Source organism: Chryseobacterium sp. ON_d1, from assembly GCF_006829085.1.
GTDB lineage: Bacteria > Bacteroidota > Bacteroidia > Flavobacteriales > Weeksellaceae > Chryseobacterium.
In genome coordinates this window covers 115,343-171,135 of sequence record NZ_BJTC01000011.1, presented here as the reverse complement: position 1 = coordinate 171,135, position 55,793 = coordinate 115,343, and the positions used below count along the sequence as shown (strand labels likewise).

69 protein-coding genes (2 of these 69 running past the window's edge) are annotated in these 55,793 nt (G+C 36.8%); 22 read left to right on the top strand and 47 right to left on the bottom strand.

The genetic code is table 11. The annotated features are described in order from the left end of the window. The 4 genes from CRS_RS17930 to CRS_RS17915 form a co-directional block, all read right to left on the bottom strand. A protein-coding gene (locus CRS_RS17930; RefSeq protein WP_142725344.1) for a hypothetical protein crosses the window boundary here: on the bottom strand, positions 1-172 show its 5' portion. 467 nt of this gene lie to the left of the window's left edge; only the first 172 of its 639 coding nucleotides appear in the window; its start codon is at positions 170-172; the stop codon falls past the left edge of the window. Between the two features lie 4 nt (positions 173-176). Then, positions 177-929: a hypothetical protein gene (locus tag CRS_RS17925; protein WP_142725343.1), complete on the bottom strand. Its 753-nt coding sequence runs from the start codon at positions 927-929 to the stop codon at positions 177-179. A 6-nt stretch (positions 930-935) separates the two neighbouring features. Then, positions 936-1,568, bottom strand: a complete 633-nt coding sequence (locus CRS_RS17920; RefSeq protein WP_142725342.1) for a response regulator transcription factor — start codon at positions 1,566-1,568, stop codon at positions 936-938. A 216-nt stretch (positions 1,569-1,784) separates the two neighbouring features. Beyond that, on the bottom strand, positions 1,785-3,638 hold the full coding sequence (locus tag CRS_RS17915) for a beta-galactosidase family protein (protein WP_142725341.1): 1,854 nt from the start codon (positions 3,636-3,638) through the stop codon (positions 1,785-1,787). 66 nt (positions 3,639-3,704) lie between these two features. Here CRS_RS17915 and CRS_RS17910 point away from each other — a divergent pair, with 66 nt between their 5' ends. Beyond that, positions 3,705-4,139, top strand: coding sequence for a hypothetical protein (locus tag CRS_RS17910; RefSeq protein WP_002983275.1), 435 nt, complete (start codon positions 3,705-3,707; stop codon positions 4,137-4,139). Between the two features lie 140 nt (positions 4,140-4,279). Here CRS_RS17910 and rplQ read toward each other — a convergent pair whose 3' ends face one another. The 29 genes from rplQ to CRS_RS17765 form a co-directional block, all read right to left on the bottom strand. Continuing rightward, complete coding sequence (gene rplQ, locus CRS_RS17905; protein WP_027371704.1) at positions 4,280-4,801, bottom strand: 50S ribosomal protein L17; 522 nt, start codon at positions 4,799-4,801, stop codon at positions 4,280-4,282. 6 nt (positions 4,802-4,807) lie between these two features. Continuing rightward, a complete protein-coding gene (locus CRS_RS17900) occupies positions 4,808-5,803 on the bottom strand; it encodes a DNA-directed RNA polymerase subunit alpha (protein ID WP_002983269.1) in 996 nt (331 codons plus the stop codon). A 33-nt stretch (positions 5,804-5,836) separates the two neighbouring features. Beyond that, positions 5,837-6,445: a 30S ribosomal protein S4 gene (rpsD, locus tag CRS_RS17895; RefSeq protein ID WP_002983266.1), complete on the bottom strand. Its 609-nt coding sequence runs from the start codon at positions 6,443-6,445 to the stop codon at positions 5,837-5,839. A gap of 19 nt (positions 6,446-6,464) precedes the next feature. Continuing rightward, entirely contained in the window at positions 6,465-6,854 is a 390-nt protein-coding gene (gene rpsK, locus CRS_RS17890; protein ID WP_002983263.1) for a 30S ribosomal protein S11, read from the bottom strand. Between the two features lie 12 nt (positions 6,855-6,866). Continuing rightward, complete coding sequence (rpsM, locus tag CRS_RS17885) at positions 6,867-7,244, bottom strand: 30S ribosomal protein S13 (protein ID WP_002983260.1); 378 nt, start codon at positions 7,242-7,244, stop codon at positions 6,867-6,869. A gap of 9 nt (positions 7,245-7,253) precedes the next feature. Then, positions 7,254-7,370 (bottom strand): 50S ribosomal protein L36, encoded by a 117-nt coding sequence (rpmJ, locus tag CRS_RS17880; RefSeq protein WP_007839480.1) that lies wholly within the window; start codon positions 7,368-7,370, stop codon positions 7,254-7,256. A 61-nt stretch (positions 7,371-7,431) separates the two neighbouring features. Next, on the bottom strand, positions 7,432-7,647 hold the full coding sequence (gene infA, locus CRS_RS17875; protein ID WP_002983257.1) for a translation initiation factor IF-1: 216 nt from the start codon (positions 7,645-7,647) through the stop codon (positions 7,432-7,434). Between the two features lie 3 nt (positions 7,648-7,650). Continuing rightward, complete coding sequence (gene secY / locus CRS_RS17870) at positions 7,651-9,030, bottom strand: preprotein translocase subunit SecY (RefSeq protein ID WP_002983253.1); 1,380 nt, start codon at positions 9,028-9,030, stop codon at positions 7,651-7,653. A 9-nt stretch (positions 9,031-9,039) separates the two neighbouring features. Then, positions 9,040-9,489, bottom strand: coding sequence for a 50S ribosomal protein L15 (rplO, locus tag CRS_RS17865; protein ID WP_142725340.1), 450 nt, complete (start codon positions 9,487-9,489; stop codon positions 9,040-9,042). A gap of 21 nt (positions 9,490-9,510) precedes the next feature. Beyond that, a complete protein-coding gene (rpmD, locus tag CRS_RS17860; protein ID WP_002983247.1) occupies positions 9,511-9,687 on the bottom strand; it encodes a 50S ribosomal protein L30 in 177 nt (58 codons plus the stop codon). Positions 9,688-9,698: 11 nt separating this feature from the next. Beyond that, positions 9,699-10,220 (bottom strand): 30S ribosomal protein S5, encoded by a 522-nt coding sequence (rpsE, locus tag CRS_RS17855; protein ID WP_002983245.1) that lies wholly within the window; start codon positions 10,218-10,220, stop codon positions 9,699-9,701. 19 nt (positions 10,221-10,239) lie between these two features. Then, positions 10,240-10,593: a 50S ribosomal protein L18 gene (gene rplR, locus CRS_RS17850; RefSeq protein ID WP_034694689.1), complete on the bottom strand. Its 354-nt coding sequence runs from the start codon at positions 10,591-10,593 to the stop codon at positions 10,240-10,242. 15 nt (positions 10,594-10,608) lie between these two features. Further along, on the bottom strand, positions 10,609-11,154 hold the full coding sequence (gene rplF, locus CRS_RS17845) for a 50S ribosomal protein L6 (protein ID WP_002983238.1): 546 nt from the start codon (positions 11,152-11,154) through the stop codon (positions 10,609-10,611). 17 nt (positions 11,155-11,171) lie between these two features. Continuing rightward, the gene (rpsH, locus tag CRS_RS17840; protein ID WP_002983236.1) at positions 11,172-11,570 is read right to left on the bottom strand and encodes a 30S ribosomal protein S8; all 399 of its coding nucleotides are present in this window, start codon (positions 11,568-11,570) and stop codon (positions 11,172-11,174) included. 146 nt (positions 11,571-11,716) lie between these two features. Further along, positions 11,717-11,986 carry a 30S ribosomal protein S14 gene (gene rpsN / locus CRS_RS17835; protein ID WP_002983233.1) on the bottom strand — a complete coding sequence of 90 codons (270 nt, stop codon included), beginning with the start codon at positions 11,984-11,986 and terminating at the stop codon, positions 11,717-11,719. 3 nt (positions 11,987-11,989) lie between these two features. After that, positions 11,990-12,541 (bottom strand): 50S ribosomal protein L5, encoded by a 552-nt coding sequence (gene rplE, locus CRS_RS17830; protein WP_065400324.1) that lies wholly within the window; start codon positions 12,539-12,541, stop codon positions 11,990-11,992. A 13-nt stretch (positions 12,542-12,554) separates the two neighbouring features. Beyond that, the gene (gene rplX / locus CRS_RS17825) at positions 12,555-12,881 is read right to left on the bottom strand and encodes a 50S ribosomal protein L24 (protein WP_002983229.1); all 327 of its coding nucleotides are present in this window, start codon (positions 12,879-12,881) and stop codon (positions 12,555-12,557) included. A gap of 21 nt (positions 12,882-12,902) precedes the next feature. Next, entirely contained in the window at positions 12,903-13,271 is a 369-nt protein-coding gene (gene rplN, locus CRS_RS17820) for a 50S ribosomal protein L14 (RefSeq protein WP_002983226.1), read from the bottom strand. Positions 13,272-13,273: 2 nt separating this feature from the next. Beyond that, positions 13,274-13,528, bottom strand: coding sequence for a 30S ribosomal protein S17 (rpsQ, locus tag CRS_RS17815; RefSeq protein WP_027381310.1), 255 nt, complete (start codon positions 13,526-13,528; stop codon positions 13,274-13,276). A gap of 12 nt (positions 13,529-13,540) precedes the next feature. Beyond that, a complete protein-coding gene (gene rpmC, locus CRS_RS17810; protein WP_002983223.1) occupies positions 13,541-13,726 on the bottom strand; it encodes a 50S ribosomal protein L29 in 186 nt (61 codons plus the stop codon). A gap of 12 nt (positions 13,727-13,738) precedes the next feature. Further along, positions 13,739-14,164 (bottom strand): 50S ribosomal protein L16, encoded by a 426-nt coding sequence (gene rplP / locus CRS_RS17805; RefSeq protein ID WP_002983219.1) that lies wholly within the window; start codon positions 14,162-14,164, stop codon positions 13,739-13,741. 97 nt (positions 14,165-14,261) lie between these two features. Then, entirely contained in the window at positions 14,262-15,011 is a 750-nt protein-coding gene (rpsC, locus tag CRS_RS17800; protein WP_002983216.1) for a 30S ribosomal protein S3, read from the bottom strand. 7 nt (positions 15,012-15,018) lie between these two features. Continuing rightward, positions 15,019-15,417, bottom strand: coding sequence for a 50S ribosomal protein L22 (gene rplV, locus CRS_RS17795; protein WP_002983214.1), 399 nt, complete (start codon positions 15,415-15,417; stop codon positions 15,019-15,021). Between the two features lie 2 nt (positions 15,418-15,419). Further along, the gene (rpsS, locus tag CRS_RS17790) at positions 15,420-15,698 is read right to left on the bottom strand and encodes a 30S ribosomal protein S19 (RefSeq protein ID WP_002983209.1); all 279 of its coding nucleotides are present in this window, start codon (positions 15,696-15,698) and stop codon (positions 15,420-15,422) included. Between the two features lie 2 nt (positions 15,699-15,700). Continuing rightward, positions 15,701-16,522, bottom strand: coding sequence for a 50S ribosomal protein L2 (gene rplB / locus CRS_RS17785; protein WP_002983208.1), 822 nt, complete (start codon positions 16,520-16,522; stop codon positions 15,701-15,703). Between the two features lie 22 nt (positions 16,523-16,544). Continuing rightward, positions 16,545-16,835, bottom strand: coding sequence for a 50S ribosomal protein L23 (rplW, locus tag CRS_RS17780; protein ID WP_002983204.1), 291 nt, complete (start codon positions 16,833-16,835; stop codon positions 16,545-16,547). A 3-nt stretch (positions 16,836-16,838) separates the two neighbouring features. After that, complete coding sequence (rplD, locus tag CRS_RS17775) at positions 16,839-17,468, bottom strand: 50S ribosomal protein L4 (protein ID WP_002983197.1); 630 nt, start codon at positions 17,466-17,468, stop codon at positions 16,839-16,841. Next, positions 17,459-18,085 carry a 50S ribosomal protein L3 gene (gene rplC, locus CRS_RS17770; RefSeq protein WP_115927399.1) on the bottom strand — a complete coding sequence of 209 codons (627 nt, stop codon included), beginning with the start codon at positions 18,083-18,085 and terminating at the stop codon, positions 17,459-17,461. Before rplC ends, rplD begins: the two co-directional genes overlap by 10 nt. A gap of 191 nt (positions 18,086-18,276) precedes the next feature. Further along, complete coding sequence (locus CRS_RS17765; protein ID WP_142725339.1) at positions 18,277-19,173, bottom strand: LysR family transcriptional regulator; 897 nt, start codon at positions 19,171-19,173, stop codon at positions 18,277-18,279. 133 nt (positions 19,174-19,306) lie between these two features. Here CRS_RS17765 and CRS_RS17760 point away from each other — a divergent pair, with 133 nt between their 5' ends. After that, positions 19,307-19,699 carry a rhodanese-like domain-containing protein gene (locus CRS_RS17760; RefSeq protein ID WP_142725338.1) on the top strand — a complete coding sequence of 131 codons (393 nt, stop codon included), beginning with the start codon at positions 19,307-19,309 and terminating at the stop codon, positions 19,697-19,699. Between the two features lie 18 nt (positions 19,700-19,717). Next, a complete protein-coding gene (locus CRS_RS17755; RefSeq protein WP_142725337.1) occupies positions 19,718-20,170 on the top strand; it encodes a GNAT family N-acetyltransferase in 453 nt (150 codons plus the stop codon). Between the two features lie 72 nt (positions 20,171-20,242). Here CRS_RS17755 and CRS_RS17750 read toward each other — a convergent pair whose 3' ends face one another. Next, positions 20,243-21,007, bottom strand: coding sequence for a DeoR/GlpR family DNA-binding transcription regulator (locus CRS_RS17750; RefSeq protein WP_131437480.1), 765 nt, complete (start codon positions 21,005-21,007; stop codon positions 20,243-20,245). A gap of 116 nt (positions 21,008-21,123) precedes the next feature. On the opposite strand from CRS_RS17750, the gene CRS_RS17745 reads away from it, so the two are divergent. The 7 genes from CRS_RS17745 to CRS_RS17715 all read left to right on the top strand — a co-directional run bounded on the left by CRS_RS17745 (position 21,124) and on the right by CRS_RS17715 (position 30,419). Next, on the top strand, positions 21,124-22,722 hold the full coding sequence (locus CRS_RS17745) for a glycerol-3-phosphate dehydrogenase/oxidase (RefSeq protein ID WP_142725336.1): 1,599 nt from the start codon (positions 21,124-21,126) through the stop codon (positions 22,720-22,722). Between the two features lie 10 nt (positions 22,723-22,732). Next, positions 22,733-24,229, top strand: a complete 1,497-nt coding sequence (gene glpK, locus CRS_RS17740) for a glycerol kinase GlpK (protein WP_142725335.1) — start codon at positions 22,733-22,735, stop codon at positions 24,227-24,229. Beyond that, entirely contained in the window at positions 24,214-24,984 is a 771-nt protein-coding gene (locus CRS_RS17735) for an MIP/aquaporin family protein (RefSeq protein WP_308463718.1), read from the top strand. Before glpK ends, CRS_RS17735 begins: the two co-directional genes overlap by 16 nt. A 5-nt stretch (positions 24,985-24,989) precedes the next feature. Then, on the top strand, positions 24,990-25,802 hold the full coding sequence (locus tag CRS_RS17730) for a hypothetical protein (RefSeq protein WP_142725333.1): 813 nt from the start codon (positions 24,990-24,992) through the stop codon (positions 25,800-25,802). Between the two features lie 172 nt (positions 25,803-25,974). After that, complete coding sequence (locus CRS_RS17725; RefSeq protein ID WP_142725332.1) at positions 25,975-26,397, top strand: hypothetical protein; 423 nt, start codon at positions 25,975-25,977, stop codon at positions 26,395-26,397. 245 nt (positions 26,398-26,642) lie between these two features. Further along, positions 26,643-27,620 carry a hypothetical protein gene (locus CRS_RS17720; RefSeq protein ID WP_142725331.1) on the top strand — a complete coding sequence of 326 codons (978 nt, stop codon included), beginning with the start codon at positions 26,643-26,645 and terminating at the stop codon, positions 27,618-27,620. A 75-nt stretch (positions 27,621-27,695) separates the two neighbouring features. Next, positions 27,696-30,419: a hypothetical protein gene (locus CRS_RS17715; RefSeq protein WP_142725330.1), complete on the top strand. Its 2,724-nt coding sequence runs from the start codon at positions 27,696-27,698 to the stop codon at positions 30,417-30,419. A 30-nt stretch (positions 30,420-30,449) separates the two neighbouring features. Here CRS_RS17715 and CRS_RS17710 read toward each other — a convergent pair whose 3' ends face one another. From CRS_RS17710 to rpsL, 7 genes are all read right to left on the bottom strand, one after another. Continuing rightward, positions 30,450-30,950, bottom strand: a complete 501-nt coding sequence (locus CRS_RS17710; RefSeq protein ID WP_142725329.1) for a low affinity iron permease family protein — start codon at positions 30,948-30,950, stop codon at positions 30,450-30,452. A 135-nt stretch (positions 30,951-31,085) separates the two neighbouring features. Continuing rightward, the gene (locus CRS_RS17705; protein ID WP_142725328.1) at positions 31,086-31,373 is read right to left on the bottom strand and encodes a hypothetical protein; all 288 of its coding nucleotides are present in this window, start codon (positions 31,371-31,373) and stop codon (positions 31,086-31,088) included. Between the two features lie 14 nt (positions 31,374-31,387). Next, positions 31,388-33,568: a TonB-dependent siderophore receptor gene (locus CRS_RS17700; protein WP_142725327.1), complete on the bottom strand. Its 2,181-nt coding sequence runs from the start codon at positions 33,566-33,568 to the stop codon at positions 31,388-31,390. A 309-nt stretch (positions 33,569-33,877) separates the two neighbouring features. Then, entirely contained in the window at positions 33,878-34,183 is a 306-nt protein-coding gene (gene rpsJ / locus CRS_RS17695) for a 30S ribosomal protein S10 (protein ID WP_002661363.1), read from the bottom strand. Between the two features lie 16 nt (positions 34,184-34,199). Next, the gene (gene fusA, locus CRS_RS17690) at positions 34,200-36,317 is read right to left on the bottom strand and encodes an elongation factor G (RefSeq protein WP_142725326.1); all 2,118 of its coding nucleotides are present in this window, start codon (positions 36,315-36,317) and stop codon (positions 34,200-34,202) included. 6 nt (positions 36,318-36,323) lie between these two features. Then, positions 36,324-36,800 carry a 30S ribosomal protein S7 gene (gene rpsG / locus CRS_RS17685; RefSeq protein ID WP_062673583.1) on the bottom strand — a complete coding sequence of 159 codons (477 nt, stop codon included), beginning with the start codon at positions 36,798-36,800 and terminating at the stop codon, positions 36,324-36,326. Positions 36,801-36,823: 23 nt separating this feature from the next. Beyond that, positions 36,824-37,237: a 30S ribosomal protein S12 gene (rpsL, locus tag CRS_RS17680; protein WP_002983146.1), complete on the bottom strand. Its 414-nt coding sequence runs from the start codon at positions 37,235-37,237 to the stop codon at positions 36,824-36,826. A gap of 420 nt (positions 37,238-37,657) precedes the next feature. Between rpsL and CRS_RS17675 the strand changes: the two genes are divergently transcribed. The 6 genes from CRS_RS17675 (at position 37,658) to CRS_RS17650 (ending at position 41,938) form a co-directional block, all read left to right on the top strand. Beyond that, complete coding sequence (locus CRS_RS17675; RefSeq protein ID WP_079240229.1) at positions 37,658-38,134, top strand: Dps family protein; 477 nt, start codon at positions 37,658-37,660, stop codon at positions 38,132-38,134. Between the two features lie 95 nt (positions 38,135-38,229). Then, positions 38,230-39,408, top strand: coding sequence for a nicotinate phosphoribosyltransferase (gene pncB, locus CRS_RS17670; protein WP_142725325.1), 1,179 nt, complete (start codon positions 38,230-38,232; stop codon positions 39,406-39,408). Positions 39,409-39,411: 3 nt separating this feature from the next. After that, positions 39,412-39,879: a YciI family protein gene (locus tag CRS_RS17665; protein ID WP_142725324.1), complete on the top strand. Its 468-nt coding sequence runs from the start codon at positions 39,412-39,414 to the stop codon at positions 39,877-39,879. Beyond that, the gene (locus CRS_RS17660) at positions 39,860-40,624 is read left to right on the top strand and encodes a hypothetical protein (protein ID WP_142725323.1); all 765 of its coding nucleotides are present in this window, start codon (positions 39,860-39,862) and stop codon (positions 40,622-40,624) included. The genes CRS_RS17665 and CRS_RS17660 overlap by 20 nt, the downstream gene beginning before the upstream one ends. A 230-nt stretch (positions 40,625-40,854) precedes the next feature. Continuing rightward, the gene (locus tag CRS_RS17655) at positions 40,855-41,109 is read left to right on the top strand and encodes a hypothetical protein (RefSeq protein WP_142725322.1); all 255 of its coding nucleotides are present in this window, start codon (positions 40,855-40,857) and stop codon (positions 41,107-41,109) included. 73 nt (positions 41,110-41,182) lie between these two features. Next, a complete protein-coding gene (locus CRS_RS17650) occupies positions 41,183-41,938 on the top strand; it encodes a DUF5995 family protein (RefSeq protein WP_142725321.1) in 756 nt (251 codons plus the stop codon). Between the two features lie 75 nt (positions 41,939-42,013). On the opposite strand, the gene CRS_RS17645 is transcribed toward CRS_RS17650, so the two are convergent. The 5 genes from CRS_RS17645 to CRS_RS17625 all read right to left on the bottom strand — a co-directional run bounded on the left by CRS_RS17645 (position 42,014) and on the right by CRS_RS17625 (position 49,678). Further along, positions 42,014-45,100, bottom strand: a complete 3,087-nt coding sequence (locus CRS_RS17645) for an efflux RND transporter permease subunit (RefSeq protein WP_142725320.1) — start codon at positions 45,098-45,100, stop codon at positions 42,014-42,016. Beyond that, positions 45,100-46,215, bottom strand: coding sequence for an efflux RND transporter periplasmic adaptor subunit (locus CRS_RS17640; RefSeq protein WP_142725319.1), 1,116 nt, complete (start codon positions 46,213-46,215; stop codon positions 45,100-45,102). Before CRS_RS17640 ends, CRS_RS17645 begins: the two co-directional genes overlap by 1 nt. Before the next feature lie 3 nt (positions 46,216-46,218). Then, positions 46,219-47,493 carry a TolC family protein gene (locus CRS_RS17635; RefSeq protein ID WP_142725318.1) on the bottom strand — a complete coding sequence of 425 codons (1,275 nt, stop codon included), beginning with the start codon at positions 47,491-47,493 and terminating at the stop codon, positions 46,219-46,221. A 146-nt stretch (positions 47,494-47,639) separates the two neighbouring features. After that, a complete protein-coding gene (locus CRS_RS17630) occupies positions 47,640-49,001 on the bottom strand; it encodes a HAMP domain-containing sensor histidine kinase (protein ID WP_142725317.1) in 1,362 nt (453 codons plus the stop codon). Positions 49,002-49,003: 2 nt separating this feature from the next. After that, positions 49,004-49,678: a response regulator transcription factor gene (locus tag CRS_RS17625; protein ID WP_142725316.1), complete on the bottom strand. Its 675-nt coding sequence runs from the start codon at positions 49,676-49,678 to the stop codon at positions 49,004-49,006. A 224-nt stretch (positions 49,679-49,902) separates the two neighbouring features. On the opposite strand from CRS_RS17625, the gene rmuC reads away from it, so the two are divergent. The 4 genes from rmuC to CRS_RS17605 all read left to right on the top strand — a co-directional run bounded on the left by rmuC (position 49,903) and on the right by CRS_RS17605 (position 53,931). Continuing rightward, entirely contained in the window at positions 49,903-51,408 is a 1,506-nt protein-coding gene (gene rmuC, locus CRS_RS17620) for a DNA recombination protein RmuC (RefSeq protein ID WP_142725315.1), read from the top strand. Positions 51,409-51,420: 12 nt separating this feature from the next. Then, on the top strand, positions 51,421-52,260 hold the full coding sequence (locus CRS_RS17615) for a LytTR family DNA-binding domain-containing protein (protein ID WP_142725314.1): 840 nt from the start codon (positions 51,421-51,423) through the stop codon (positions 52,258-52,260). 91 nt (positions 52,261-52,351) lie between these two features. Next, on the top strand, positions 52,352-53,143 hold the full coding sequence (locus tag CRS_RS17610) for a CPBP family intramembrane glutamic endopeptidase (RefSeq protein WP_142725313.1): 792 nt from the start codon (positions 52,352-52,354) through the stop codon (positions 53,141-53,143). A 20-nt stretch (positions 53,144-53,163) separates the two neighbouring features. Beyond that, on the top strand, positions 53,164-53,931 hold the full coding sequence (locus CRS_RS17605; protein ID WP_142725312.1) for an RNA methyltransferase: 768 nt from the start codon (positions 53,164-53,166) through the stop codon (positions 53,929-53,931). Positions 53,932-54,042: 111 nt separating this feature from the next. Here CRS_RS17605 and CRS_RS17600 read toward each other — a convergent pair whose 3' ends face one another. After that, positions 54,043-54,384, bottom strand: a complete 342-nt coding sequence (locus CRS_RS17600; protein ID WP_142725311.1) for a hypothetical protein — start codon at positions 54,382-54,384, stop codon at positions 54,043-54,045. A 183-nt stretch (positions 54,385-54,567) separates the two neighbouring features. Here CRS_RS17600 and CRS_RS17595 point away from each other — a divergent pair, with 183 nt between their 5' ends. After that, positions 54,568-55,749: a hypothetical protein gene (locus tag CRS_RS17595; RefSeq protein ID WP_142725310.1), complete on the top strand. Its 1,182-nt coding sequence runs from the start codon at positions 54,568-54,570 to the stop codon at positions 55,747-55,749. After that, on the top strand, positions 55,733-55,793 hold the 5' portion of the coding sequence (locus tag CRS_RS17590) for a hypothetical protein (RefSeq protein WP_142725309.1). Its footprint extends 521 nt past the window's final position; 61 of the gene's 582 nt are visible here — the first part of the coding sequence; it begins with the start codon at positions 55,733-55,735; its stop codon lies off the right edge, out of view. Before CRS_RS17595 ends, CRS_RS17590 begins: the two co-directional genes overlap by 17 nt.

Sequence of the window (55,793 nt, the reverse complement as noted above, 5' to 3'; positions counted from 1 at the left end):
TTACATCCGGATTTAATTGATCTCTAATAAAAGAGAACCATTCATTAATAAAAGTTAATAATAAATATATAAATATATAATTCTGGGCAGAAAAAGAAGATTTTCTACCCAGATTGAAAGATTTTATTAAAGGGAATAATAATACTATTTTATAAATAATTCCTATTAACATTTCATTAAGGTTTTAAATCACCTGCGTCATAATAACCTTCATAGTAATCTTTCTTCATTTGGGTATTTGTATGATGTATTCTATCTTTATCTTTTATGTATACCACCAATCCTATTCTAAATTTCTCTTCTGCTTCTTCTATTTCTTCCACTTCTTCTTTACAAATTAACTCGAAAGTTAATTCATGTTCAAATCCATTAAACATGTGAATATTTGCCATCTCATAGGTTATATAATTTGTCAGCTTTTGTTTGGAAGAGTCACTCTCAATTATAGTCCCTATTCCATTTTTATATTCATAGATAATATTGCTAAACTGAATAGCCTTATCTAATAAATTTGCTCTTCCTCCATTACTTATGAAATAGGAATTATCTGTTTCTGAATCATAGCTTCCATTATTTTCATAGTCTTCTATATCTGAAAATCTAAGTATCAATCCTAAATCATTTCCACCAGGTAGTTTTACATTGCAGAAAAAGAAATGCAGATATCGTTTGTTTTTATTATCATTTACAATCCTATTCATCTCATCTGCACTAATCTTAAAATTATTTGTAAAAAAAGGTTCTCCACTTTCGGGATCACAATACTGCGCTACGAATAAATATTTTGCATAATACACTTTTACATAATGCCATGGGAGTACAGTCCTTGCGACATTTGATTCTTTTAAAAAAATATTTTCTAAATTTTCCAGATTTACAAATTGTAAATTTTCAACTTCATTCAATAGTTCTTGCTTAAGTCTTTCCATGATTTCTTAGTTTTTTGATTGGTTAAATTTATTAATAGCCTCCACCTTATTGTTTACGTGAAGTTTTCTGTAGATATTCCCGACATGTTTTTTGACGGTATCGATGCTGATGAATTTTTTGTCTGCAATTTCTTTGTATAGGAGTCCCTGTGATAGAAGTTCAAGGACCTCTTTTTCCCTTTCGGTCAGTTCATCAAAGCCTTTGATTTCCGGAAGTTTTTTTTCGAAATGCTGAAGTACTCTTCGGGCAATGGAAAAACTCATAGGAGCCCCTCCGTTATACACATCACGGATTGATGACAGAATTTTATCCATACTTTCCCCTTTAACAAGATAACCCATAGCTCCGGCTTTCAGGGAATTAAAGACCTTTTCATCATCATCAAAGCTGGTACACATGATAAATTGGGTTTGGGGCATATCATTTCGCAGTTTTTCTATGATTTCGATACCCAGCATATCCTGGAGCTGGATATCCATCATCACTACGTCCGGAGAAATATCTGGCAGATTTTTCATAGCATCATTGCCATCAAAAAACTGAGCGATCACCTTCATATCTTTCTGATAATTGATGATCTTCTTCAACGCATTGTTGTAGTTTTTCTCATCTTCTACTATGGCTATGGAAATGCTCATGTCAATGTTTGTTTGAAACAAATTTCAACAGAAAACGAATTGAAATCAATTACACCTTTGTGTAATATCCTGGTTTGAGTCTGAAGTTATGGTTCTGTTTTTAGTTTTTATTAAAATTAATTAATTTTTCATTCAAAACCAATATAAAAATAAATATTTCACAATAAATTAAAACAAACAATAAATAAGAAGTAATAAAATTTCTAAAATTAACAATTATTTCACGATCTGATCAAGAATAGGATGATCAATACCGCTCACGGTATGATGAAAATCAATCTGTTCAAAAATCTGAATCAGGTTTCTTCCCTTTTTCAACCATACTCCGGGAATATAAAGGGTCTGTTGAGGACCTACTGTGCTCCAGTACCTCCCTGCATTTTTCCCGTTGATAAAAACGATTCCTTTTCCAAAGCTTCTCATATCAAGAAAAGTATCTCCTGTTTCATCAAGTGTAAATTCAGCTTCCTGAATTACGGGTGAATGAGCTGCAATAGGTTTATTTTTAAAAGTATGTTGAGGAAAGGTATCAAAAGGCAATGGAAGCATTTCCCAATTTCCATAAATTTCATTACCATTGATCTCAACCGGACTGATAATCCCTTTTAAATTATGAACGATCTCTGCCCCATAATTGATCCTGCCCATATTTTCAACCAGAATTTCTAACCGGTCACCGGACTTGATTTCGACGTCAAGATCATATTTTTTGTTGACCCTGTTCAGCTCTCCTTTCCATGCTCCATTAATATAAACGTTGGCATAATCCCTTAATCCTTTAATTTCCAATTTCCCCTTCTGTTCTTTTTCAAATTTCCTTCTGTACAGAATATATCCGCTTCCCTGATTAAGATCTTCGAACGTAAGTGGCTTAGCATTCTTAACAGGTTTCATACGATCGGTAAGATCAAAAAGGCAGCTTACTTTTGAAAATTTAATGGATGGAATAGTGATCACTTGTATCGGCTTTGGAATATCCGGAAGCTTGTTCTGTTGTATTTTTTGAAAACTTTCTCTCAGTGCGTTATATTTTGGAGTAGCCCATCCCGCTTCACTGATTGGGGCATCATAGTCATAGCTGGTAATATCCGGCTGTATGTCATGGTCCTTATCGTAATTGGCACCACTGGTAAACCCAAAGTTGGTCCCTCCGTGAATCATATAGTAGTTAAAAGAAATCCCATTTTTTATATACAACTCGGTCTGCCTTACGACTTCTTCTGTAGAAACTTTAACAAAAGGCTCTGCCCAGTGATCAAGCCATCCCGGGTAGTATTCTGCAACCATGTAGGGACCTTTGCCTCCATTATATTCATTGATACTTTTCTTTAAAACATCAATATCACTCTCTCCGTTTGCCGTTGGCAAAGCACCTTCAACAGAACCTCCTTTAAAAAGTGAACTTCCATCTGAAGTAAATAACGGCACCGAAATTCCACTTTTCAACAGCATTTCTTTAATTTTATGGCTGTATTTCCTGTGCTCTTCGAGTGAAATATCTTTCCTCTGGGCCACATAGGATCCAAATTCATTTTCAGCCTGTACCATAATCACCGGACCGCCATTATTGATCTGCAAGGGTACAATCTGTTTTGCGAGTTCACTGATATATTTTCTGCATTCTTCTAAGAAAGCTTTATTATCCCTTCTTATTTCAAGATCCTTATTTTTTTGCAGCCACCATGGGTAACCTCCAAATTCCCACTCTGCACACACATAAGGGCCAGGACGGATGATAACATATAAACCAACTTCCTGTGCAGTTTGTATAAACTTCTTCAGATCTTTCTCTCCCGAAAAATTCCACTTTCCGGGAGCTTCTTCATGGTAATTCCAGAAAACATAAGTAGTAACCGTATTTAAACCCATTGCTTTCATCATTTCCAAACGATGCTTCCAGTATGCTGACGGAACCCTCGGATAATGCATCTCTCCGGAATATATGGTAAACGGTTTTCCGTTTAAGAAGAAATGTCCCTCTCTGATTTCAAATTTCCCTTTTTGAGAAAACACAGTATTCAAAGAGAAAAATAAAAGAATGATGCTAAAATAACGGCTAAAATTTCTCATATTGTAAGGCATGATTTTTGTAAAATTTAAAATATAAAAATCAATTGAATATCAAATAATATAATCATGAAAAAAAGTCTTTTAGCACTGGGTGCTGTATTGGCACTGACAGTAGTCAGCTGCAAAAAAAGTGAAAGCGGAAACAAGAGTGTTATCAAAACAGACAGCTCAGAAACTGTAGTTACTGATAATAACGGAAAGATAGATTCGGTAACACAAAGTTCTTCTACTGTAGACATCAACGGACAGAAAACAGAGAAAACAGATTTTGTTTATAAAGCTACTGACGGAACACTGGTGAAAGTAGTATTTAAAAACGATCCGAAAGAAAGTACGGTAGCCATTACCAGCAACAAAAAAACATTCACTTTGCCTAAATCGGAAACCAAAGGTGATGAAACTATTTACAAGAAAGATGATATGACTGCAAGGGTAAAAGGAGACAGCCTTCACCTTGAACAAGGAAACAATATTATTGAGCTGAAAAGAACTAAAATCTAAAATAAAATGCCCCTCCAATGTTGAGGGGCGTTTACTTTATAACCATAAACTTTTCGATGAATTTTCATCAAATCCGAATAAGCAAAAACAAAAAAAACCATCCGTGTTTCGGATGGTTTTAATATATATCTGAATGAATATTATTCTTCAGTTTTTTCTTCAGTAGTATCAGCTTTAGCTTCTTCTACTTTCTCTTCTACTGCAGGAGCTTCAGCAACTACAGCTTCAGCTTTTTTAGGTGCAGCAGTTGATCTTCTGCTTCTTCTTGTAGCTTTTTTCTCTTCAGCATTAGGGTTGTAAAGCTCGTTGAAATCTACCAATTCGATAAGGGCAGTATCAGCAGCATCACCTGGTCTGAATCCTGTCTTGATGATTCTTGTATAACCACCGTTTCTTTCAGCGATTTTAGGAGCTACAGTTCTGAATAATTCAGCAACCGCAAATTTATTTTGAAGGTAAGAGAATACTACTCTTCTGTTGTGTGTAGTATCTTCTTTTGCTTTTGTTAATAGAGGCTCAACATATACTCTTAAAGCTTTAGCTTTAGCTACAGTAGTGTTGATTCTTTTATGCTCAATTAGAGAACAAGCCATATTAGAAAGTAAAGCACTTCTGTGAGAAGCTGTTCTTCCTAAGTGATTGAATTTTTTACCGTGTCTCATTATTAATTATTTATCAGCGTCTAACTTATATTTTGCAACGTCGAAACCGAAGTTAAGACCTTTTGAATGCACTAATTCTTCTAGTTCTGTCAAAGATTTTTTACCAAAATTTCTGAATTTCATCAAATCAGACTTACTGTAAGAAACCAATTCTCCAAGAGTTTCTACTTCAGCCGCTTTCAGACAGTTAAGGGCTCTTACGGAAAGATCCATATCTGCTAATTTAGACTTAAGAAGTTGTCTTGTGTGAAGAGTTTCTTCATCATATTGAATAGATGCTTTTACAGCTTCAGTTTCAAGTGTGATTCTCTCATCAGAGAACAACATGAAGTGATAAATTAATATCTTAGAAGCTTCAGTTAAAGCATTCTGAGGGCTGATAGACCCGTCAGTTTCTATATCTAATACAAGTTTTTCGTAGTCTGTTTTTTGCTCTACACGATAATTTTCAATGCTGTATTGTACTTTCTTGATTGGCGTGAAAATAGAGTCAATAGCAATAGTACCTACAGGTGCATTGTTTGACTTATTTTGTTCTGAAGGAACATATCCTCTACCTTTTTCAATATTGAAAGTAATCTCGAAAGTTACATCAGTGTTTAGGTTGCAGATCACCAGATCCGGGTTCAGAACCTCAAATCCGTTGATAGACTTTCCTAAATCACCAGCAGTAATAACCGTTTGACCTGAAACTTTAGCAACAACCTGCTCGTTAGCCTGGCCTTCTGCTGCAGCTTTTAATCTTACCTGCTTAAGGTTAAGAATAATTTCGGTAACGTCTTCGATTACTCCTGGAATAGTTGAAAATTCGTGCTCTACACCTTCTATTTTGATAGATGAAATAGCGTATCCTTCCAGAGAAGAAAGCAACACTCTTCTCAAAGCATTACCGATTGTAAGCCCGAAACCTGGTTCTAAAGGTCTGAATTCAAATTGACCTTTAAATTCATCAGAGTTAAGTAAAATTACTTTATCGGGTTTTATGAATTGTAAAATTGCCATATTATTGGGTTGAGCAAAAATTTGATTAAAAAATTATTTAGAGTAAAGTTCGACGATAAGGTTTTCCTTAATGTCCTCCGGAATCTGGATTCTTTCAGGAGCAGAAACGAAAGTTCCTTCTTTCTTCTCATCGTTGAATTGTAACCACTCATAGTTTGACTTAGAAGCCAATGCATTGGTAACAACTTCAAGAGACTTAGACTTTTCTCTTACAGCGATTACATCACCAGCTTTTACCAAGTAAGAAGGGATATTAAGAATTTCTCCGTTCACAGTGATGTGTCTGTGAGAAACCAATTGTCTTGCAGCAGATCTTGTTTTAGCAAAACCGAATCTGTATACTACGTTATCCAATCTTGATTCACAAAGTTGTAATAGAACTTCCCCTGTTACACCTTTACTTCTGTGTGCTTTGTCAAATAAATTAGCAAACTGTCTTTCTAAAATACCGTAAGTATATTTAGCTTTTTGTTTTTCAGCTAACTGAACTGCATATTCTGATTTTTTAGCACCTCTTCTTTTGTTAGGACCGTGTTGTCCTGGCGGTTGGTTCTTTCTTTTTTCGAAGTTCTTATCATCTCCGTAGATTGCAGCACCAAACTTTCTAGCAATCTTAGTTTTAGGTCCAATATATCTTGCCATAATGGGTAAATTCTAAAAATTAAACTCTTCTTCTTTTTGGTGGTCTACATCCATTGTGTGGCATTGGAGTCACATCAATGATTTCGCTAACTTCAATTCCTGAATTGTGGATAGATCTGATTGCAGATTCTCTACCTGCACCAGGTCCTTTCACAAACACCTTTACTCTTCTTAATCCAGCTTCGTGAGCTACAGCAGAGCAATTTTCAGCTGCCATCTGAGCAGCGAAAGGAGTATTCTTTTTAGAACCTCTGAATCCCATTTTACCGGCAGATGCCCAAGAAATTACTTCTCCGTTTTTATTTGTTAAAGAAATAATAATATTATTAAAAGACGCCTGGATGTGAGCTTCACCAATTGCCTCTACTTTTACTTTTCTTTTTTTAACTACTTTAGTTTGTTTTGCCATAATTCCTAACGATTATTTACTAGCTTTTTTCTTGTTAGCAACAGTTTTTCTCTTCCCTTTACGTGTTCTAGAGTTGTTTTTCGTTCTCTGGCCTCTTAAAGGTAATCCAAGTCTGTGACGTATTCCTCGTTGGCATCCTATGTCCATCAATCTCTTGATGTTCAATTGCACTTCAGATCTCAATTCTCCTTCTACTTTTACGTTTTCAGAGATATATGTTCTGATTGCAGCCAATTCATCGTCATTCCATTCGTTGACTTTCTTGTCTTCGCTGATACCGGCAGCTTTAAGGATTTCAGAAGAAGTACTTCTTCCTACTCCATAGATGTAAGTTAAACCGATAACACCTCTTTTGTTTTTTGGTAAATCAATACCTGCAATTCTCGCCATAATTTAATGTTAACCTTGTCTTTGTTTAAATTTTGGGTTCTTCTTGTTGATTACGAATAGTACACCTTTTCTGCGTACGATTTTGCAATCAGCGCTTCTTTTTTTAATTGATGCTCTTACTTTCATTTTGATAGTATTTATTTTTTACAAATGCCAAATGGAATGGGTATTCCATTTGGCTAATTGTTTAATATCTAAATGTGATCCTCCCTTTTGTTAAATCATAGGGAGACATTTCTAGTTTTACCTTATCTCCAGGTAAAAGTTTAATATAATGCATTCTCATTTTACCGGAGATATGAGCAATAAGGATATGCCCATTTTCCAGCTCTACACGGAACATGGCGTTCGAAAGTGCTTCCACGATCACGCCATCTTGTTCAATATGTTTTTGTTTTGCCATAAATTAATATCCAGTCGTTCTTGATAATTTAGACTGCATTAAGCCATCATAATGATGGTTCAGCAGATATGTATTAATCTGTTGAACTGTATCTAAAATTACACCCACCATAATTAATAATGATGTTCCCCCGAAAAATAGGGCAAACGCATCTGTCTGAACAAAGCTTCCATGCACAATTGCCGGAAGGACTGCAAAGATAGATAAAAAAATTGCACCTGGCAAGGTAATTTTTGATAAAATATCATCTAAATAATCAGCGGTCTCTTTACCTGGTCTTACTTTCGGTACTAAACCTCCATTTCTCTTCAAGTCATCAGCCATCTGGTTTACCGGAATTGTAATCGCAGTATAGAAAAATGAGAAGATAATAATTAATAGCGCAAACAATACGTTGTACTGCCAGCTAAAAACATTCTTGAAACCTGCAAGAAAAGTATTAGACTCATCGAATTTTGTTAATAATCCTGGTACGAACATCAATGCCTGGGCAAAGATAATCGGCATTACACCAGCAGCATTTACTTTCAATGGAATCCATTGTCTTGCTCCCTGCATAAGATTTCTGTTTACACCTCCTCTTGCTTGAGCTCTGCTTACATACTGAATCGGAATTTTTCTAACAGCTACTGATAAGATTACTGCTAAAAGAACTACCAACATCCAGAATAATACTTCAATAAGGATCATAATAGATCCCATTCCTCCTTTACCGTTCTGCACGGCCATCTCCTGAACGAATGCTTCAGGTAATCTTGAAAGGATCCCCACCATAATAAGGATAGAGATACCGTTTCCGATACCTTTGTCAGTGATTTTTTCACCTAACCACATTGCGAATACTGAACCGGCAACCAGGATAACGATACTTGGCAACCAGAACATGATAGAATTTGGCTCTACATAGTATGCAGACTGGAACTGAGCATACGGTAAGAATAATTGAGTAATAGAAGTTAAGTAAGAAGGTGCCTGTACCAGACAAACTCCAATCGTTAACCATCTTGTAATTTGGTTCAATGTATTTCTACCTGACTCTCCATCTTTCTGAAGCTTCTGAAGATAAGGAATAGCCATCCCCATCAACTGAACAATAATAGAAGCAGAAATATAAGGCATGATTCCTAACGCCATTACGGAAGCGTGGCTGAAAGCTCCCCCCGTAAACGACGAAAGCAAGCCAAGGAGACCTGCTCCTTGCTTGTTACCGCCTTGATTTTTATAATGCTCTAAGAGATCTCCCACCTCTGCAAGGTTAATTGCCGGAAGTGAGATATAAGATGCGAATCTATACACAAGGATAATACCTAAAGTAAAGAGAATTTTATCTCTAAGTTCTTTAAGACTCCAAATATTTTTAAGTGTTTGTATAAATTCTTTCATTAGTAAGTATTATAAGGTAATTGCTTTTCCACCTGCCTTAGCAATAAGCTCTTCAGCAGATTTAGTGAATTTGTCAGCAGAGATTGAAACCGCAGATTTCAATTCTCCTCTACCCATAATTTTCACTAATTCGTTTTTAGAAACTAAACCGTTTGCTACTAAAACTTCTTTCGTGATATCTCCTGTGATGGATTTGTTCTCGATTAAAGTTTGGATTGTATCAAGGTTTACTCCTCTAAACTCTTTTCTGTTTACGTTTTTGAATCCGAATTTAGGTAATCTTCTTTGTAAAGGCATTTGTCCACCTTCGAAACCGATTTTCTGAGAATAACCAGCTCTAGACTTCTGACCTTTGTGTCCTTTTGTTGAAGTACCTCCTTTTCCACTACCTTGACCTCTACCAATTCTCTTTGAGTTGAAAGTAGATCCTGCAGCAGGTTTTATGTTATTTAAATTCATTTTAATTTCTCTTTTATAAAATTATTTTTGAACTTCAAGTAAGTGGTTTACTGCAGCGATCATTCCTAAGATAGAAGGAGTAGCTTCGTGTTCTACAACTTGGTGAAGTTTTTTTAATCCTAATGCTTCAAGCGTTCTCTTTTGGGTTTTTGTTCTACCAATAGCGCTTCTTACTTGCTTTACTTTAATTGTTGCCATTGTTTTAATTATTAACCGTTAAACACTTTACTTAGAGAAATTCCTCTCATTCTAGCGATCTCTTCAGGTCTTCTGATGTCTAATAACGCTTTGAAAGTAGCTTTCACCACGTTGTGAGGGTTAGAAGATCCTTTAGATTTTGAAAGGATATCGTGAATACCAGCAGATTCCAATACCGCTCTTACCGCACCTCCGGCGATCAATCCTGTACCGTGAGAAGCAGGTCTTAGGAAGATATCTGCACCACCGTATCTAGCAGTAGTTTGGTGAGGAATAGTGTGGTTCATTACAGGAACTTTCACAAGGTTTTTCTTAGCGTCTTCAACTGCTTTAGCAATTGCAGAAGCAACCTCTTTAGATTTTCCTAAACCGAAACCGATAACACCTTCTTCGTTTCCTACTACAACGATAGCAGAAAATCCGAAAGCTCTACCCCCTTTTGTTACTTTTGTTACTCTGTTAACAGCTACGAGACGATCTTTCAATTCTAATCCTCCCGGTTTTACTCTTTCTATATTATCTAGTCCTAACATATTTTCCGAAATTTAATGATTAGAATTTAAGTCCACCTTCTCTTGCACCATCAGCCAGAGCTTTTACTCTACCGTGGTATACGAATCCGTTTCTGTCAAATACAATACTTTCGATTCCTGCAGCGATAGCTTTAGCAGCGATAGCTTTACCAACAGCAGCAGAAACTTCAGTCTTAGTACCTTTAGCGTCTACACCTTTCTCTCTTGAAGAAGCAGATGCTAAAGTTTTACCATTTTTATCGTCGATTAACTGAGCGTAAATTTCCTTATTACTTTTATATACAGATAATCTTGGCAATTCAGAAGATCCAGAGATTTTCCCTCTTACTCTTCTTTTGATTCTTATTCTTTTTTCTAATTTACTTAATGCCATAATACTTATAATTTATTAAGCAGATTTACCAGCTTTACGTCTAACATTTTCACCAACGAATCTTACACCTTTTCCTTTGTATGGCTCAGGCTTTCTGAAAGAACGGATCTTTGCAGTAACCATTCCTAGAAGTTGCTTGTCATGAGACGTTAAAGTAATAATTGGGTTTTTACCTTTTTCAGTCAATGTATCAACTTTTACTTCATTTGGAAGTTCTAATACGATACCGTGAGAGAATCCTAAAGCTAATTCAAGTTTTTGACCTGAGTGAGAAGCTCTGTATCCTACCCCTACTAGTTCTAGTTTCTTTTCGAAACCTTCTGATACACCAACGATCATGTTAGCGATCAACGCTCTGTATAAACCGTGAAGCGCTTTGTGTTGTTTAGAATCAGATGGTCTGTTTACGTTAAGTTCACCATCTTTTTGTTCTAAAGTAATTCCTGCTGTAAGCTCCTGAGAAAGTTCTCCTTTAGCTCCTTTTACAGTTACTACACCATTGTTTTCAGTGATTGTAACTCCTGCTGGAATTGTTATAATTGCTTTACCAATTCTTGACATTTTCCTGTGATTAAAAATTAATAAACATAGCAGATTACTTCACCGCCTACTTTCTCTTCTCTAGCTTTCTTGTCAGTCATTACTCCTTTTGAAGTAGAGATGATAGAAATACCCAAACCGTTTAGTACTCTTGGAAGCTCAGCTGAACCTTTGTACTGTCTCAAACCTGGTCTAGAAGCTCTTTGGATAGACTTGATAGCTGGTTTGTTAGTTTGCTTATCGTACTTTAAAGCGATTTTGATCACTCCCTGAACAGCGTTATCTTCAAACTTGTAGTTTAAGATATACCCCTGATCAAATAAGATCTTAGTAATCTCCTTTTTGATTTTCGATGCAGGAATTTCCACCACTTTGTGGCCTGCGCTTTGTGCGTTCCTTACTCTTGTTAGGAAATCTGAAATTGGATCTGTTACCATTTTTCTTTTATAAATTATTGGTTAAAGAACAATCAGTTTTGCAAAGACTTGAAGAGTAAAATATCAGACTTCAGAAATCTTCAGTCTGATATTTTTATCTTTAGTATCTGAACAACTTAATTGTCCCGATTTTTAATTAGTAATTATTACCAACTAGCTTTTCTTACACCTGGGATAAGACCGTTGTTTGCCATTTCTCTGAAAGTTACTCTGGAAATACCGAACGTTCTCATGTATCCTCTTGGTCTACCTGTCAGTTTACATCTGTTGTGTAATCTTACAGGAGAAGCATTTTTAGGCAATTTTTGAAGTCCTTCGTAATCACCAGCTTCTTTAAGAGCTTGTCTTTTAGCAGCGTATTTAGCAACTAGTGCTTCTCTTTTGCGCTCACGCGCTTTCATTGATTCTTTAGCCATTTCTTAGTTCTTTTTAAATGGTAAACCGAAGTGAGTTAATAATGCTTTAGCTTCTTTATCTGTTTTCGCAGTAGTAACGAAAGTGATGTCCATCCCCTGGATTTTTTTCACTTTGTCGATTACGATTTCAGGGAAGATAATCTGCTCAGTAATACCTAAGTTGTAGTTACCTCTACCATCGAAACCATCAGCTTTGATTCCAGAGAAATCTCTGATACGAGGCAAAGCAGAAGAAGTAAGTCTGTCTAAGAATTCATACATCTGGTTTCCTCTTAAAGTAACTTTAGCTCCTACTGGCATCCCTTTTCTCAATTTGAAAGCAGCTTCGTCTTTCTTAGAGATCGTACCAACAGCCTTTTGACCAGTGATATTCGTAAGCTCTTCTACAGCATAATCAATGATTTTCTTGTCTGCAGTAGCATCACCTAAACCTTGTGATACAACGATTTTCTCTAATTTAGGTACCTGCATTACTGACTTATACCCGAATTCTTCCATCATTGCAGGAACAATTGTCTCTTTATATGCTTTTTTGGGTCTTGCTATATATTCCATGTGTTATTTAAAATTATAAAGTTTCACCCGTTTTTTTGTTGATTCTTACTTTCTTATCTCCTTCGATTTTGTAACCTACTTTGATAGCTTTTCCGTCTTTACCAACTAAAGCTACGTTTGAGATATGAATAGAAGCTTCTCTTTCAACGATTCCTCCTTGAGGATTTGAAGCTGAAGGCTTAACGTGCTTTTTGATGATGTTAAGTCCTGCAACAACTACTCTAGGGTCTCTACCTTCTTTCTTGATCACTTCAATAACTTCACCAGTCTTACCTTTGATATCTTTCTTACCAGTAGTAATGATTACGTTATCTCCTCTTTTTATTTTTAACTTTGACATTTCTTTAAAAAATTTTAAAAATTAAAGTACTTCAGGAGCTAATGAAATGATTTTCATATATTCTTTGTCTCTCAACTCACGAGCAACCGGTCCGAAAACACGAGTTCCTCTCATTTCTCCCGCTGCGTTTAGCAATACACAAGCATTGTCGTCGAACTTGATGTATGAACCATCTTTTCTTCTAACTGCTTTTTTAGTTCTTACTACTACAGCTTTAGATACCTGACCTTTTTTAGCGTTTCCTGATGGTGTAGAATCCTTGATAGTAACAACGATTTTATCACCAACTGAAGCATATCTTCTTCTGGTTCCTCCCAGAACTCTGATAACTAGTACTTCTTTCGCACCTGTGTTATCAGCAACTTTTAATCTTGATTCTGTTTGTAACATTATTACTTAGCTTTTTCAATGATTCTTACTAATCTCCATCTCTTGTTCTTGCTCAAAGGTCTAGTTTCCTGGATTAAAACTGTATCTCCCTCGTTGCATTCGTTGTTCTCGTCGTGTGCAGTATATTTTTTCGTTTTTAATACGAATTTACCGTACATCGGGTGCTTCATTCTCATCGTTTCACTAACAACAATGGTCTTTTCCATTTTATTGCTGGAAACCACTCCGATTCTTTCTTTTCTTAAATTTCTATCCATTGTAAAATGAAATTATTGTTTGTTAGTTAACTCAGTGTTTAGTCTTGCGATTGTTTTTCTCAAATCTTTGATTTGAATCGGGTTTTCAATTGGGCTGATTGCATGAGCCAATTTCAATTTAGAATATTGAGCTTTTGCTTCAGTTAATTGAGCTTGAATATCACCCGCGCTTAAATTTTTAATATCAGCTTTTTTCATTGTATTCAAAGATTATAGAGGTTTAACAAAATCGTTAGCAACGATGAATTTAGTAACTACTGGTAATTTCTGTGCTGCAAGTCTAAGAGCTTCTTTCGCTACTTCGTAAGGAACTCCACCAACTTCGAACATAATTTTACCTGGTTTTACTACAGCTACCCAGTATTCAACAGCACCTTTACCTTTACCCATCCTTACTTCAGCTGGTTTTTTAGTAATTGGCTTATCCGGGAAGATTTTGATCCATAGTTGACCTTCTCTCTTCATATATCTTGTCGCAGCGATACGAGCCGCTTCAATTTGTCTTGCAGTGATCCAAGCTCCTTCAGTCGCTTTGATCCCAAAAGTTCCGTAAGCAAGTTGACTACCTCTCTGGGCATTCCCCTTCATCTTCATCTTATGAACTCTACGGAATTTGGTTCTTTTTGGTTGTAACATAATTTCTAAATTTTAGATTTTAGATTTTAGATTTTAGATTTTTTTTAATTTTAAAAAAGTAACGGTAATTTAAAACTCAAAACTCTAATCTAAAATTTTAATTATTATTGTTATTGTTGTTGTTTTTTCTAGGTCTTCTGTTGTCTCTGTCTCCTCCTCTGTTTCCTCTTTCAGACTGACCTCCTTTTTTCTGCTGTCCCACTAGTGGAGAAAGTTCTCTTTTACCGTAAACTTCGCCTTTCATGATCCAAACTTTCACTCCTAATCTACCGTAAGTAGTATGAGCTTCTGCCCAGTGGTAATCGATATCAGCTCTGAAAGTTGACAATGGAATTCTTCCTTCTTTGAAAGATTCTGATCTTGCCATTTCAGCTCCGTTTAATCTACCAGAGATTTGAACTTTGATACCTTCAGCACCCATTCTCATAGTACTTGCCATTGCCATTTTAACAGCTCTTCTGTAAGAAATTCTGTTTTCAATTTGCTTAGAAATACTATCAGCAACCAATACAGCATCTAATTCAGGTCTTTTGATTTCGAAGATGTTGATTTGAATATCCTTACCAGTCAATTTCTTCAACTCTTCTTTTAATTTATCAACTTCCTGACCTCCTTTACCGATGATAAGTCCCGGTCTAGCAGTAGTAATAGTTACTGTAACTAATTTTAAAGTTCTTTCAATATAAATTTTTGAAATACCACCTTTAGATAATCTAGCTTCAAGGTATCTTCTGATTTTGTAGTCTTCAGCGATTCTGTCTCCATAATCGTTTCCACCAAACCAGTTAGAATCCCATCCTCTGATGATACCTAATCTGTTACCAATTGGATTTGTCTTCTGTCCCATACCTTGATTAATTTTCTTTATTACCTAAGATTAATGTAACGTGGTTAGATCTTTTTCTGATTCTATACCCTCTACCTTGTGGAGCTGGTCTTAGTCTCTTCAATTGTCTTGCGCTATCCACGAAGATTTCTTTAACGATAAGGTTTGCTTCTTCAATATCCGCACCTTCGTTTTTCACCTGCCAGTTTGCCATAGCAGAAAGAAGTAATTTTTCTAATTTGTTAGAAGCATCCTTCTTAGAATATTTTAGGATATAAAGAGCTTTATCTACCTGCTCTCCTCTAATGATATCAGCAACTAATCTCATTTTTCTTGGAGAAGACGGGCAATTATTTAATGAAGCTTTTACAACGTCTTTGTTAGCTTCTTTTCTTGCGATTGAACTATCTTGTTTTCTTGATCCCATGATTATCTGCTTCCTTTGTTTTTGTTACCACCATGACCTCTGAAAGATCTTGTTGGAGAAAATTCGCCTAACTTGTGACCAACCATGTTTTCTGTAACGTAAACAGGGATAAAAGATTTCCCGTTGTGTACAGCAATAGTTTGTCCTACGAAGTCCGGAGAGATCATAGATGCTCTAGACCAAGTTTTGATAACTGTCTTCTTACCAGACTCTATATTTGCCTGAACCTTCTTATCTAAAGTATGATGAATGAACGGTCCTTTTTTAAGTGATCTTGCCATAATTATTTTCTTTTAGATACGATGTAACGGTTAGACACTTTGTTTTTCTTTCTAGTTTTGTAACCTTTAGCCGGTTTACCGTTTCTAGATCTTGGGTGACCTCCTGAAGAACGTCCTTCACCACCACCCATTGGGTGATCTACTGGGTTCATTACAACCGCTCTTGTTCTTGGTCTTCTACCTAACCATCTGCTTCTACCAGCCTTACCTGATACGGTTAATTGGTGATCTGAGTTGGAAACAGAACCAATCATTGCCATACATTCAGTAAGGATCATTCTTGATTCTCCTGAAGGTAACTTGATGATTGCATATTTACCATCTCTTGAAGTTAATTGAGCTGAAGAACCAGCACTTCTTGCTAAAATTGCACCTTGTCCAGGCTTCATTTCAACACAAGAGATTACAGTACCCAATGGAATGTTTTTCAATTTCATTGCGTTACCTACGTTTGGTTCAACGCTTTCTCCTGATACTACTTTCTGATCAACTTTGATACCGTTTGGAGCGATGATATATCTCTTCTCTCCGTCTGCGTACTCTAATAAAGCGATAAATGCAGTTCTGTTTGGATCGTATTCTACAGATTTTACAGTTGCTTCAACGTTTGCTTTGTTTCTTTTGAAGTCAATAATTCTGTATTTCTTTTTGTGTCCACCTCCGGTGTAACGCATGGTCATTTTACCTGTGTTGTTACGTCCACCTGACTTTTTAATACCAACTACTAGAGATTTCTCTGGTTTGTTAGTAGTAATTTCCTCAAAATTGTTTACAATTCTGAATCTCTGTCCCGGGGTGATAGGTTTTAATTTTCTAACAGACATTACTATTATTTATAATTAATAATTAATTTACAGCAAAAATATCGATAACCTCACCTTCAGCAAGTTTGATTACCGCTTTTTTCAATTTGTTTGTCTTTCCTACTTGAAGACCTTTTTTAGTGTATTTTGAAGAAACCTTCGGAGCATAAATCATTGTGTTAACGTCTGCTACTTTTACACCGTAAGCTGCTTCAACAGCTTTTTTGATCTCGATTTTATTCGCCTTAGGATTCACTAAGAAAGAATAAGAACCTCTTAAATCTGTAAGGTAATTAGCCTTTTCTGAAATAACTGGTTTAATAATAACTGACATGATTTATTTCTTTAAATTTTCCTGGAATTTTTCAACTGCACCTTCGAAGAAAATGATCTCACCAGCATTTACCAAATCGTAAGAACTGATTTCATTGAAGTTCATTACTTTAGCTTTAGGCAAGTTTCTTGAAGATAAATATACATTCTTGTTAGCTTCAGGAAGAACGAATAAAGATTTTTTACCGTTAAGTTCCAATGCATTTAATACATTGATGAAATCTTTAGTCTTAGGAGCAGCAAAGCTCATATCCTCTAAAACTTTAATGCTGTTGTCTCTCATTTTCTGAGATAAAACAGATTTCTTAGCCAATCTCTTAAGAGCTTTGTTCAATTTGAATCTGTAGTCTCTTGGTTTTGGTCCGAATACTCTACCTCCACCTCTGAATACTGGAGATTTGATATCACCGTATCTAGCAGATCCTGATCCTTTTTGCTTCTTAAGCTTTTTGGTAGAAGCCGTAATTTCGCTTCTTTCTTTTGCTTTATGAGTACCTTGTCTTTGAGCAGCAAGATACTGTTTAACTTCTAAGTAAACCGCGTGCTGATTTGGCTCAATTCCGAATACTGTTTCGTCTAGAGTTACTTTTCTTCCGGTCTCTTTTCCTGATGTATTTAATACTACTAGTTCCATTTTCTGATAATTACATAAGAATTTTTAGCTCCCGGAACAGCACCTTTTACTACTAAAAGATTTTGTTCTTGATCAACTTTTAACACTTGAAGGTTTTGAACAGTTACCTGCTTACCTCCCATTCTTCCAGCCATTCTCATCCCTTTGAATACTCTTGAAGGGTCTGAACCAGCACCGATAGAACCTGGAGCTCTAAGTCTGTTGTGCTGACCATGAGTTGCCTGCATTACACCTCCAAATCCGTGTCTTTTAACAACACCCTGGAAGCCTTTACCTTTTGAAGTTCCTGTTACGTCAACAAATTCACCTTCAGCGAATAAATCAACTTTTACTTCTTCTCCTACTTTTACTTCATCAACGAACTCTCTGTAGAATTCTACTAATTTAGCTTTAGGAGCAGAACCAGCCTTTTTAAAATGGCCAGCTAACGCTTTACCAACGTTCTTCTCACTCTTGTCATCGAAACCTAACTGAACAGCTTTATAACCGTCTTTTTCTAAGGTTCTGACCTGTAAAACCGAGCATGGACCAGCCTGGATAACTGTACAAGGAATGTTTTTTCCTTCTTCGTTAAACAAAGATGTCATACCGATTTTTTTACCAATAATACCTGACATTGTTTATATTATAATAAAATTTATCCTTTATTTATCCCCATTTTTCGGAAGTCTGAAGCAATTTCTACTTTTGATATAGGCATACTACGCCCCTAAAATGAGTGTGCAAATTTATGAATAATTTTGTAACTGACAAATATTTCGCGTAAAATATTTTGATTTTTAATCATTTAGCCATTTCAGAAAAAAAACTATCCGAAATTTTGAAAATACTCTTTGAAGTTTAAAAGAAAATCATTAATATATTTTTTTCCAACATCTGATTTTCTTACCACCAGGTAATGCTTTCTTTTCAAACCGTTATTTCCGATTCTTTTAAACCTCAATTCATCAGAAAGCCTGAATGAGAGCAATGCCCATTTCGGCATACACGTAATTCCTATATTAGCCTGCACCATTTCCAAAGTAACTTCTGTTAAGGGAACTGCGGAAATTTTCGCTGGCATAATTCCGTTCGGGTTCAGAAATACCTCGTAAACTGAAACCGTTTTTAGTGGAAAAGAATGAATAATTAAATGCACATTCAGAAAATCTTCTGCAACCAGATATTCTGAAGCATTCAAAAGGCTCTCATGATGAATGACTGCAAAAATTTCATCCTCAAAAATCTCAATACTGACCAACTCTTTATTACCCGAAGGTTTTGAAGTAACAACTGCAATATCGATTTCATTGGATATTACTTTTTCAACAGGTTTATGGGTCGCCTCCAATACCAGATCCACCTCAATTTCAGGATATAATACTTTCATTTTATTAATAAACAAAGGCAGCCCCTGATAGAATGAATAACACTCTGTACTGATCTTTATTGTACCTGCAGCTCCGGCTCTTATCTGCTGAATAGCATTCAGACCACTTCCAATACTGTCTATTACTGTACATGCCGTTTTGTAAAGCACACTTCCCTCTTCTGTCAATTCCCATTTGTTCCTAGTTCTGTAAAACACCTTAAAACCAAGCTGAATTTCCAGATCCTTAAGCTGATGACTTAATGCAGACTGTGTTAAAAAGAGTTTTTCAGAAGAACCGGCAATACTCCCCTCCTCCGCAATTGTTTTAATAAGTTTTAAAAACTTGATTTCCATAATGCAAAGTTAACAATATAACAAAAAAACAATGTCTGAAAATATTTCATCCAGAACTGCAGAGCATTCAATTTCAATCTTAGGAAAAGAACAAACCCGAACATAGTTTTGCACCGTAAACAATTTAAAAATTATGCAAGAACAAATTGAATTCTACCAGAAAAAATTAATGTATGAAATGGACCCTTCAGATCTTTATGACGCATTTCAAAACAGTACAGATTATATAGCAGTAGATACCAGGAGACCAAATGGCTACAGCAAAGAGCACATTCCATCCGCAATTAATCTTCCCCATCGGGAAATGACAGAAGAGAGCACGCAGCACCTTGACAAGTCAAAAATATATGTCTGCTATTGTGACGGGATTGGCTGTAATGCTTCCACAAAAGGAGCTTTAAAAATGACTCAATTAGGTTTTAAAGTCATTGAATTAATTGGAGGAATCGAATGGTGGAAATTTGACGGCTACGCCACAGCAGGAACCGAGCCTACCAATGGTTCCACTTTTGTATGCGCCTGCTAACTCAAGAATAAGAGACACATGAAAATACGATTTGCCGAAGAAAAAGACCTGAGTTCCATTATTGAATTATGTAAAGCCCATGCGCAGTACGAAAGAAGCTCTTTTAAAGAAGAAAACAAAAAGGAACAACTATCTAAACACATTCTCAATCCGGATTCTGAAATAAAATGCCTGATTGCAGAATCTGATACTGAAATAATAGGATATGCAACATTTTTCAAACAGTTCTCCACCTGGGATGCCGGCTATTATATGTATGTTGACTGTCTGTTTTTAAAAGAAAATGCAAGGGGAAACGGAACAGGAAAACAAATAATGGAATTAATAAAAAGTTACTCAAAAGAACAAGGCTTCCCGATAATCCAGTGGCAGACTCCAGGTTTTAATATAAGAGCCATCAAATTCTACACTTTGCTTGGAGCGGAAAGAAAAAACAAAAAAAGGTTTTTCTGGAAAGTATACCCCAAATGATTCTTGATTAAACAGAGACATTCTGAAGCCAGAATGTCTCTGTTTAAACTATTTGATCAAGCTAAATGTAGCTTATTTTACAATAACTGTAACTCCCCTTTCTTCCAATGCTGACCTATCTTCCTTACCTATGCCATCATCTGTAATCAGATAATCTACTTCATCCAGTGAAGCGATCTTCCCGAAACCTTTCTTATTTAATTTTGAGGAATCCGCCAAAACCACGGTCTTATCCGCACATTCGATCATAACCTGATTAAGATGTGCCTCTGCAGCATTGGAAGTACTGATTCCAAATTCAAGATCAATCCCGTCTACACCCAGAAAAAGTTTATTGCAGGAAAACTGTTTGAGAATTCCTTCTGAAATAGACCCTACAATGGAAGTCGAGCTTTTCCTCACTTCTCCTCCCAGCTGGATCACATTAATATTAGGATTATTGCAAAGCTCAATTGCCACCCGTAAAGAGGATGTCAGCACTGTAAGTGGACCAAAGTTCATCAACATTCTCGCAAGATAATGCATCGTAGTTCCTGATGCCAATATAATACAGTCATTCTCCTGGATCAATGGAAGTGCAGCTCTTGCAATAGCCTGCTTCGCCTCTACATTAATATTTTCTTTCTCCCCTACATTCTTTTCATAAGCATACCTTACCTGCTTACTTGCTCCTCCATGATTCCTGAAAAGAAGCCCCAGACTTTCGAGATAGTTCAGATCCTTTCGAATCGTAACCGAAGATACATTGAGCTTTTCACACAAGTCCTGCACAAGCACATGCCCTTTATCATCCAGCTCCTTAAGTATTTCATCCTGCCTTGGTAATAGCTTTTCCATTTTATTCGTTTCCTCAAAATTACCGATTTTTTCCGACATCTTAAAATTTCATTTATTTTCTTTTTGCTTTCATTTTTAATTTATATATTTGAAAACGAAACATAAACGAAACATTTATGAAACGAAACGAAGAACTCAGTAAATTAACCAATGTAAAAGAATGGGACTTTATTGTCATAGGAGGAGGAGCCAGTGGTTTAGGTTCAGCATTAGATGCGGTAAGCAGAGGATTCAAAACTTTATTGCTTGAATCTCACGATTTCGCAAAAGCAACTTCCAGCAGAAGTACCAAATTGGTACACGGTGGAGTAAGATATCTTGCGCAGGGAGATGTCGGATTGGTAAAAGAAGCATTAAAGGAAAGAGGACTTCTGGCAAAAAATGCAGCACATATCGTAAAAAATCAGTCTTTCATTATTCCCAACTACACCTGGTGGGGAGGAATCTATTATAAAATAGGATTGTCTGTTTATGATTTCCTTGCCGGAAAATTAAGCTTAGGTAAAACGAAATACATCAGCAAATCAAAGACAGTCGAAAAGCTCCCTACTATTGAACAAAACCACTTAATGAGCGGTGTTGTTTACCAGGACGGACAGTTTGACGATGCGAGACTTGCGATCAACCTTACCCAAACTATTATTGAAAAAGGAGGAAGTGCTGTTAACTATGTAAAAGTGATTAACCTTTTAAAAGATGCTTCTGATAAAGTAATTGGCGTTGTTGCAGAAGACCAGCTTTCCAAACAGCAATATCAGATCCACGGTAAAGTAGTAATCAATGCAACCGGTGTATTCACGAACGATATCCTGAATATGAACAATCCTAAGCATGGTAAACTTGTAGTGCCAAGCCAGGGGATCCACCTGGTACTTGACAAATCATTTCTTAAAAGTGATGATGCGATCATGATTCCGAAAACATCAGATGGCAGGGTTTTATTTGTTGTGCCATGGCATGACCGGGCTTTAGTGGGAACCACAGACACTCTTCTGGAGAGTGAAAGTTTTGAACCTCGAGCACTGGAAGAGGAAATCAGTTTTGTTTTAAATACAGCAAGACAATATTTAGCTAAAAAACCAACACGTGAAGATGTAAAATCAGTGTTCGCAGGCCTTCGTCCTCTTGCCGCTCCCAAAGACGGAAGCAAAAGCACAAAAGAAGTTTCCCGAAGTCACAAAGTGATTACTTCAGAAACAGGATTGGTTTCCATTATCGGAGGAAAGTGGACCACCTACCGTAAAATGGCAGAAGACACAGTGGATGAAGCTATGAAAGTTCACAGACTGGGAAACAGTCCATCAAAAACAGAACATCTTTCTATCCATGGAAATGTAAAACCTGAACAGGTAGACAGAACTAATCATCTGTATGTTTACGGATCAGATATACCGGCCATAAAAGCATTACAGGAAAGCAATCCCCGTTATGCACAGAAAATCCATCCGGATCATCCTTTCACCGTAGCAGAAGTTGTATGGGCAGTAAGAACAGAAATGGCAGAAACGATTGAAGATATTCTGGCCAGAAGAGTACGTTTACTGTTCCTGGATGCAAGAGCAGCAATAGACAGCGCTCATAATGTATCAAAAATCATTGCTGAGGAAAAAGGATATCCTGAAGAATGGGCACAGCAGCAGGAAAATGAATTCATTGAACTGGCAAAAGGATATTTACTGACTCCTTATTCTCCTAAAGTTATCAACCTAAATTAGCACTATATACATGAATGAAAAGCTTATCCTCGCTCTAGACCAGGGAACAACTTCCTCCAGAGCGATTCTCTTCAACCATAGTGGAGAAATCAAATATGTATCTCAGAAAGATTTCAGACAGATATTCCCTACTCCGGGATGGGTAGAACATGATCCGAATGAAATATGGTCATCACAGATCTCTGTGGCAGCAGAAGTGATAGCGAAAGCAGGAATCTCCGGACTGGAAGTTGCCGCTATCGGAATTACCAATCAACGTGAAACCACCATTGTATGGGATAAAGAAACCGGTGAACCGATCTACAATGCTATTGTATGGCAGGACCGCAGAACTTCAAAATACTGCGATGAACTGAAAGAGCAGGGACATGCAGAAACGATCAAAGAAAAAACAGGACTTGTCCTGGATGCTTACTTTTCAGCCACCAAGTTAAAATGGATTCTTGATAACGTAGAAGGAGCAAGACAGAAAGCTGAAGAAGGAAAATTATGTTTTGGAACTGTTGACACCTGGCTAGTATGGAAACTGACGCGTGGAAAAATGTTTATCACTGATGTTTCCAATGCCAGCAGAACCATGCTTCTGAACATTCACACGTTAGAATGGGACAATGATTTATTAGAGCTATTCAACATCCCTAAAAACATTCTTCCGGAAGTAAAGCAGAGCAGCGAAATATATGGAGAGACCGCTACTACCCTGTTCTCTACCAAAATTCCGATCGCCGGTATTGCCGGTGACCAGCAGGCTGCCTTATTCGGACAGATGTGTACCACTCCGGGAATGGTAAAAAATACTTATGGAACAGGATGTTTCCTATTAATGAACACAGGAACGGAAGCTGTTTCTTCTAAAAATAATCTTCTTACCACCGTAGCCTGGAAAATCAACGGAGAAGTTAATTACGCACTGGAAGGAAGTGTTTTTGTAGGAGGCGCGGCTATTCAATGGCTGAGAGACGGTCTTAAAATCATTCATTCTTCTGAGCAGGTGAACGAATTGGCTGCTTCTGTAGAAGACAACGGAGGTGTTTATTTCGTTCCTGCATTGACCGGACTTGGCGCACCTTACTGGGATCAGTATGCACGCGGAACCATTGTGGGAATTACCCGTGGGACTACAGACGCCCATATTGCAAGAGCTACCCTGGAAGGAATTGCATTTCAGGTTTATGAGATTGTAAAAGCGATGGAAGCAGATTCCGGAAGAGCAAGTTTGGAGTTAAGAGTAGATGGCGGAGCTTCTGCAAGTGACCTTCTGATGCAGATCCAGTCTGATCTTTTCGGATTCAAAATAACAAGACCAAAAACATTGGAAACAACAGCTCTTGGAGCAGCCTACCTTGCAGGACTTGCAGTAGGATACTGGAAAAGTATAGACGAAATCCAGGAACAATGGATTGTAGACAAGGACTTCCACCCTCAACTGGACAGGGAGCAGGTAAATAAAATGACCCATTTCTGGAAGAAAGCTGTAAAAAGCGCACAAAGCTGGATAGAAGATTAACTCACTTATCAAAAAAAACTTATATGACCCCATTTATTGCAGAAGTTATCGGTACGATGCTTCTAATATTGTTAGGCAACGGTGTTGTAGCCAATGTTGTCTTGAAAGATACGAAAGGAAATAATTCCGGATGGATTGTTATTACTACCGCATGGGCATTGGCCGTTTTTGTGGGAGTAACCGTTGCTGGGCCAGTAAGTGGGGCCCATCTGAATCCGGCTGTTACCATTGGTCTTGCGACAGCAGGAAAATTTTCGTGGGATCTGGTTCCCTCCTATATCGCAGCACAGATGATTGGAGGAATGCTGGGCGCATTTTTTGTTTGGCTCTTTCACAAAGATCATTTTGCCATTACGGAAGATGAAGGCGCAAAACTGGCATGTTTCAGTACAGGTCCGGCTATCAGAAAAACGTCTTCCAACCTTATCAGCGAGATTATCGGAACATTTGTATTGGTATTCTGTGTATTTTACTTTGCAGATCCCAGTATTTCCTTACAGGCAGACCCAAGTGCAAAAGTAGGCCTTGGTTCCATCGGAGCTATTCCTGTTACATTTGTGGTTTGGGCAATCGGCTTATCCCTGGGAGGAACTACAGGATATGCCATTAACCCGGCAAGAGATCTTGCTCCAAGAATTATGCATGCCATCTTGCCTGTAAAAGGAAGCAGTGACTGGGGATATGCCTGGATCCCTATAGTAGGGCCAATTACAGGAGCTATTATCGCAGCAGTTTTATACGGATTTTTAAAATAATACTGATGATAAAAAAAATCTTAAAGGGAATCTTCCTACTTGCTCTAGGCACAGGGAGATTATTTTCACAGGAAAGTGGTGAAACCAAGGAAACCAAAGAAGGCAGGCTTGATTTTACAGCCAACATTCAGAACAATCACTTATGGAGAGGGCTTATTATTACGGATAAACCTGTAGTGATGGGGAATTTGTCATACGCTCTGGATGCGGAGAAAAGATGGAAAGTAGGAATCTGGGGAGCCTCTGCATTAGCGGATGATATGGATAACACCCATTATAAAGAGATCAATTATTATGTTCAATATTCCGACGGGCGTTTTTATATCGGCTTATGGGATCTTTACAATTCCCGTAATATCAATACTGCTGTAGCCGCAGATGATATCTTCAGTTACTCGCAGAGAAGGACTGCCCATATTATTGATTTAAGAACCAATTATACTTTCGGACCTTCGTTCCCGATCAATATTGAAGCTGATATCATGCTGTACGGAGGAGCCAATGCCGGAGAAGTTATTCTGGAACCTGACGGAAGCTATAAGAAAAACAGATACTCCACTTACGTTCAGGCAAGCTATCCTGTTATTAAAGGGCAAAAAGTAAACCTGGATGCATTTGTAGGAGCAGGTTTTGCTCTCAATGACAAAACCTTTTTATATGGCAACGGTAAAAACAGTTTCGACATTGTCAATGTAGGGGTAAAAGCAGGAAAAGTAGTAAAGATCACAGATCATTACAGCCTTCCGGTCTTCATGATGGCCATGTGGAATCCATCCAATAAGTTTGCAAGAATTCAGCTTGCCGCAACTGTTTTTTAATCTGATACTAAACTACAGAGAAGCCACTCCATCCGGGGTGGCTTTGTCATTACTTTCTTTTCTGATCAGAAGATTATTCACATTTTGATTCTGAAGTTCTTCGGAACTGCAATAACCGGGATTTTACGGCTTACTATTTGCCAGAATATATTTACTTTTGAAAAAAATATCTATGAAAAAGTTTTTCAGTTTAATAATTCTGTGCATCAGCATTTTCACATTAGCGCAGCAGACAGAGGTTCCCTTTATAGGATACCGGAATTTTGACATTTTGAAAGGATATAGCGGCACTGGCACCCCTCATTATTATCTGGATGTAAAAAGCAATGGTGATGTACATTTTGGATATGTTCAGATCAATCAGGCTAACGGAGAAGAAACAACAGAAGAAATCAATGCCGGAAAGTATTCTCCTGGCAAGGTAATGAAGATTGTTTTTAAAAAATATGAGGAAACCTTTTTCGTAAAATTCGACAAAGAAAAAATCTACCTTACCGACGAAAATGGAAATGTAAAGAATCTTGATGGCTGCTGTTCATCCAGTGAAAGTATCACTAAAGAGACCTGCACCTGTGAAAGTGAATTTTTCAAGTAGTAAATAATATATAAAAAAAGCCACTCCATTTGGGGTGGTTTTTTATTGTTTGTCAAAACCACCCCGTCAAATTATAAATTTGGCACCTCCATAGGAAGGGAATAGTTATACAACCTGCTGCATTTGAACAAATCATACTATTACAATACGAAGTTCTTTGCTTCTACCTATAATTGCCAATCACCGGGATTTTACGGTTTATAGTCTGCTAAAATATCCTTAATTTTGAAGGGTGATTTACACCAATGAAACATTTAAAAATTTTATTTCTATTTCTTCTCTTTCTTATGGTATCATGCAGCAGGAAAGAGAATCATCCTTATACATTTTATTACTGGAAAACCAAACTGAAGCTTGACCATGCAGAAAAGAAAGCATTGGAAAAAGCAACAGTTCCTTATTTATATACCAGATTCTTTGATGTAAATAAAGTCAATGGGAAATTTCAGCCGGTGGCAGTGATTACCAAAGACCAGAGTTTCCGTTTCAATAAGCAAATTGTTCCGACGGTTTTTGTAACCAATCAGACATTACTGGGCATTTCTGCAGAGGAAATCAGGTTTCTTGCAGAAAGCATTCATCTTTTGATTCAAAAGAAAACCAAAGAGTACCAGCTGAAAACCAATAATGAAATTCAGATCGACTGCGACTGGACCGCCGGGACACGAAATGATTATTTTAAATTTCTGAAAGAACTGAAAAGAATTTCAGGAAAAGAAATCACCTGCACCCTTCGCCTTCATCAGGTAAAGGATAAAAAACAGACCGGAATTCCTCCCGTGGAGAAAGTCTATCTGATGTGTTATTCCACATCATCGCCATTGGAAAAATCTGATAAGAATTCAATTCTGGATGTCAATATCCTGAAAAGCTATCTTTCAAAAATGGAAGACTATCCAATCAAAAAAATTGAGGTGGCACTCCCTATTTACTCCTGGGGAATTATCACCAACCATTTAGGTAAGCACAAACTGATTAATGCTTTATCAAAACGAGATCTGGAAAACACTGATTTTAAAAGGATATCTGATCATGAAGCTGAAGTTCTGAAGGATGGTTTCTACTTTGGGAGTTATTTAAACAAGGGCTTTAAAATAAAAGTTGAGGAAATATCTGAAGAACAGCTTGAAGAAGTTATCAGCTTTCTGCAGAAAAAAATACCCCATTTTAATATTATTTATTATCAATTAGATAGTAAATTTGTGTCAGACCGTAAATTTTAATCTCCGGCAGATGGAGATCAGCCAGCCTGAACCATATCATACAATATTATAAACTAAAAAAACACTACAAACCCTATGAAAAAGTATATTCTTTCACTTGCGGTTGTATCACTTTTCTATACCCAATCTGATGCCTGCGCATGGTCGGATCCTGATTATGATTACTTCAACCTTTTTACACAAACAATCATTAAAGACAAAGCTTATCTTCCCTTTCTGCACAACTATTCAAGCAGGTTTTATGGAGGTTACAATCCGGCATTGATTCCTGATGACAACGTTGAAACATGGAAAAAGTTTTTCAACAATCAGCTAAGCTATTCTGAAACCCGGAACCTGGTGTACAAAGTAAGTATGAATGATCTGAATGCCTTAAAGAACGGGAATCCGGCAAATCCTCTTTTACAAAAGTTAGGCACAGGATTTTATCAGAAATATAAGGAAGGGATTGATTATTTGATTGAAGCCAAATATCTTGAGCCTTATATGAGCATCAATTACATCGAAAGTGAAAATTCATTTTACTACGACAGAGATGCAAACAGAAAAAATGCGACAGCTCTGGATTACCCTAAAACTATTGCTGCACTAACATCTTTATATAATGCAGCAAGGAATCCTGAAGTCAAGCAGCGTTACGGATATCAGCTGGTACGTCTGAATCATTATACCAGAAATTACGATTCTGCTGTACAGGCTTTCAAAACTTATGTTGCGCCTGTCAAATTAAAAGGAACGGTATATTTCATGGCTCTTGATCAGTTGGCCGGGGCACAAAGAGGATTGGAAATGAACAGCGATGCCAACTGGAATTTCTTTCAGGTATTCATGAACAGCAAAGACCGCAAGGAATCTGCTTTTGTTTCTATGAAGCTTTCAGATACTGCTTCTTTCAGCAATATCATGAAAAGAGCCGGAACGAATGAAGAAAAGAATATGGCCTATTTCCTTTTAGGGTATGAAGATTTCAACAACCCGATTCCTACGATGGAAAAGATGTATGAGATCAATCCTGATTCTGAGATTCTGAAGGTAATGGCTGCAAGAAGCATCAATGAATTGGAAAGGAGTTACCTTCCAGTGTATTACTACAATTCTGATGCAGCTAAAAGTCCTTATGTACAAAGAGGAAAAGCAGATAACAATGTCTCTTCAAAGGATGATAAAGCTACCTCCACAACTGAAGTAAAGGAAGAAAAGCTTTCTTTCTGGCAAAAAATTGTAAGATTCTTTAAAAACCTGTTCGGGGGATCTAAAAAAGAATCCGCTGATGGAAGTAAAACAGATCAGAGTGATGATGAGTTACTGGATAACCCAAACAGAATTCCGTTCTACACCACTTCCAGTTATGGGTATGATGACAAAATGAAGGACTATCTTGATGACCTTCAGAAGTTCACTGACAAAACCAAAGAAAAGTCTAAGGATGAGTTCTGGCAGATTGCAGATGCTTACCTTAAATTCCTTAAAAAAGATTACAAAGGAAGTACGGAAATCCTTACCGATATCAAAACCACCAATCCTGAATATCTGGAAGAGATCAAAAGAATGAAGGTTCTGAATGATATCGTTTCCCAGCCAAGAATTGATGCAGCATATGAAGATCATCTTATGAAAGATTATGCGGAATATTTCGTAGAGAAAAAGGTAGAAAAGGATACTGCCACAACTGATAATTTTGATTATTATGGTGAAGTACCGTCTACTGCTGATTTCCTTAAAGATGTGCTCGCCAACCGCTATTTCCTTCAGGGTGAAGATGGAAAATCATTCCTGATGAACAATAAGCTTTCGGATCTGCAATATAACCCGAACTCAAGTCTGGTGAAGAGCGTGGAAGCATTTTACAGAAAACCTAATAAAACCCAGTTTGAACAGCAGATCATTGCTAAAAATATGGACAGTGTAGGTGATATTGATGCCTTTTTCAATACAATTTATGGAGACAGAGCCATGAGACTTGCGGATTTTGAAAAGGCGAAGTCTTATTATGAAAAAGCAAAAAACTTTGCCGGTATTCCAAGACAGAATTATGAATGGACAGAAAAAGAAGGAGAGACTGTTACAGCTAAACAGTATGCTCCTGCGGAATACAACGGATTTAAAAATATTCCCAATCTTGTATTCGGGCATAATGTATGGGAAAGTTTTGGAAGTCCTGAAAACGAAAGTATGGAAGCAGAAAATTATACCGACTTCCCTTTCATCAAAACAAGCATGAATAAACTTGAGCTTGCCGATGCATTGATTCAGCTTAAGAAGATTGGATCCGGAACGGGTGAAAAGGCAGCAAAGGCGAATCAGCTTATCGGAAATCTATTGTACAATACTTCTATCTTAGGATATTACCGCCAGTTGTTTGTGATGGATATTGACAACAGCAACGGAGGCAAATATGACTTCTGGAACACAGACAGAAAGAATCCTTACCAGTATTATTACAAAAACTTCCTCGATACTTCATACATTGAACCTGATAATTTTGATCTTTCAATTAATTATTATCAAAAAGCACTTCAACTTTCAAACAACAAGGAAGAGAAAGCAAGAATCCTGTTCCAGATGGCAAGCGCTGAGCAAGGTAAATATTACCAGTATGAAGCGAAGGCACCAAAAGATTTTGATTATTCTGATCCAAAATGGTCTGAGAAAGAAGATGCCCGCCAAAAGGAAATGGACCAACTTAAAAATCAAAAATACAGAACCTATTTCGCTCAGCTGAAAGCACAGTATTCCGATACCGAAACAACGAAGAGTCTAATGGGAAGCTGTAGTTATTTTAATTATTTCATGAGATAACTATTGTAAAGTATAGAAATAAAAAAGGAATCAATTCGATTCCTTTTTTTGTTCCTGCTTCTGAATCCATTCTTCGTGTTTTCTTTTGAAGAATTCATACTTGTAATCCTGATTTCTCTGGGCAGCATCAATAGAATGGGAAGTATGGATGTCATAATCTTTTTTCGCCAGTTGGGCAAGTCTTTCATAATAGCAATGAAGCTGGTCCAGTTCTGCTTCTGTAAGATCTTCAATATCTACAATTCTGTTGCTGGCTTTTTCGTGGGCAGCAATAATTTCGTTCAGCTTAATCTGTATTGCTTTTGAATCTTTATTCTGAGCCTTCTGAATAAGGAATACCATCAGAAATGTAATAATGGTGGTTCCGGTGTTGATGACCAACTGCCATGTTTCAGAATAGTCAAAGAGAGGACCGGTAGCTGCCCATACCAAAACGATAATGAAAGCTCCCATAAAAGCATGTGGACTTCCTGTAAATTTTACAGCCCAGTTTGAAAATTTTTCAAAAAAATGATTTCCTGTATGTCCCATAATCTTTTGTTTTTAACATAATAAATGTATAAAAATTAACAGGAATAAGGAGTAATAAATAGAAACAAAAAACATTAAGACAATACTCTGTCTTAATGTTTTCTAATTAAAATTGATATGAATGTGTGAAATATATTATTTAATTTTTCCTGAAAAACGGTTTTCAAGGTTTTGCTTCTCTTCTGCTATCATACTCTTTCCGATTTGAGCAGGCGAAAAAGTTTTTGGATAAAATGTATTATTCCAGTGATCCTTCCAGGGAGAAATGTTACCCCAGGAGTATATGCTTTTAGGATTATTGTAATGTTTTTCAATATTTTCCCTGGCTGTTTTCAGTTCTTCTTCGGACAAATGTTCTTCGGAACATGACGCTAAAGCAGCTCCTGCAATCAATATTAAGAATATTGTTCTGGTAATTTTCATACTATTTTTTTGAGTTAGAATTTGTAGTTTATCTGTACCGCAAAGTTTCTCGGCTGGATCTGATCGATATATCCTCCTCTGAAATAAGAATTATATCCTACTGAATCAAAAATATTATTTAAGAATCCTCTTACTCCCAATCCGTTTTTGAACGAATAGCCTACCTGAGCTTCTACAGTTGTATAATTCGGCATATTGAACGGTCTTTCTCCCGGCTGGGTTCCGTTTACATGGCCATTGTCAATGACAACTTCCTGCTTATAATCATCAACAGGCCTGTTTCCTACATAATAAATTCCTGCTCCGATATCAAATCCATCAAGAGCTCCACTGTTAAATTTATAATTCAGCCATGCATTGGCAGTATGTTTAGGCGTATTAATTGGTGCTGAACCATTTACAAAGGAAGGACTGTCCTTATATTGAGCATCTACATAAGCCCATCCCGTCATTACCTGTAGATTTGGAAGAATCTTACCAATCAATTCCACTTCCATTCCTTTTCTTTTCAACTCACCTGCCAGAGCGTATACTCCCAATCCCTGTCCGTTGTTCCCCATTACTTCATAAGAAAGATTGTCTGTGTTGATACTAAACAGGGTAACATTAAATCTCAATCTTTCATTAAGCCAGTCAGATTTCATTCCGGCTTCCCATTGTTTGGTTGTAGAGGCACCTACGGTTCCGCCTCCTGATAATGGATTATTTGAGCTTCTCAAAGAAGTAGTACTGGTATAAGAACCAAAAATATTCATGTTTTCAATAGGCGATATCATAATTCCTAATGAGGGGTTCCATGCGAAATCTTTTTCTTTATCAGAACCGATCAATCTGCTGTAACGAACACCAAGATGAGCTTTGATATATTTATTGAAAGTAATTACATCCTGAGCCATTAACCCCATTGTAGGTGTTATGGTATTGACAATAGGATTTTTCTTTGCCAAGTCAAAATTATTACCATCGATGCCGGAAGGCAGAATGTTGTTGATATCATTAAGAACATTGATACGATCTACTTTCTTAGCATCATAAGAAGTAGTAGTCACATTAGATTCCTTCCAGTCGAAACCTACCTGGAAAGTATGTTTCATGAATCCGGTTTTAACGTCAGTTCCGATGAAATCAAACTGAAATACTTTATTTAAGTCTTCTCTGTCTGATCTTGTCAAAGTTCTGTCACGGAATTCATTTGGATTTTTACGATCCAGAGGTGCAAGAGCAGCACCAATAATCTCAGACTGATAAGAAGAGCTCATAAATGCTGTTCTCAACTTCAGGTTATTGCCCAACTTTCTAGTTGCTGTTGTAGAGAAATTGAATGTTTCAATTTTTGCATTGTCAGTTGAAAAACCAAGAAACTTTCTTCCGGTCATATTATAGATGGCTTCAGTATCTCCTTTTGCAAGGTTTACCGTACCTCTATCCGGAGTGGTATTATTATGCATATAATCCATCTCTACAACGATTTCAGTTTTATCATCGGGACGGATAGCAATGGATGGGTTTACATAAATACGTTCTGTATTAACAAATCTTCTGAAGCTATTGTTATTTTGATAAGCAGCATTCAATCGTACTGCAATTTTTCCCTGTGAATCAAGTACTCTCTGGAAATCCACTGTAGGTCGGTAGAAATCCCAGCTTCCATATCTGAATCCAACATTGGTTTGATCTATAAATTTAGGCACCTTGGTCACTACATTGATCACTCCTCCTGCAGAACCCAATCCGTCACCGATACCTTGAGTAACTGCAGCAGATCCTTTGATCACCTGAATACTTTCCACTCCCTGCATATCAGTCAGCATCGCTCCGGTACGGAAGTCAGAATCCATCTGTACTCCGTTCTTCAGAACAGGAACTCCTCTGTAACCTCTGATAGACATACTTTCTCTGATTCCTCCATAGCTACCAAACTGAGTAACACCGGGAACATTTTTAGCAACATCAGTGACTGTAAGCCCTCCCAGATCTTCGATTACTTTATAAGAAATTACTGAAATACTCTGGATCTGGTCTCTCGGTTTCAATGGTAGTCTTGTAATAGCTTCAAGCCCTTCTGGTTGTTTCTTTCTATCACCGAACAGTTCTACTTCATCAATTTTTTTGTGTTTAATTGAATCATTTGCTTTCTGTGCGTTTGCAAGAACCCCACCTAATACTAGTAGAGAAAAGGATACTACTTTATTCATCTGATAATTTTTTGTAAAATTATTATTTTTATTAATTCTAAATAAACAAATGAATCTGACTTATGTCACCCTAAAAAGTACTGTAATTATCAGATCATTAATCAGCAATGAGGAGCCTTTAAAACCATGAAACAGTTCTCGTCAATCGTTAGAAGTATTATTCTTCAGACTTTATATGGTTAAAAAAAGTATAATACAAAAAAAGCAGATTTGCCAACCACAAATCTGCTCTATTCTGCCAGATAATATCATAAAAAAATCCGCCCCTAAAAGGGACGGATGCTATAATCATTGCAAAGTATGCATTTATCACACTTTAATTTCTACATCTACACCTGAAGGAAGTTCTAATTTCATTAGAGCATCAACAGTCTTAGAAGAAGAAGAGTAGATATCCATTAGTCTCTTGTGAGCTGAAAGTTGGAACTGCTCTCTTGCTTTCTTGTTTACGTGCGGAGATCTCAACACTGTGAAGATTCTCTTGTTAGTTGGTAATGGAATTGGTCCGTTTACAACAGCACCAGTAGCCTTTACCGTTTTTACGATTTTCTCAGCAGACTTATCTACCAAGTTATAATCGTAAGATTTTAGTTTTATTCTGATTCTTTGTGACATTTCTTTAATTTAAAAATTAACCTTTTGCTTTAGCTATGATTTCTTCAGCAACGTTTTGTGGAGTAGCCTGGTACTTCTCTAATTCCATAGAAGAAGTAGCTCTTCCTGATGAAAGTGTTCTTAGAGTAGTTACATATCCAAACATTTCAGAAAGTGGAACAGAACCTTTGATTACAACAGCACCGTTTTTCTCTTCCTGACCACTGATAGTACCTCTTCTCTTGTTAAGGTCACCAATGATGTTACCCATGTATTCTTCAGGAGTTACAACTTCCAGTTTCATAATAGGCTCCATAATTACTGGCTTAGCAGCACGTCCCGCTTCTTTAAATCCTAATTTAGCAGCCATTTCAAATGAAAGAGCATCAGAATCCACTGCGTGGAAAGATCCATCTTTAAGAACCACTTTAATACCTTCAACTTCGAAACCAGCCAATGGACCGTTCTTCATTGCAGCTTTAAATCCTTTTTCAATTGCAGGAACAAATTCTCTAGGAACGTTACCACCTTTGATCTCATTGATGAATTCTAAACCAACTTTACCTTCGTCTGCAGGTCCTAGTTCAAATACAATGTCAGCAAATTTACCTTTACCTCCAGATTGCTTTTTGTAAACCTCTCTGTGGCTGGCAACTTTTGTTAAGTTTTCTTTGTACTCTACCTGAGGCTGTCCTTGGTTTACTTCAACTTTGAACTCTCTCTTCATACGGTCAACAATGATATCTAAGTGAAGCTCACCCATACCAGAGATGATCGTTTGTCCAGAAGCTTCGTCAGTTCTAACAGTAAACGTTGGATCTTCTTCTGCCAATTTAGCTAAAGCGTTACCCATTTTATCCTGGTCAGCTTTAGTTTTAGGCTCAACAGCGATACCAATTACCGGATCAGGGAAAACCATAGATTCAAGAATGATCGGGTTTTTCTCATCACACATTGTATCACCAGTTTTGATAGACTTGAATCCTACCGCAGCACCAATATCACCAGCTTCAATATATTCTACCGGATTTTGTTTGTTAGCGTGCATCTGATAGATTCTTGAGATTCTTTCTTTATCACCTGAACGAGTGTTCAAGATATAAGAACCTGCATCCAGTCTTCCAGAGTAAGCTCTGAAGAATGCTAATCTTCCCACGAACGGGTCAGTAGCAATCTTAAATGCTAAAGCTGCGAAAGGCTCGTCTACAGATGGCTTTCTTGTAATTTCAGCATCAGTTCTTGGATCAGTACCTTTGATGTCATCTTTATCCAATGGAGATGGTAAGTATTTACATACTGCATCTAACATAAACTGTACTCCTTTGTTCTTAAATGAAGAACCACAAGTCATTGGGATAATAGATAAATCGATAGTTGCAGCTCTCAATGCAGCATTGATTTCTTCTTCTGTAATTGAATCCGGATCTTCAAAGAATTTCTCCATCAAAGTTTCGTCATACTCAGAAACAGCTTCAACTAATTTCTCTCTATATTCAAGAACTTCATCTTTCATGTCTTCAGGAATTGGCACTACTTCGAAAGTAGCTCCTTGTCCTGCTTCATCCCAGATGATCGCTCTGTTTTTAATTAAGTCAACAACCCCTTTGAAATCTTCTTCAGCACCGATTGGTAAAACGATTGGAACTGCGTTAGATCCTAACATTTCTTTAACCTGGTTTACCACGTTAAGGAAGTCAGCACCCTGTCTGTCCATTTTGTTTACGAATCCCATTCTAGCAACCTTGTAGTTGTCAGCAAGTCTCCAGTTTGTTTCAGACTGAGGCTCTACTCCATCTACTGCAGAGAATAAGAATACCAATCCATCCAATACTCTTAAAGATCTGTTTACCTCTACTGTGAAGTCAACGTGTCCCGGTGTATCAATGATGTTGAAGTGGTAAGGCTTAGTTTCAGCAACAGGTTTTCCTTGATCTGTTGGAAAGTTCCAAGAACAAGTAGTCGCTGCAGAAGTAATAGTAATACCTCTTTCTGCTTCCTGCTCCATCCAGTCCATTGTAGAAGCACCATCGTGAACTTCTCCAATTTTGTGGTTTACCCCTGTATAGAATAGAATCCTTTCTGTAGTGGTAGTCTTACCTGCGTCAATGTGAGCAGCGATACCAATATTTCTTGTATATTTAAGATCTCTTCCCATTTCAGATTAGAATTTGAAGTGTGAGAAAGCTTTATTAGCTTCCGCCATTTTGTGAGTATCAGATTTCTTTTTGAAAGCAGCACCTTCTTCTCTTGAAGCAGCTACTACTTCGTTAGCTAATTTCAAAGCCATTGACTTATCATTTCTAGCTTTAGAATATTTGATTAACCATTTCATTGCCATAGAAATTTTTCTGTCAGCTCTGATTGGCATAGGGATCTGGAAGTTAGCTCCACCTACTCTTCTAGAACGTACTTCTACGTGAGGCATTACATTTGTAAGTGCATCTTTCCAGATTTCAAGTGCAGTTTTCTCGTTATCTCCTTTTTTAGTTTCTACGATATCTAATGCATCATAGAAAATTTTGAATGCGATTGACTTCTTACCGTCAAGCATTAAATTGTTTACGAATCTCGTTACCAATTGATCATTAAATTTCGGATCTGGTAACAACGGTCTTTTTTTCGCTTTTGTCTTTCTCATTGCTTTTGTACCTTATTTAATGATTACTTTTTCTTTCCTTTTGCAGGAGCAGCTGCTGCTTGTCCTGGTTTAGGTCTCTTAGCTCCGTACTTAGATCTTCTCTGTGTTCTTCCATTTACACCAGCTGTGTCTAATGCACCTCTTACGATGTGGTAACGTACTCCCGGTAGGTCTTTCACCCTTCCGCCTCTAACCAATACTATCGAGTGCTCTTGAAGATTGTGTCCTTCGCCCGGGATATAGGCATTCACTTCTTTACCGTTAGAAAGTCTTACCCTTGCTACTTTTCTAAGTGCAGAGTTAGGTTTCTTAGGTGTAGTAGTATATACTCTCGTACATACACCACGTCTTTGTGGACAAGAATCAAGGGCAGCCGATTTGCTCTTCTTGGCAAGCGTGGCTCTTCCTTTTCTTACTAATTGTTGAATAGTAGGCATTTAATTGCTTTTTATTTTAGGGTGCAAAAATAGGAATATTTTTTTAATCTGCAAATACTTATATAAAAATTAAAATCAAATACTTACATCAAAAATAGAAGACATTTCAATGTGGCAATCAGGGAAGCACAATATACATGCGGAAAAGAAACCAAAAAGAAGTTATTCTTGAGCTTTAAAAATGAGTATTAAATAATTATGAAATCTGTATAATCATCCACAAATCCATCCGATATATCCAAACTATATTTAAAAATTTCCTCATAGTTATCATCTATTAACAATCAGCTATGTTCGGCACGATATTTCGTAAATTTGAGATATCAATGATCAACTTATTCAATCACCACAGAATCAATATTTCATTCTATCAGAATAAAACCGGTGATTAATTAACTTTAGAAAAATAAATATATACATATGAAAAATGCTAGTATCATTGGCCTTAAAGAAGCCGACTGCAAAAAGATCTCAGAAAAATTAAATGTACTGTTAGCCAACTACTCTGTATTTTATCAGAATACAAGAGGTTCACACTGGAACATCAAAGGAGAGCAGTTCTTTACCCTTCATCCCAAATTCGAAGAATTATACAACAGTCTTGTATTAAAAATTGACGAAATTGCAGAAAGAATTCTGACATTAGGAGCAACACCGGCTCATAACTATTCAGATTATTTAAAGGTAGCAACCATCAAAGAAAGCAAAGAAGTAACAGATGGCACCAAAAGTGTTGAGCAGATTTTAAGTTCATTCAAAGTAGTGATTGATCTGCAGAGAGAACTTTTGGATATTACCGATGAAGCAGGAGATGAAGGTACCAACTCTCAGATGAGCGACTATATTACAGAACAGGAGAAAGAAGTTTGGATGTACAATTCTTATCTTGGAAAATAACTCCATCAAAAGCATGGAAATATTTCAAAAAAATCGCCTTACATTTAGGCGATTTTATTTTTTATTTTTATATTTGCGTTAAAATTACACATATTATGAACGACGTAAGACTGAATTCTATCCTGGATAATGATTTTTATAAAATAACGATGCAGAATGCTGTGGTAAAATTATTTCCCAGCTCTATTGTAAAGTACGAATTCATCAATAGAGGAAAACATCACTTCCCGGAAGGATTTGACGTTGCTTTAAGAGAAGCTGTGAATAAAATGGCCGAACTTAAACTTACGAAAGATGAAAAAAAGTTCATGGCAAGAACATGTCCTTATATAGATCTACCCTACCTTGATTTTTTGGAAGGCTATCATTACGACCCGTCTGAAGTGAAAATTCATCAGGAGGGAGGTGATCTTTCTGTTATTGTTGAAGGACTTTGGTACAGAACCATCCTTTGGGAGGTTCCGCTGCTTGCTTTGATCAGTGAACTGCATTATGAAATGAACCACATGGAAAGAGATTCTAATGAAGTGGTCATGAGCAAAACGATTGAAAAAGCGGACTCATTAGGCAGACTTGGAGTAACCTTTGCAGAGTTCGGAACCAGAAGAAGACATTCTTATAAGGTACAGAATCTTGTAATGGAAGCCTTGACTCAGAAAAAGGATTCTACTTTTATCGGAAGCTCAAATGTTCATTTTGCAATGAAATATGGGGTAAAACCCATTGGAACGCATGCTCACGAATGGTTTATGTTTCATGCTGCTGAATACGGATTCAAAATGGCTAACGAAATGGCCCTGGAACATTGGGTAGATGTCTACAGAGGAGATCTTGGAGTGGCTTTGTCCGATACTTATACTACCGATGTTTTCTTCCAGCAGTTCGATAAAAAATTTGCAAAGCTTTTTGATGGCGTACGTCACGACAGTGGAGATGCCCTTGAATTTGCAGATAAGACCATTGCCCACTATCAAAGAAACGGTATTAATCCTATGTTTAAATACATTATTTTTTCGGATGCATTGAATCTTGAAAAGGTAGAAGAAATTACTAACTATTGCAGAGGAAAAATCGGCATTTCATTTGGAATAGGGACCAATCTTACTAACGATGTAGGACTAAAACCAATGAATATTGTCATGAAGCTGATCGGTGTGCAGGCCCCTAATAAAGAATGGATCCCTACGGTAAAGCTTTCCGATGAGCATGGCAAATATACGGGGGATCCTAAAATGATCGAGCTGGCTAAAGAGTTTTTAAGAATTAAAAACTAAAATATGAAACTAAAAATTTCACTCATACTTACCGTTCTGGCTACAGGACTGATTTTTGCCCAGCAGAAAGCAGAGAAACCGAAATTCAATCAGGAACTGGCAACTTCTTTAGGTGCAGATAAGTATGGAATGAGGCCCTATACAGTGGTCATGTTGACAACAGGCACTGCCAAGATTGAAGACAAAGCCCAAATGAGCGAACTGATGAAAGGCCATATGACCAATATCGGCAAACTGGCCAATGAAGGTAAAATTGTTGTAGCCGGACCTTTTCTTGAAAAGAATAAAGAGAATTACCGCGGTATGTTTATCTTCAATACGAAATCTAAGGAAGAAGCCGAACAGTGGGTAAAAACAGATCCGGCAGTTCAGGCCGGTGTGTTCAATTACGAAATCTTTCCTTGGTATGGTTCCGCAGCCCTGCCTTTGTACCTTAAACATCATGGTGAAATTGCAAAAGAAAATCCTTAAACAAAATAAAGCACAAATACTTTTCGTACTTATCTCATTATTATTTATGCAAAGCTGTAGTAAACAGCCAGCTATTTTTGAGTTTACCACTGAGAAGGTTGACATAGACATTTTTGATGATCTTAAAAAATTAAAAGATTTACCTCCCGCCGGATTTCTTTATAGCGATACCCAATATGAAATATGGAAAACCTGTTCGGGAGAATGGGGAGGAACTGTTTATTTTAAAAATAAAAAATCAGGAAAAATATATTACGCAAAAGCCAACTGCCCTGTTTCTGTAAATAAAATTAATAATAAGTATTATATATCAAGTTCCATGTCACATCTTTTTGGCAGTTCAGATATTCTAGAAATTACTGATCCTGAAAAAATGGAACAGACTACTAAAATTCCTCTTTATCATCCTAGTATTATTACAAGGGAATACGAATCCCGCTCCTCACAAGGAACAAAAGCATTGATAGATACTGCTGGAGTCATTATAATGTCAAGCTTTGTATATAAACAAAAATTATATTCAATTCTATCAAATTCTCACAATACACGAGCTACAATTTCAGAGCTTCGAAATAACAAATTCTATACAATACAGGAAATTGATAAGGACTTTTTTTCTGATGAGCCCATCATTATAAAGGAATCAGAAACTCATCAGAAAATTTATATTCAGCATCCCCAGCCCTGTATTCTTGAAATTAAGGAAAATAAAATCAAGTTTACTTCTTATGCAAATAAAAAATAAAGAGATAACCTTTCATATAATCTTCACGTCCCTTTCACACCTCTCTTTACTGGAAATCAAACACTCAACCTACACATTAAAGCATTATATTTCAAATAATTACTAATAAACACATATAAATATTTCTTGCATCAATGAATTAATTTAATTACTTTAGCTATTGAGTGATTCAACTTACTTATTTAATTGTGAGCGAGTTACCAACCAAACTATAATTAAAAATTAATCTCATGAAAAAAATGAATTTTACAAAACTTTTGAGAGCAGAACTGAAAGATGTGTTCGGAGGAACGCTGTATCCGGCAGAATGTCCCGGAGGATGTCATGGTGAAGGCATGATCAGATGTCCTGACGGTACTACCACAATGACCAATTTTATATGCATGGGGGGAACCTGTCAACCGGCTGCCATGTGCAAACCCCTGGTTCTTGAGCCTTTTCCTGATCCGATAATCATCACTGATCCGTTGATCATTACCCCATAATCAGAATGAACAATACATAAAGTGAGCTTACCCGCTCACTTTTTTAGTATCTTTAAATCAACAAAAAACCATCATGAAAACCATTGAGGAAGTTCTGAAAAAACTGGATGAGATTATTATCTGGTGCAAGGAAAATAAAAGTACTGCAGGATATTTTGCATGCACTTACCGAATTATGACAGCACAGGTTCTGAAAGGAATTCAGCAGAAAAAATTTGAAGACAATCCGAGGATGACTTCGCTTGATATTGCTTTTGCACAGAGGTATCTTCAGGCATGGGACAGTTACAGCAAGGGAGAGAAATGTACCAATTCATGGTATATCGCCTTCGAAGCCACAAAGAATAAAGATCTTCTGATCTTACAGCATATTTTTTTGGGAATGAATGCACATATCAATCTGGATCTGGGTATTTCCGCTGCATCTATTATGCCTTACCGAAAGATAAACCCATTGAAAAGAGATTTTGAAAACATTAATAGCGTCATTGCTTCCATTAATCAGAACGTACAGGATTCACTGAATAAAATCTGCTATCCTGTAGATCTTATTGATAAACTTTCGAATGGGAAAGATAATGCCGTACTTGATTTTGCTATTTCCAAAGCAAGAGATACTTCCTGGGCTACCGCTGTGATTGCCTCCAATACTCCGAATTTCTTAAGAGAATCAGTAACCGGTATTGTTGATTATGCAGCCGCCAGAGTTGCCACTCAAATTCTGAATCCAAAAATCCTCACTCCTACTCTTCTAAAAGAGCTTAAAAAATGTGAGAGCAATGATATAGTGAAGAATATTGAAATATTGGAATTTACAAAGAATTCATAACAAAAAAAAGGCCGGGATCTTCCTCACGGATCCCGACCTCATAATGAACAAAATAAAAGAAACTATAGTACTTCCTTATGCCTTTTTACGGTAGGCATAATGGAAAATAATAGGCAATATTGTGAATGACAGCAGCATACAGACAATCAATCCTCCTACAATCATAATGGCTAAAGGCTTCTGAATTTCGGAACCCATCCCGTTTGACATAGCGGCAGGAAGAAGTCCCATAGATCCCATCAGGGCGATCATCACCACAGGACGAATTCTGCTCTTTACTCCTTCTGCAATGGATTCTTTAAGAGACATTCTGTTTTGCAGGTTCTCTTTCATCACCCCAATCAGAACAATTCCGTCAATAGTTGCCACTCCGAAAAGAATGATAAAACCGATTCCTGCTGAAATTCCGAAGATAGTTCCCGTAAACCAAAGGGATAAAAATCCTCCGATAAATGCAAATGCCAGTGTAATGGACGAAATCAATGTGTCTTTTATATTTCCGAAGTTGAAATACAGCAGCATCAGAATAAGAACTAAAGAAATCGGTACAACCATAGCCAGCTGTTTTGCTGCTCTTTCCTTGCTCTCAAATTCACCGGCCCACGTCATCTTATGATTTTTCGGAAGCTTCACTTCTTTCTCTACTTTTTCTTTTGCTTCTTTGATGGTACTTCCGAGATCACGCCCTTCAATATTAAATCCTACTCCGATATATCTGCTGTTTCCTTCCCGGTAAATAAATGACGGTCCGGTATGATAATCAATGGTGGCGATTTCCTTCAGTGGAACCTTTTTGTTATCCTGAGTCGGGATAAGGATATTTCCCATCTTTTCAGGTGTATCCCGATATTGTTTTTCAAATCTCAGCATTACATCAAACATTCTTTCCTCTTCGTAGAATTTGGTAGCAGCCTGCCCGCCAATTGTCATTTCAATAACAGCCTGAGCATCCGCAGTAGAAACCCCGTATTTTGCCATTTTGGAATCATGAAGCTGTATTCTCAATTCCGGAAGTCCGATATTTTTGAAAACATTTACATCTGATATTCCGGAAACTGTTCTGATGGAACCGGCCACTTTATTGGCATAATTTTCAAGTTCGAAAAGATCATTTCCAAAAATTTTAATGACCAGCGGAGCTTTTACCCCTGCCACATATTCTTCTACATTATCCTGTATCGGCTGACTGAATCCAAAGTTGATTCCCGGATACTTTTCAAGTGAAACTCTCATTTCTTCAAGAAGTTCTTCCTTGGATATTTTTTTCTTCCATTCATTTTCAGGTTTCAGCTGGATATTAAATTCAATATTAAAGAAACCGGTGGGATCTGTTCCGTCGTTGGGACGGCCGGTCTGCGTCATAACAAATTTTACTTCATCATATTTCATTAAAATCTCTTTCATCTCTTTAGTTAACCGTACTGACTCGTCCAGATTGACACTGTTGGGAAGGGTTGCCCTTACATAAATGGCTCCTTCGTTCAGTTTGGGTAAAAACTCAGACCCGTAATTTGAAAATCTCCAGCCGCAAATGGCAAGCAAAGCAACAAAACCAATGATGAAACCTTTTTTGTGACGGTCGCTGAATTCATAGATTCTATAGATATTGACTCTGAAAAATCTTGAAATAAAATTTTCTTTCTCTTCAATATTTTTAGTCAGTAAAAGTTTACACATTGCCGGAACGTAAGTCAAACTCAGGATCAAGGATCCTAACAGTGCATATCCCAGAGTAAATGCCAGAGGAGAGAACATCTTACCTTCTACTTTCTGGAAAGAGAAAATCGGCATCAGGGCAACAATAAGAATCAACAGAGCGAAGAAAATATAGCCTGCCACACTTCCTGCACTTTTCTTGATGATTCCCAGCTTCGAAATTTTATTGAATCTCCGCAGTCCTATCTTTTTCGCTTTGAGCTCGAGGGCAACAAAGACATGTTCCACAATCACCAGTGTTCCTTCCAGAAGCAATCCGAAATCTAATGCTCCCATGGAAATCAGGTTGGCTGGCAACCCCTGAATTTTAAGCATAATAATAGCAAACAGGAAAGCCAGAGGAATCACTGAAGCTACAATGAAAGTCGTTCTCCAGTTATAAAGGAAAATAAATACAATGACAGAAACGAGAATAACTCCTTCAACAAGATTTTTGGAAACAGTATGAACCGTAGTGTTTACAAGTTCTGTACGGTCGATGATGGGAACAATCTGAACATCACCGGGAAGCTCTCCCCCGTTCAGCTGTTCAATTCTGTCTTTCAGTTTTGCGATCACTTCACTTGGGTTTTCACCACGAAGCATAATCACGATTCCTTCTACAACATCATTTTCTTTGTTATACCCTACCTGTCCTAATCTCGGTTTTGCAGAAACTTTTACCTCTGCAACATGTTTCACCAAAATAGGGGTAGAACCTTTAACCTCTATCTGAATATTCTCAATATCCTCTTTTCTCTCCAAAAGACCAATCCCCCGCACTACATAGGCCTGATCTCCTTTTGCCACTACATCTCCTCCTACATTGATATTACTTTTCGAAACCGCTTCATACACATCCAGGGGGGAAAGGTCATAATTGTGTAACTCCGTAGGATTAATTTTTATTTCATAGGTTTTCTCTTCTCCACCAAAACTTACTACATCAGCTACCCCGGGAACGGCAAGCAATTCTCTTTCAACCACCCAATCCTGAATGGCAGTCACTTCTTTAATAGGAAGTTTACTCTTGATGATATACCGGTAAATTTCACCGGTTGCCCCGGAAGGCGGTTCAATGCTGTATTCTGCTCCGGCAGGAAGATTTACGTTTCCGAGTTTATTGGAAGCGTACTGCTGTGCATAAAAATCATTGACATGATCATCAAAGATAACCGTTACCACAGATAACCCGAACAGGGAAATAGAGCGTACCGATGTTTTATTCGGAATAGCGTTCATTTCCTTTGATATAGGTAAGGTGACAAATTTTTCTATTTCTTCAGCGCTTCTTCCCGGCCATTGGGTAATAACCCTCACCCTGGTATTGGTAACATCAGGAAATGCTTCAATAGGTGTATGCATATAGGAATAGATTCCTCCGGCCAGCAAAAGAAAAGTTCCCAAAAGAACGATCAGTGAGTTTTTTAAAGAGAAGGAAACTATATTCTGTACAAATTTTCGCATTACTTCGTGGAGTTATTTAATTGGTTTTTCAGGTTTTCATAGATCAGCAGCCCATTGGAAGCGATGATATTTTCACCTGGCTTTAAATTTCCTTCTATATAAATATACCGGCTGTTGGAAGCAATTTCAGTGACAGGTCTGATTTCAAGCTCACAGTCTTTTTTATACACGACTACATAGCTTTGATTGTTATCGAAGATCAAAGCCTTTGCAGGAATAGCCAATGCGCTTTTATTCTGTGAATTAATTGGCAGTACAACATCTGCAGACATTCCGGGTCTCAGCTTCATTCCGTTATTATCCATAATGATTTTGGCTTTAAGCACTCTTTCATTTTCATTAAAGACCTGGGAAATATTGTTGATTTTACCAGAGAAACTGTCATCCGGATAAGCCAGTGTTTTTACCACTACAGGCTGATCTACATAAACATGCCTCATATTGGTAGCGTATACATTCGCCATTACCCAGACTTTGTCCAGATTGGAAATGGTAAACAGCTGCTCTCCCCCAGCGGTAACAGGCATTCCTTTGGAAATATTCTTTGAAATAACATATCCGTCTGCCGGAGCTTTTATCTGAATGGTATTTCCTCCTGCTGAGTACAGCTGCATATTTTTCTGCGTTTTGGAAATATTAGATTGCAATATGGCGACTTCAGAACGTGCTTCCTGTAAATCTTTCTGAGAGGCAATATCATCTTTATACATCGCTTCTACAGAAGACAGCTTTCTTTTCGCAACCGCCAGCTGAGCCTGAAGAGTCTGCGTATCATCCTGCATTTCGTTTACAGCGGTACTCTTTACGCTCGCCAGTGTCTGCCCCTTTTTCACATAATCTCCAAGGGAGAAATAAGTATCAATCACCACTCCGTCCACGAGACTTACAAAAGGAACTGTTTTGTCCGAATTACTTTCCACTTCTCCGGTGAGCGTAATACTTTCTTCTATGGGAAGCATTTCTGCTTTAGCCAGTTTAATATCTTTCTTAAGCTCTTTGCTGATGCAATAGCCTTTTTCAGCTTCTTTATTTTCTTTTTCTCCGGTACAACCTGTAAAGATTACTAAGGCAGACAGGTAGATGGCAGCAATGTATTGAGTAGTATTCTTGTTCATATCTTATAAGTCTTGTCCTACAGCATACTGCAGGTTTTCGTAGTATTGATTAAGTTCTTTTTTAGTATCCAGTATGATCATTTTGTTTCCTATGTAAGTATCCAGAAAATCCATATACTCCAGCATGCTGATATTTCTTAGTCTGAAGTTTTTCTCATGGCTTACCAGCAAACCGTCCAGTGTAGACTCGTAATTTTCATCGATCTCTTCTGAAACTTTCTGCGTCCGGATATAGTTCCTGAAAACAGAGATAATTTCATTCTCTGATTTCAGCATATTTTTACGGGTCTCCAATTTGCTTTTCTCAATCTCCAGTTTGGCTTCCTGGATATTTCCTTTATTTCGGTCGAAAATGGGCAGATCCATAGAAATTCCTAATCCTATAAAGTCTTTCATGATATTTCCTCCCCGGTCGTATCCTATAGAAAGGGCAACATCCGGAGTTTTCATGGCATTTTGAATTTCCAGGTTTTTGGCAGCGTGCTTTTCATTATTCTTTGCGATCAGAATATCAGGACGGTTTTCTTTAGCTTTTTCCATCCATTGGGTCACTTCCAGCTCTGAAAGTTGTTTTTCAGGCATGATGAATGGATCAGAAATAATCAGATAAGACTGTGACGGCAGCATCAATAAGGCTTTAAGCTCAACCTGCTGGTCCTCAATTTCCTGTTTTAATGAAATCAGTTTCTTTTTGAATTCAATTTCCTGTGCTTTCAGACGGACATATTCAGCTTTACTGATGTTTCCAAGGCTTAGTTGGTTATTGTATGATTTCGTTAATTTTTCAATGGAAGCAATCTGTCCCTGATAGATCTTCTGCTGTTCCTGGTTGTAAAGAATTTCGGTAATGGTATTTCTCAGTGTTTTCTTAAGCTCCCGTAAGACTTCCTGCAGCTCATACTTCTCTCCTTCCACTTCTATTTTCTGCAGTTCAATATTTTTCCGTCTTTTACCCGCAGTCTGAATCACCTGTTCTATCTCAGCAGAAATCTGGCTGTTTTTCCCCCAGTTTCCAATCAATGCGGGTTGTTCTTCAATATCATAGGTCCTCCAAAGATTAACTTCGCTGATACTTAATTTGGGATTGGGCCAGTATTTAGCCTGAACAGCTCTTGCTTCAGCTTGTGAAATGTCAAGCTTTTGTGCAATCAGATCCAGGTTTTTAGTCAAAAAAAGCGTTTCAGCCTCTTTTCTGCTGATCTTCATGGTATCTGAAATCTGCGCTGAAAAGAAACTGAAACAATGAATATAAAATAGGGTAAAAAATAGCTTCTTCAAGGTCTCTTATTTTAAGACCACAAAGCTATTTGTCTAAGATTAGACGGAATTTTAAACAAAATTAAAATTCGGTTAGTTCAACATTAGAGTTTGATTAGAACTTTTTTAAAACATGAAAAACATGAACATTTTCTCGAATAGCACAATCAAAAATGAACAGGAAATTTAAGAAGAACGCTTGTTCCAACATTGACAATAGAATCAATTTCCATCTGAATATTATGGTGATCAAAGATGTTTTTTGAAAGAGAAAGGCCAATTCCACTGCCTTTCACCGTATCTACATTTTTTCCTCTGTAAAAAGTTTCAGATATTTTGGCAAGATCTTCAGAAGGAATTCCTCTTCCTTCATCTTTTACCCGGATATGCAGCTGGCTGTCTTTTTCTGATAATGTAATCACGACAGGTTTATCAAAAGAATATTTGATGGCATTTTCTACAATATTATACAATGCCAGATACAACAGGGTCTCATTTCCCGGAAATTCCAGCAAAGCGGGTTTTGTTACCTTAAGCTCTATTTTAATGGATGAATTGTTTTCTTTTGCTTTGGGTTCCAGTTTTTCATAGATTTTCCAGATCAGCTCATCCACTCTCATTGGTTGATGAGAAGATTCAAGTTTTGTCATTCCGGACATCAGCAAAAGATTGTTAAGAATATTTTCAATCTCATATACATTTTCCAATGACTCTTTTGCCACCTCTCTGTATTCTTCAGGAGTCCGGTCCTTTTGGGCGAAAACTTCAAGATTTCCAGAGATAGCTGCTAAGGGAGTTTTAAATTCATGAGAAACATAATTGATAAAGTTCTGCTGTAAGAGTACATTTTCAGAAATTCTTCCCAGCAGTTTATTATAAGATTTAATAAGCTCTTCGACTTCATCATTGGTATTGGTAGAAGTAATTGCGGTAGAAATATTATTATAATCCACTTTATTAATGCGTTCCACTACATTCGAAATAGGCTTATAAACGACCTTCGAAAGATATCTGCTCAGGAAATAGATCACTAAGAGTCCCACTATCAGCACAGAAAGCATAATGATTGCCAGTCTCAGGATCTGCGACTGAAAAGAATCATTCGGGGACTTTACAAAAACGACAAAGTCACCCTGATTGTCCGGATAAAAAATACCATAATAGAATTGGTTATCAGACATAAACTGCAGACCTTTATTATTTCTTACAGCCTTCAAATGAGAAAGTTTTATATTCTTATCATTCAGATTATGTCCAAAAGTTACCTTGTTATTCTGATTGTAAACCGCAACCCTGTTGTTCTGAATCAGATGATTGTATTCTTTTTTGATCTGGGCATGCCGATCTTTAGGAAGCTCATCTTTTTCCAGATAATAAATAGCAGAAATAAGGGCCGTATTTCTCAGTTTTTCAAAATAAAAAATCTTGGTACTGTCATAATAGGCAAAGAATATCACCGCAGATGTGATGATAGAGACAATGCCAAATGAAAGGCTTGAAATAAGGGTAAACCTGTTTCTGAGAGTCATTTTCAGTCTTTAATCAAGTATCCTGTTCCTTTTACGGTATGAATAATTTTCTGCTCTGTTTCATCAATTTTATTACGCACATAGGAAATATAGACATCCACTACATTCGTCGTATTATCAAAATCAATTCCCCATACTTTATGTAAAATCTGGGTTCTGCTCAGCACCTTATTTTTATTCTCCATCAGGAAAGTAAAAAGCTTGTATTCTGTAGGCGAGAATTCTATTTCCTTATCATTCTGTGTCACTTTATGAAGATCTGTATCAATAGTAATATTTCCACATGATAAACACTGATCTTCTTTCTGGTAGCTCAGTTTATTTCTCCTGGTTAGCGCTTTGATTCTTGAAATCAATTCTTCAAAATGAAATGGTTTTGACAGATAATCATCAGCGCCCATGTCCAGCATTTTGATTTTATCATCCGGGCTGTTCAAAGCACTTAATACGAGAATTGGAGTATAATTTCCTTTAAACCTTATCACTTGTGTAAGCTGCATCCCATCCAAACCTGGAAGCATGATATCCATTAATATAATATCAAAATCATAGCTGTGAAGAAGTTCGCGTGCCTTTTCTCCTGAATCTGCAAGGGTCATATTGTAACCGGCCTCTGAAAGGCCTTTTATCAGAAAATTGCTGATTCTTTGATCATCTTCTACCAACAAAATATTCATAAGTTTCTGAAATTTCCTATAAATATAGGTATTCTAATTAAGAAAGGAGGCCGGAGGATGGAAGAGGGAGATAATGGAGTCTTATATAAAACAATTGTTCTTCATTTTATACACCTTTAAAAAAACATTGACATTACTTAAAAAAACAGTCAGTTCTTACCTGCACAGAAGTAACTTCCAACATCCTTCTTCCAGCTTCCAGCCTTTTTTCATAATTTTGGAAGATGGAGATGATATATTTAATTATTGGGTTAATTGCCGGTGGTATACTAGGCGCAGTAATATTGTATTTTGTGTTGAAATCATCTATGGTTTCAAGAAGTTCTTATGATACGCTGAATAGCTTATCGATTAAAACCCAGTCTGATCTTGAAAATTCAAACCTGAAAATTCAGGAACTTCTTCAGAATATTAGCAAAGAGAAAGAGACCAATATCTTGCAGCAGGATTTACTGGATGATCTGAAAAATGAATTTTCTAAAGTCTCCGCCGAATATTCTGCTTTAAATATTCAGTTTCAGGAATTAAAACAAATCAATCAGAGACAGACTTCTCAGATAGAAAACCATATCCTGGAAAAGCAGACCCTTTTTGCTAAAAACTCTGAACTTTCTGCCAAAAATGAAGGTCTGCAACAGTCTCTCGACACTCAGAAAGAAGAAATTATCAAGATCCAGGAAGATTCTAAACTCCAGTTTGAGAACCTTGCCAATAAAATTTTAGAAGAGAAAACTGAAAAGTTTACTACTTTAAATCAAAATAACTTAAAAAATATCCTTGAGCCTTTTCAGGAGAAAATTGCTGACTTAAAAAACAAAGTCAATGAAGCCTATGAAAAGGAAAATAAAGAACGTTTCTCTCTTGCAGAAAAAGTGAAAGAGCTGGCAGAACTGAACCAGCAGATTTCTGAAGATGCTAAAAAACTTACCCGGGCTCTGAAAGGAGAAAGTAAAACCCAGGGAAACTGGGGGGAGATGATTCTGGAAAGTATTCTGGAAAAATCCGGACTGGTAAAAGGAAGAGAATATTTCCTGGAACATGAATTACGTGATGAAGACAATAAAGCTTTATTCTCAGAATTCTCCGGGAAGAAAATGCGTCCTGATGCCGTGGTCAAATATCCTGATGAAAGAAACGTGATTATTGACTCTAAAGTTTCTCTTACGGCTTTCACAGAATTGGTAGATGAAACTGACGCTGATATATATGCTATCAAACTGAACCAGCACCTTGGATCTATCAAGAACCATATTAACCAGCTAAGTCAGAAAGCATATGATGATTATGGAAAATCACTGGATTTCGTGATGATGTTCATTCCTAGTGAGCCGGCTTATATCGCAGCAATGCAGGCAGATCAGAATCTTTGGAATTATGCTTATGAAAGAAGAATCCTGCTTCTTAATCCAAGCAATCTGATCACTTCCCTGAAGCTGATTGCCGATCTGTGGAAACGTGAATATCAAAACCGAAACTCCATAGAAATTGCTGAACGCGGCGCCAGGCTTTATGACAAATTCGTAGGCTTTGTAGAAAATCTGGAAAAAGTAGGGCGAAATCTGGATCAGGCTAAAAATGTTTATAATGATGCTTATAAACAGCTCTACACCGGAAATGACAACCTTGTGGTCCAGACCCAAAAACTGAAATCATTAGGAATTAAAAATAAAAAAGATCTGCCGCAAAGTCTCATTGACAATAGTAATCTTATTGAACCATCAGAAAGCTAAATCCCGGTTTGTATGTTTTCTTTTGCATCATATCCTTACCCCAAATCCGAATCTTTCAAAGAAATTTTAGTTTCTTCGCTGGGAGCAGGAGTTTCTGTGTATTCGTTTCTGATTATTTTTCAGCCTTTTGGCACGGAAAACTTTCAACACCCTTACAAATTCTTACTACTTTTTCCCTATTGCGTAATCTTTGGAACAGTATTTTTAATGGCCAATCTTATAACTTTCCGTTTTACCCACTGGAATATTGGTGCAGAGCTTTTAAAAATAATTTTCATCTTATTTTTTGGTTCAGTTCTATCCTACTTTTACAATTCATTATTCTTAAGCCACGTAGAACTTGACCTGGGCAATTATTTTTATATGTTCCTATATTCCCTTGCCGTTGGAATACCAATTTCAATCATCTATATTTTATCCCGGTACATCTATTTAAAGAATATTAACGAAAAGAAAGCACACACTATTTCTCAACATCTTCCCGTTCCATCTCCTGAACAACAACAGAATCTGTTAAAAATATCAGCCCAGAATACAGAGCTTAGGATCAATGAAAAAGATTTTCTTTGCGCTCAGTCCATGGAAAACTACTGTACGTTTTACTTTTTGGAGAATAACAGCTTAAAAAAAACATTGATCAGAATAAGCTTTTCTAATGCTTTACAACAAATCGAAACTGATTCTGTCAAAAAATGCCACCGTTCCTATATTGTCAATCTTAGAAGAGTAAAAAATCTCAAAGGAAATGCTCAGGGTTACAAATTAATTCTTCCGGAAATTGACTTTGAAATTCCGGTTTCCAGAAGTTTTATTCCTTCAATTATTCCTCAATTACAACAGCAGAATCCATAATTTTTGTCATTCGTCACTCTTCTTTGTTATTCATCACATTAAAATGAAAGCATAGATTTAAAGCCACATTTTTGCTCAAAATTTAACAGACATGAGTAAAAACATCCGCTTCTTTTTCATCTTTATTCTAGGTTTTACAATCTATTATTTCTTCGATTTTTTCTTTTTTAAAAACATTCAGACGTTTTCAAAAAATTGGTTTCATAGCAAAGCCATTGCCCATATAATAGCTTATTCAGTAACTTTAATTCCACTGATGGCTACATTAAAAATTTTGTTACCCAAAAGAAATATTTCAGATCTGCTTTCATTAAACAGGCCTGTTATCAAAGGATTTTCTTTTGCGGTTATCGGAACGCTTCCTATGCTTATCGGATATATGATTCATTTTAAAGCAGTCAGTAAAATAAATTTGGAAACCTTGTTTATCAATACCTTTTCATCAGCATTTTTTGAAGAGATCATTTTTAGAGCTTTTCTTATTGGAGCATTATATCGCTTTACCCGACTTGGTTTTTTATCATCTGCCTTATTCGGTTCACTGCTATTTGCGCAGGTGCATTTATACCAAAGTCAAAATATAAAAGAGCTTATTGAGATATTTACCATTACGTTCTTAGGATCAATATTCTTCGCATGGGCCTATTTTGAGTCGGAATTCAACTTATGGACCGCCATATTTCTTCATTTCTTTATGAATCTGTACTGGGAAATCTTTAATGTATCGGAAAATGTTTCAGGAAATCTCTATGGAAATCTGTATAAACTGATATCAATTGTAGTCCTGATTGCAGTTATCATCTGGTTTAAAAGAAAAAATAAAATCCCGTTTGAGGTCACCTGGAAAAGCCTTTTTATCAAAACCAGAGAAATTCAATCATAAATTTTGCATAATTTTGCGGAATGTTGATAGAAAGTTTTCAAAACGATAAAATAAAAAATGTCACTAAGCTCCTTACTGACAACAGGTTTCGTAAAAAATCAAAAGTTTTTGTAGTAGAGGGCCAGCAGGAAAATGAAAGGGCAATGCAGTATAATTTTGAGCCTCTGGAGTTTTTTATCTGCGAAAATATCTTTAAAGGGAGCCTTCCCGGTGGAAAAATCCATTATGTAAGCGAGAAAGTATATGAAAAAATTGCTTACAGAGGAAGTTCAGAAGGTATTATCGGGATCTACCAGACAAAAGACACTCCACTTTCTTCATTTAACCCTAAAGAAAATTCTACGGTGATTATTGTGGAAGGGGTCGAAAAACCAGGAAATCTTGGAGCCATTTTAAGAAGCTGTGAAGCTTTTGGAATTGATGCGTTAATTGTCGCTGACGGAAAAACCGACTTCTATAATCCTAATGTGATCAGATCCAGTGTAGGCTGCCTTTTCGGGATGGAAGTATACCAGGCTGAAAATGAAGAGACATTTGAATTCCTTCAAAAAAACAGTTTCAATATTTACACAACGCTTATGGATGAAAGTGCCGAAGATCTTTACAAAAGAGACTTCAGACAACGTTCTGCCGTATTATTCGGTACAGAACATTCCGGATTAAGTGATTTCTGGATTGGGAAAGGAAAAAACACTTTGATTCCTATGGCAGGAAGTATTGATTCTTTAAATCTGAGTAATGCAGTAGCGATTACCTGCTATGAATCTTTGAAACAGAAAAAAGGATAAACAGTTGGTGTAATTGTATAAATTGCTTCGCCTTAGACTCACAATGACAAAACATAAAAAAACCGTTTCACTGGGTGAAACGGTTCTTTTATTGTTAAGCGTATGCTAGAATTATTTCTTAGCAGCGTCTTTTGCAGCATCTTTAGCAGCGTCAGCAGCACCTTTAGCAGCATCAGCAGCTCCTTTAGCAGCTTCTCCAGCTCCTTTAGCAGCATCTTTAGCAACTTCAGCACCAGCAGCAGTTGTAGCAGCAGCAGCATCTTTAGTAGCTTCTACAGCAGTAGTTGCAGCAGAATCAACAACTTTAGCAGCAGAATCAGAAACTACAGCAGCAGAATCAGCTACGTTAGCAGCAGCAGAATCAGTTGCTCCTTCAGTAGAAGTAGCTTCAGTTTTTTTACAAGCAACTAGAGAGATTGCAGCGATAGCAGCTACGAATAATGACTTTTTCATAATAAATTAAATTTAATTTTGTTAATATTGTTTTATAAAATTTTCTTCTGTTCTGTTATTTGAACAAGACAAAGGTAGAGCAGTTAGAAAATTTGTCTATGAAAAATAATTGTAATACCTTTGTAAAATAGTTTTACAAAAAAACATAGCTGATAATCAACAATTTAATTATTTTAAAAAAAATTGACAGACTTAGATCTACTTCACTTTGAACAGCTAAAAAAGGATGTCCAGGGTCAATACTTAAAAGAACACACCCCTTCACAGGATGATATTTCCAAGTGGAAGGGTATTGATATCATATATTTCCAGGAAGACCTTCGCAAAAAAGCGAAAGGCAACATCAGTGAAAAGTCATTTTATACCTATTTCAAAACTTCACCGGTCACTAAATTACCAAGAATAGACATGCTCAATTTATTGAGTATTTATGCGGGGTACGGCTCATGGTATGATTTCAAGAAACAGCATCTTTTTGCCGGAGAATTATTACTGGAAAATGAAAACCTTGAGGAAGAAGAAATCAAGGAACTGGAAAAAACAGTATCTGCTGCTCTTGAACTTCCAAAAGAGGAATTTCAGCCTAAAAAAACCGACGCACACACTGCAGAAATTTCCGATTTACAAAAATCAAATACTGATAATCAATACATTACACAAAAAACACCAACTACCAATGAAATAACAATTTCATCCGTTGCACCTAAGAAAAACTTTTTCAAAAAGAACGCCTGGGCACTTGTCACTTCAGTTCTTATTGCCATCACAGGTCTTTTAGGATTCAAAGATGTACTTTTTTCAAAAACATATAAATATTGTTTCATCGATAAAGACAGAGGAGTTTCTGTAATCAATACCTTAGAAATAATGGTGGTCAAAGAAAATGAATCTCCATTAATGTATAAAATAAAACCAGGAGAGTGTTTTTACTATTCTACCAAAGATAAAAATCTGAAAATGCGCATCAGCGCTCCTTTTTATGAGCCGCTTGAAGTAAACAGAAATCTTGAAAACGCCCCCGAGGAGGAAAAAATAGAGCTGAAACCGGACGATTATAAGATGGCGGTCTATTATTTCTCAATAAAAGACATCAAAGGAGGAAATCCTGATGAACAGGTGGCTCTTATAAAGCAAAAAAGAAATCAGCTGGAAAACCTTATCAGCAGCAATGCGGTTATCTATCAGGTATATGACAATGATACCTATGGAATAGAAAGGCTGGATAAACAGAAATACATTACGCTGGTAACCACTCCGACAACCTCTCTGAAAAACCTGAATGTAATAGAAATGAAAAAGGATATCAAAGGTAAGATTGTATCCATTAAATTTAAAATTGCTACCACAGATGAAAAGAATAAATAATTTTTTAATTTTCACCGTGCTTCTGACTTTATTTATTGCCTGTA

What these genes read in the sequence shown, in the direction of transcription:
- CRS_RS17925 (WP_142725343.1), bottom strand. Translation starts at nt 929, where the DNA reads ATGGAAAGACTTAAGCAAGAACTATTGAATGAAGTTGAAAATTTACAA.
- CRS_RS17920 (WP_142725342.1), bottom strand. Translation starts at nt 1,568, where the DNA reads ATGAGCATTTCCATAGCCATAGTAGAAGATGAGAAAAACTACAACAAT.
- CRS_RS17915 (WP_142725341.1), bottom strand. Translation starts at nt 3,638, where the DNA reads ATGAGAAATTTTAGCCGTTATTTTAGCATCATTCTTTTATTTTTCTCT.
- CRS_RS17910 (WP_002983275.1), top strand. Translation starts at nt 3,705, where the DNA reads ATGAAAAAAAGTCTTTTAGCACTGGGTGCTGTATTGGCACTGACAGTA.
- rplQ (WP_027371704.1), bottom strand. Translation starts at nt 4,801, where the DNA reads ATGAGACACGGTAAAAAATTCAATCACTTAGGAAGAACAGCTTCTCAC.
- CRS_RS17900 (WP_002983269.1), bottom strand. Translation starts at nt 5,803, where the DNA reads ATGGCAATTTTACAATTCATAAAACCCGATAAAGTAATTTTACTTAAC.
- rpsD (WP_002983266.1), bottom strand. Translation starts at nt 6,445, where the DNA reads ATGGCAAGATATATTGGACCTAAAACTAAGATTGCTAGAAAGTTTGGT.
- rpsK (WP_002983263.1), bottom strand. Translation starts at nt 6,854, where the DNA reads ATGGCAAAACAAACTAAAGTAGTTAAAAAAAGAAAAGTAAAAGTAGAG.
- rpsM (WP_002983260.1), bottom strand. Translation starts at nt 7,244, where the DNA reads ATGGCGAGAATTGCAGGTATTGATTTACCAAAAAACAAAAGAGGTGTT.
- rpmJ (WP_007839480.1), bottom strand. Translation starts at nt 7,370, where the DNA reads ATGAAAGTAAGAGCATCAATTAAAAAAAGAAGCGCTGATTGCAAAATC.
- infA (WP_002983257.1), bottom strand. Translation starts at nt 7,647, where the DNA reads ATGGCAAAACAAAAACATATTGAACAAGATGGCGTGATCGTGGAAGCA.
- secY (WP_002983253.1), bottom strand. Translation starts at nt 9,030, where the DNA reads ATGAAAGAATTTATACAAACACTTAAAAATATTTGGAGTCTTAAAGAA.
- rplO (WP_142725340.1), bottom strand. Translation starts at nt 9,489, where the DNA reads ATGAATTTAAATAACATAAAACCTGCTGCAGGATCTACTTTCAACTCA.
- rpmD (WP_002983247.1), bottom strand. Translation starts at nt 9,687, where the DNA reads ATGGCAACAATTAAAGTAAAGCAAGTAAGAAGCGCTATTGGTAGAACA.
- rpsE (WP_002983245.1), bottom strand. Translation starts at nt 10,220, where the DNA reads ATGTTAGGACTAGATAATATAGAAAGAGTAAAACCGGGAGGATTAGAA.
- rplR (WP_034694689.1), bottom strand. Translation starts at nt 10,593, where the DNA reads ATGGCATTAAGTAAATTAGAAAAAAGAATAAGAATCAAAAGAAGAGTA.
- rplF (WP_002983238.1), bottom strand. Translation starts at nt 11,154, where the DNA reads ATGTCAAGAATTGGTAAAGCAATTATAACAATTCCAGCAGGAGTTACA.
- rpsH (WP_002983236.1), bottom strand. Translation starts at nt 11,570, where the DNA reads ATGGTAACAGATCCAATTTCAGATTTCCTAACAAGAGTAAGGAACGCA.
- rpsN (WP_002983233.1), bottom strand. Translation starts at nt 11,986, where the DNA reads ATGGCTAAAGAATCAATGAAAGCGCGTGAGCGCAAAAGAGAAGCACTA.
- rplE (WP_065400324.1), bottom strand. Translation starts at nt 12,541, where the DNA reads ATGGAATATATAGCAAGACCCAAAAAAGCATATAAAGAGACAATTGTT.
- rplX (WP_002983229.1), bottom strand. Translation starts at nt 12,881, where the DNA reads ATGTCAAAGTTAAAAATAAAAAGAGGAGATAACGTAATCATTACTACT.
- rplN (WP_002983226.1), bottom strand. Translation starts at nt 13,271, where the DNA reads ATGTTACAAACAGAATCAAGATTAAAAGTTGCTGATAACACAGGTGCG.
- rpsQ (WP_027381310.1), bottom strand. Translation starts at nt 13,528, where the DNA reads ATGGATAGAAATTTAAGAAAAGAAAGAATCGGAGTGGTTTCCAGCAAT.
- rpmC (WP_002983223.1), bottom strand. Translation starts at nt 13,726, where the DNA reads ATGAAAAAAGCTGATATTAAAAATTTAAGCGCGGGTGATATTCAAGCT.
- rplP (WP_002983219.1), bottom strand. Translation starts at nt 14,164, where the DNA reads ATGTTACAACCAAAAAGAACCAAATTCCGTAGAGTTCATAAGATGAAG.
- rpsC (WP_002983216.1), bottom strand. Translation starts at nt 15,011, where the DNA reads ATGGGACAGAAGACAAATCCAATTGGTAACAGATTAGGTATCATCAGA.
- rplV (WP_002983214.1), bottom strand. Translation starts at nt 15,417, where the DNA reads ATGGGATCAAGAAAACAAGATAGTTCAATCGCAAGAAAAGAAGCTAAC.
- rpsS (WP_002983209.1), bottom strand. Translation starts at nt 15,698, where the DNA reads ATGGCAAGATCACTTAAAAAAGGACCGTTCATTCATCATACTTTAGAT.
- rplB (WP_002983208.1), bottom strand. Translation starts at nt 16,522, where the DNA reads ATGTCTGTTAGAAAATTAAAACCTATCACCCCGGGACAGAGATTCAGA.
- rplW (WP_002983204.1), bottom strand. Translation starts at nt 16,835, where the DNA reads ATGTCAGTTATTATTAAACCAGTTATTTCAGAAAAGGCTAATTACCTT.
- rplD (WP_002983197.1), bottom strand. Translation starts at nt 17,468, where the DNA reads ATGGAACTAGTAGTATTAAATACATCAGGAAAAGAGACCGGAAGAAAA.
- rplC (WP_115927399.1), bottom strand. Translation starts at nt 18,085, where the DNA reads ATGTCAGGTATTATTGGTAAAAAAATCGGTATGACATCTTTGTTTAAC.
- CRS_RS17765 (WP_142725339.1), bottom strand. Translation starts at nt 19,173, where the DNA reads ATGGAAATCAAGTTTTTAAAACTTATTAAAACAATTGCGGAGGAGGGG.
- CRS_RS17760 (WP_142725338.1), top strand. Translation starts at nt 19,307, where the DNA reads ATGCAAGAACAAATTGAATTCTACCAGAAAAAATTAATGTATGAAATG.
- CRS_RS17755 (WP_142725337.1), top strand. Translation starts at nt 19,718, where the DNA reads ATGAAAATACGATTTGCCGAAGAAAAAGACCTGAGTTCCATTATTGAA.
- CRS_RS17750 (WP_131437480.1), bottom strand. Translation starts at nt 21,007, where the DNA reads ATGGAAAAGCTATTACCAAGGCAGGATGAAATACTTAAGGAGCTGGAT.
- CRS_RS17745 (WP_142725336.1), top strand. Translation starts at nt 21,124, where the DNA reads ATGAAACGAAACGAAGAACTCAGTAAATTAACCAATGTAAAAGAATGG.
- glpK (WP_142725335.1), top strand. Translation starts at nt 22,733, where the DNA reads ATGAATGAAAAGCTTATCCTCGCTCTAGACCAGGGAACAACTTCCTCC.
- CRS_RS17730 (WP_142725333.1), top strand. Translation starts at nt 24,990, where the DNA reads ATGATAAAAAAAATCTTAAAGGGAATCTTCCTACTTGCTCTAGGCACA.
- CRS_RS17725 (WP_142725332.1), top strand. Translation starts at nt 25,975, where the DNA reads ATGAAAAAGTTTTTCAGTTTAATAATTCTGTGCATCAGCATTTTCACA.
- CRS_RS17720 (WP_142725331.1), top strand. Translation starts at nt 26,643, where the DNA reads ATGAAACATTTAAAAATTTTATTTCTATTTCTTCTCTTTCTTATGGTA.
- CRS_RS17715 (WP_142725330.1), top strand. Translation starts at nt 27,696, where the DNA reads ATGAAAAAGTATATTCTTTCACTTGCGGTTGTATCACTTTTCTATACC.
- CRS_RS17710 (WP_142725329.1), bottom strand. Translation starts at nt 30,950, where the DNA reads ATGGGACATACAGGAAATCATTTTTTTGAAAAATTTTCAAACTGGGCT.
- CRS_RS17705 (WP_142725328.1), bottom strand. Translation starts at nt 31,373, where the DNA reads ATGAAAATTACCAGAACAATATTCTTAATATTGATTGCAGGAGCTGCT.
- CRS_RS17700 (WP_142725327.1), bottom strand. Translation starts at nt 33,568, where the DNA reads ATGAATAAAGTAGTATCCTTTTCTCTACTAGTATTAGGTGGGGTTCTT.
- rpsJ (WP_002661363.1), bottom strand. Translation starts at nt 34,183, where the DNA reads ATGTCACAAAGAATCAGAATAAAACTAAAATCTTACGATTATAACTTG.
- fusA (WP_142725326.1), bottom strand. Translation starts at nt 36,317, where the DNA reads ATGGGAAGAGATCTTAAATATACAAGAAATATTGGTATCGCTGCTCAC.
- rpsG (WP_062673583.1), bottom strand. Translation starts at nt 36,800, where the DNA reads ATGAGAAAGACAAAAGCGAAAAAAAGACCGTTGTTACCAGATCCGAAA.
- rpsL (WP_002983146.1), bottom strand. Translation starts at nt 37,237, where the DNA reads ATGCCTACTATTCAACAATTAGTAAGAAAAGGAAGAGCCACGCTTGCC.
- CRS_RS17675 (WP_079240229.1), top strand. Translation starts at nt 37,658, where the DNA reads ATGAAAAATGCTAGTATCATTGGCCTTAAAGAAGCCGACTGCAAAAAG.
- pncB (WP_142725325.1), top strand. Translation starts at nt 38,230, where the DNA reads ATGAACGACGTAAGACTGAATTCTATCCTGGATAATGATTTTTATAAA.
- CRS_RS17665 (WP_142725324.1), top strand. Translation starts at nt 39,412, where the DNA reads ATGAAACTAAAAATTTCACTCATACTTACCGTTCTGGCTACAGGACTG.
- CRS_RS17655 (WP_142725322.1), top strand. Translation starts at nt 40,855, where the DNA reads ATGAAAAAAATGAATTTTACAAAACTTTTGAGAGCAGAACTGAAAGAT.
- CRS_RS17650 (WP_142725321.1), top strand. Translation starts at nt 41,183, where the DNA reads ATGAAAACCATTGAGGAAGTTCTGAAAAAACTGGATGAGATTATTATC.
- CRS_RS17645 (WP_142725320.1), bottom strand. Translation starts at nt 45,100, where the DNA reads ATGCGAAAATTTGTACAGAATATAGTTTCCTTCTCTTTAAAAAACTCA.
- CRS_RS17640 (WP_142725319.1), bottom strand. Translation starts at nt 46,215, where the DNA reads ATGAACAAGAATACTACTCAATACATTGCTGCCATCTACCTGTCTGCC.
- CRS_RS17630 (WP_142725317.1), bottom strand. Translation starts at nt 49,001, where the DNA reads ATGACTCTCAGAAACAGGTTTACCCTTATTTCAAGCCTTTCATTTGGC.
- CRS_RS17625 (WP_142725316.1), bottom strand. Translation starts at nt 49,678, where the DNA reads ATGAATATTTTGTTGGTAGAAGATGATCAAAGAATCAGCAATTTTCTG.
- rmuC (WP_142725315.1), top strand. Translation starts at nt 49,903, where the DNA reads ATGGAGATGATATATTTAATTATTGGGTTAATTGCCGGTGGTATACTA.
- CRS_RS17615 (WP_142725314.1), top strand. Translation starts at nt 51,421, where the DNA reads ATGTTTTCTTTTGCATCATATCCTTACCCCAAATCCGAATCTTTCAAA.
- CRS_RS17610 (WP_142725313.1), top strand. Translation starts at nt 52,352, where the DNA reads ATGAGTAAAAACATCCGCTTCTTTTTCATCTTTATTCTAGGTTTTACA.
- CRS_RS17605 (WP_142725312.1), top strand. Translation starts at nt 53,164, where the DNA reads ATGTTGATAGAAAGTTTTCAAAACGATAAAATAAAAAATGTCACTAAG.
- CRS_RS17600 (WP_142725311.1), bottom strand. Translation starts at nt 54,384, where the DNA reads ATGAAAAAGTCATTATTCGTAGCTGCTATCGCTGCAATCTCTCTAGTT.